This is a genomic window from Azomonas macrocytogenes, assembly GCF_014191985.1.
Taxonomy (GTDB): Bacteria; Pseudomonadota; Gammaproteobacteria; order Pseudomonadales; family Pseudomonadaceae; genus Azomonas; species Azomonas macrocytogenes.
The window spans coordinates 1-57,671 of record NZ_JACHXI010000010.1; the positions used below are offsets into that span (position 1 = coordinate 1).

Annotated in this window: 48 protein-coding genes (1 of these 48 running past the window's edge); 29 read left to right on the plus strand and 19 right to left on the minus strand. The window is 59.9% G+C overall.

Going from position 1 to position 57,671, the window contains the following annotated elements:
* A partial coding sequence (locus tag FHR87_RS10750) for an aldo/keto reductase (RefSeq protein ID WP_183166730.1) occupies window positions 1-460 on the plus strand: 460 nt, incomplete at its 5' end.
* Window positions 461-579: 119 nt separating this feature from the next.
* Here the strand turns inward: FHR87_RS10750 and gabD are convergent.
* From gabD to yihA, 4 genes are all read right to left on the minus strand, one after another.
* Entirely contained in the window at window positions 580-2,028 is a 1,449-nt protein-coding gene (gene gabD / locus FHR87_RS10755; RefSeq protein ID WP_183166731.1) for an NADP-dependent succinate-semialdehyde dehydrogenase, read from the minus strand.
* A gap of 65 nt (window positions 2,029-2,093) precedes the next feature.
* The gene (locus FHR87_RS10760) at window positions 2,094-3,011 is read right to left on the minus strand and encodes a D-hexose-6-phosphate mutarotase (RefSeq protein WP_183166732.1); all 918 of its coding nucleotides are present in this window, start codon (window positions 3,009-3,011) and stop codon (window positions 2,094-2,096) included.
* A 169-nt stretch (window positions 3,012-3,180) separates the two neighbouring features.
* Complete coding sequence (locus tag FHR87_RS10765; protein ID WP_183166733.1) at window positions 3,181-3,606, minus strand: OsmC family protein; 426 nt, start codon at window positions 3,604-3,606, stop codon at window positions 3,181-3,183.
* A gap of 119 nt (window positions 3,607-3,725) precedes the next feature.
* A complete protein-coding gene (yihA, locus tag FHR87_RS10770) occupies window positions 3,726-4,376 on the minus strand; it encodes a ribosome biogenesis GTP-binding protein YihA/YsxC (protein ID WP_183166734.1) in 651 nt (216 codons plus the stop codon).
* A 169-nt stretch (window positions 4,377-4,545) separates the two neighbouring features.
* Here yihA and FHR87_RS10775 point away from each other — a divergent pair, with 169 nt between their 5' ends.
* From FHR87_RS10775 to FHR87_RS10795, 5 genes are all read left to right on the plus strand, one after another.
* On the plus strand, window positions 4,546-5,154 hold the full coding sequence (locus FHR87_RS10775) for a c-type cytochrome (RefSeq protein ID WP_183166735.1): 609 nt from the start codon (window positions 4,546-4,548) through the stop codon (window positions 5,152-5,154).
* Between the two features lie 369 nt (window positions 5,155-5,523).
* Entirely contained in the window at window positions 5,524-6,153 is a 630-nt protein-coding gene (locus FHR87_RS10780) for a thiol:disulfide interchange protein DsbA/DsbL (RefSeq protein ID WP_183166736.1), read from the plus strand.
* Window positions 6,154-6,159: 6 nt separating this feature from the next.
* Window positions 6,160-7,026 carry an endonuclease/exonuclease/phosphatase family protein gene (locus FHR87_RS10785; protein WP_183166737.1) on the plus strand — a complete coding sequence of 289 codons (867 nt, stop codon included), beginning with the start codon at window positions 6,160-6,162 and terminating at the stop codon, window positions 7,024-7,026.
* Entirely contained in the window at window positions 7,026-8,936 is a 1,911-nt protein-coding gene (locus FHR87_RS10790) for a GGDEF domain-containing protein (protein WP_183166738.1), read from the plus strand. Before FHR87_RS10785 ends, FHR87_RS10790 begins: the two co-directional genes overlap by 1 nt.
* Window positions 8,937-9,039: 103 nt before the next feature.
* Window positions 9,040-9,822, plus strand: a complete 783-nt coding sequence (locus FHR87_RS10795) for an N-acetylmuramoyl-L-alanine amidase (RefSeq protein WP_183166739.1) — start codon at window positions 9,040-9,042, stop codon at window positions 9,820-9,822.
* Between the two features lies 1 nt (window position 9,823).
* Here the strand turns inward: FHR87_RS10795 and FHR87_RS10800 are convergent, their stop codons facing one another.
* Both FHR87_RS10800 and algB read right to left on the minus strand, forming a co-directional pair.
* The gene (locus tag FHR87_RS10800) at window positions 9,824-11,611 is read right to left on the minus strand and encodes an ATP-binding protein (RefSeq protein WP_183166740.1); all 1,788 of its coding nucleotides are present in this window, start codon (window positions 11,609-11,611) and stop codon (window positions 9,824-9,826) included.
* The gene (algB, locus tag FHR87_RS10805) at window positions 11,608-12,954 is read right to left on the minus strand and encodes a sigma-54-dependent response regulator transcription factor AlgB (protein ID WP_183166741.1); all 1,347 of its coding nucleotides are present in this window, start codon (window positions 12,952-12,954) and stop codon (window positions 11,608-11,610) included. The genes FHR87_RS10800 and algB overlap by 4 nt, the downstream gene beginning before the upstream one ends.
* Before the next feature lie 598 nt (window positions 12,955-13,552).
* Between algB and FHR87_RS10810 the strand changes: the two genes are divergently transcribed.
* Both FHR87_RS10810 and FHR87_RS10815 read left to right on the plus strand, forming a co-directional pair.
* Entirely contained in the window at window positions 13,553-13,792 is a 240-nt protein-coding gene (locus FHR87_RS10810) for a hypothetical protein (RefSeq protein WP_183166742.1), read from the plus strand.
* A 205-nt stretch (window positions 13,793-13,997) separates the two neighbouring features.
* A complete protein-coding gene (locus FHR87_RS10815) occupies window positions 13,998-14,168 on the plus strand; it encodes a DUF1328 domain-containing protein (RefSeq protein WP_183166743.1) in 171 nt (56 codons plus the stop codon).
* A gap of 49 nt (window positions 14,169-14,217) precedes the next feature.
* On the opposite strand, the gene FHR87_RS10820 is transcribed toward FHR87_RS10815, so the two are convergent.
* The 6 genes from FHR87_RS10820 to exbB form a co-directional block, all read right to left on the minus strand.
* A complete protein-coding gene (locus FHR87_RS10820) occupies window positions 14,218-15,627 on the minus strand; it encodes an aminoacyl-tRNA deacylase and HDOD domain-containing protein (RefSeq protein WP_183166744.1) in 1,410 nt (469 codons plus the stop codon).
* 74 nt (window positions 15,628-15,701) lie between these two features.
* Window positions 15,702-17,777: an ATP-dependent DNA helicase RecG gene (recG, locus tag FHR87_RS10825; protein ID WP_183166745.1), complete on the minus strand. Its 2,076-nt coding sequence runs from the start codon at window positions 17,775-17,777 to the stop codon at window positions 15,702-15,704.
* Window positions 17,778-17,784: 7 nt separating this feature from the next.
* On the minus strand, window positions 17,785-18,702 hold the full coding sequence (locus FHR87_RS10830) for a hydrogen peroxide-inducible genes activator (RefSeq protein ID WP_183166746.1): 918 nt from the start codon (window positions 18,700-18,702) through the stop codon (window positions 17,785-17,787).
* Window positions 18,703-18,800: 98 nt separating this feature from the next.
* A complete protein-coding gene (locus tag FHR87_RS10835) occupies window positions 18,801-19,610 on the minus strand; it encodes an energy transducer TonB (protein ID WP_183166747.1) in 810 nt (269 codons plus the stop codon).
* Entirely contained in the window at window positions 19,607-20,032 is a 426-nt protein-coding gene (gene exbD / locus FHR87_RS10840; RefSeq protein WP_183166748.1) for a TonB system transport protein ExbD, read from the minus strand. Before exbD ends, FHR87_RS10835 begins: the two co-directional genes overlap by 4 nt.
* A gap of 1 nt (window position 20,033) precedes the next feature.
* A complete protein-coding gene (exbB, locus tag FHR87_RS10845) occupies window positions 20,034-21,050 on the minus strand; it encodes a tonB-system energizer ExbB (RefSeq protein WP_183166749.1) in 1,017 nt (338 codons plus the stop codon).
* Window positions 21,051-21,223: 173 nt separating this feature from the next.
* On the opposite strand from exbB, the gene FHR87_RS10850 reads away from it, so the two are divergent.
* Both FHR87_RS10850 and FHR87_RS10855 read left to right on the plus strand, forming a co-directional pair.
* Complete coding sequence (locus FHR87_RS10850) at window positions 21,224-22,084, plus strand: NAD-dependent epimerase/dehydratase family protein (RefSeq protein ID WP_183166750.1); 861 nt, start codon at window positions 21,224-21,226, stop codon at window positions 22,082-22,084.
* Between the two features lie 375 nt (window positions 22,085-22,459).
* Entirely contained in the window at window positions 22,460-22,627 is a 168-nt protein-coding gene (locus FHR87_RS10855) for a hypothetical protein (RefSeq protein ID WP_183166751.1), read from the plus strand.
* 76 nt (window positions 22,628-22,703) lie between these two features.
* Here FHR87_RS10855 and wrbA read toward each other — a convergent pair whose 3' ends face one another.
* On the minus strand, window positions 22,704-23,300 hold the full coding sequence (gene wrbA / locus FHR87_RS10860) for an NAD(P)H:quinone oxidoreductase (protein WP_183166752.1): 597 nt from the start codon (window positions 23,298-23,300) through the stop codon (window positions 22,704-22,706).
* A 112-nt stretch (window positions 23,301-23,412) separates the two neighbouring features.
* On the opposite strand from wrbA, the gene FHR87_RS10865 reads away from it, so the two are divergent.
* Window positions 23,413-24,642, plus strand: coding sequence for a nucleoside recognition domain-containing protein (locus FHR87_RS10865; RefSeq protein WP_183166753.1), 1,230 nt, complete (start codon window positions 23,413-23,415; stop codon window positions 24,640-24,642).
* A 24-nt stretch (window positions 24,643-24,666) separates the two neighbouring features.
* Here FHR87_RS10865 and FHR87_RS10870 read toward each other — a convergent pair whose 3' ends face one another.
* Complete coding sequence (locus FHR87_RS10870) at window positions 24,667-26,088, minus strand: heavy metal sensor histidine kinase (RefSeq protein ID WP_183166754.1); 1,422 nt, start codon at window positions 26,086-26,088, stop codon at window positions 24,667-24,669.
* Entirely contained in the window at window positions 26,085-26,759 is a 675-nt protein-coding gene (locus tag FHR87_RS10875) for a heavy metal response regulator transcription factor (RefSeq protein ID WP_183166755.1), read from the minus strand. Before FHR87_RS10875 ends, FHR87_RS10870 begins: the two co-directional genes overlap by 4 nt.
* A 275-nt stretch (window positions 26,760-27,034) precedes the next feature.
* Between FHR87_RS10875 and FHR87_RS10880 the strand changes: the two genes are divergently transcribed.
* Window positions 27,035-27,202 (plus strand): oxidoreductase-like domain-containing protein, encoded by a 168-nt coding sequence (locus tag FHR87_RS10880; RefSeq protein ID WP_221189819.1) that lies wholly within the window; start codon window positions 27,035-27,037, stop codon window positions 27,200-27,202.
* A gap of 16 nt (window positions 27,203-27,218) precedes the next feature.
* Here the strand turns inward: FHR87_RS10880 and FHR87_RS10885 are convergent, their stop codons facing one another.
* A complete protein-coding gene (locus tag FHR87_RS10885) occupies window positions 27,219-28,613 on the minus strand; it encodes an SIR2 family protein (protein ID WP_183166756.1) in 1,395 nt (464 codons plus the stop codon).
* 4 nt (window positions 28,614-28,617) lie between these two features.
* On the minus strand, window positions 28,618-29,064 hold the full coding sequence (locus tag FHR87_RS10890; protein ID WP_183166757.1) for a TIR domain-containing protein: 447 nt from the start codon (window positions 29,062-29,064) through the stop codon (window positions 28,618-28,620).
* Window positions 29,065-29,419: 355 nt separating this feature from the next.
* Between FHR87_RS10890 and FHR87_RS10895 the strand changes: the two genes are divergently transcribed.
* The 13 genes from FHR87_RS10895 to FHR87_RS10955 all read left to right on the plus strand — a co-directional run bounded on the left by FHR87_RS10895 (window position 29,420) and on the right by FHR87_RS10955 (window position 46,928).
* On the plus strand, window positions 29,420-30,658 hold the full coding sequence (locus FHR87_RS10895; protein WP_183166758.1) for a TolC family protein: 1,239 nt from the start codon (window positions 29,420-29,422) through the stop codon (window positions 30,656-30,658).
* 41 nt (window positions 30,659-30,699) lie between these two features.
* Complete coding sequence (locus FHR87_RS10900) at window positions 30,700-31,896, plus strand: efflux RND transporter periplasmic adaptor subunit (RefSeq protein WP_183166759.1); 1,197 nt, start codon at window positions 30,700-30,702, stop codon at window positions 31,894-31,896.
* Window positions 31,897-31,906: 10 nt separating this feature from the next.
* Complete coding sequence (locus FHR87_RS10905; RefSeq protein ID WP_183166760.1) at window positions 31,907-35,050, plus strand: CusA/CzcA family heavy metal efflux RND transporter; 3,144 nt, start codon at window positions 31,907-31,909, stop codon at window positions 35,048-35,050.
* Window positions 35,051-35,166: 116 nt separating this feature from the next.
* Complete coding sequence (gene grxB / locus FHR87_RS10910) at window positions 35,167-35,820, plus strand: glutaredoxin 2 (protein WP_183166761.1); 654 nt, start codon at window positions 35,167-35,169, stop codon at window positions 35,818-35,820.
* A gap of 145 nt (window positions 35,821-35,965) precedes the next feature.
* Entirely contained in the window at window positions 35,966-36,496 is a 531-nt protein-coding gene (locus FHR87_RS10915; protein ID WP_183166762.1) for a sigma-70 family RNA polymerase sigma factor, read from the plus strand.
* Window positions 36,493-37,458 carry a FecR domain-containing protein gene (locus FHR87_RS10920; RefSeq protein ID WP_246336007.1) on the plus strand — a complete coding sequence of 322 codons (966 nt, stop codon included), beginning with the start codon at window positions 36,493-36,495 and terminating at the stop codon, window positions 37,456-37,458. Before FHR87_RS10915 ends, FHR87_RS10920 begins: the two co-directional genes overlap by 4 nt.
* Before the next feature lie 231 nt (window positions 37,459-37,689).
* Complete coding sequence (locus FHR87_RS10925) at window positions 37,690-40,098, plus strand: TonB-dependent siderophore receptor (RefSeq protein WP_183166763.1); 2,409 nt, start codon at window positions 37,690-37,692, stop codon at window positions 40,096-40,098.
* Window positions 40,099-40,498: 400 nt separating this feature from the next.
* Window positions 40,499-40,822: a hypothetical protein gene (locus FHR87_RS10930; RefSeq protein ID WP_183166764.1), complete on the plus strand. Its 324-nt coding sequence runs from the start codon at window positions 40,499-40,501 to the stop codon at window positions 40,820-40,822.
* A complete protein-coding gene (locus FHR87_RS10935) occupies window positions 40,819-42,393 on the plus strand; it encodes a PepSY-associated TM helix domain-containing protein (protein ID WP_183166765.1) in 1,575 nt (524 codons plus the stop codon). Before FHR87_RS10930 ends, FHR87_RS10935 begins: the two co-directional genes overlap by 4 nt.
* On the plus strand, window positions 42,390-42,716 hold the full coding sequence (locus FHR87_RS10940; protein ID WP_183166766.1) for a DUF3325 domain-containing protein: 327 nt from the start codon (window positions 42,390-42,392) through the stop codon (window positions 42,714-42,716). The genes FHR87_RS10935 and FHR87_RS10940 overlap by 4 nt, the downstream gene beginning before the upstream one ends.
* A 190-nt stretch (window positions 42,717-42,906) precedes the next feature.
* Window positions 42,907-43,428 (plus strand): sigma-70 family RNA polymerase sigma factor, encoded by a 522-nt coding sequence (locus FHR87_RS10945; protein ID WP_338021246.1) that lies wholly within the window; start codon window positions 42,907-42,909, stop codon window positions 43,426-43,428.
* A gap of 5 nt (window positions 43,429-43,433) precedes the next feature.
* Window positions 43,434-44,411, plus strand: a complete 978-nt coding sequence (locus FHR87_RS10950; protein ID WP_183166768.1) for a FecR domain-containing protein — start codon at window positions 43,434-43,436, stop codon at window positions 44,409-44,411.
* A 96-nt stretch (window positions 44,412-44,507) separates the two neighbouring features.
* Window positions 44,508-46,928, plus strand: a complete 2,421-nt coding sequence (locus tag FHR87_RS10955; protein ID WP_183166769.1) for a TonB-dependent siderophore receptor — start codon at window positions 44,508-44,510, stop codon at window positions 46,926-46,928.
* A 155-nt stretch (window positions 46,929-47,083) separates the two neighbouring features.
* On the opposite strand, the gene FHR87_RS10960 is transcribed toward FHR87_RS10955, so the two are convergent.
* On the minus strand, window positions 47,084-48,772 hold the full coding sequence (locus FHR87_RS10960; RefSeq protein WP_183166770.1) for a Na/Pi cotransporter family protein: 1,689 nt from the start codon (window positions 48,770-48,772) through the stop codon (window positions 47,084-47,086).
* A gap of 145 nt (window positions 48,773-48,917) precedes the next feature.
* On the opposite strand from FHR87_RS10960, the gene recC reads away from it, so the two are divergent.
* The 4 genes from recC to FHR87_RS10980 all read left to right on the plus strand — a co-directional run bounded on the left by recC (window position 48,918) and on the right by FHR87_RS10980 (window position 56,761).
* Entirely contained in the window at window positions 48,918-52,196 is a 3,279-nt protein-coding gene (recC, locus tag FHR87_RS10965) for an exodeoxyribonuclease V subunit gamma (protein WP_183166771.1), read from the plus strand.
* Window positions 52,197-52,422: 226 nt separating this feature from the next.
* Window positions 52,423-53,310: a dihydrodipicolinate synthase family protein gene (locus FHR87_RS10970; RefSeq protein ID WP_183166772.1), complete on the plus strand. Its 888-nt coding sequence runs from the start codon at window positions 52,423-52,425 to the stop codon at window positions 53,308-53,310.
* 221 nt (window positions 53,311-53,531) lie between these two features.
* Window positions 53,532-55,493: an McrB family protein gene (locus tag FHR87_RS19640; RefSeq protein ID WP_183166773.1), complete on the plus strand. Its 1,962-nt coding sequence runs from the start codon at window positions 53,532-53,534 to the stop codon at window positions 55,491-55,493.
* On the plus strand, window positions 55,490-56,761 hold the full coding sequence (locus FHR87_RS10980) for an McrC family protein (protein ID WP_183166774.1): 1,272 nt from the start codon (window positions 55,490-55,492) through the stop codon (window positions 56,759-56,761). The genes FHR87_RS19640 and FHR87_RS10980 overlap by 4 nt, the downstream gene beginning before the upstream one ends.
* A gap of 27 nt (window positions 56,762-56,788) precedes the next feature.
* Here FHR87_RS10980 and FHR87_RS10985 read toward each other — a convergent pair whose 3' ends face one another.
* Window positions 56,789-57,671, minus strand: the 3' portion of a protein-coding gene (locus tag FHR87_RS10985) for a J domain-containing protein (RefSeq protein ID WP_183166775.1). 221 nt of this gene lie beyond the right edge of the window; only the last 883 of its 1,104 coding nucleotides appear in the window; the start codon falls outside the window, past its right edge; its stop codon occupies window positions 56,789-56,791.

Genomic DNA, 57,671 nt, shown 5'->3' on the forward strand with positions numbered 1-57,671 from the left:
TTGGCTACCTGTCGCCCAACGACTATGCCAGGAAGATGAAGCAGGCCGCTTGACCCCGTGCTTCTTGGCGTCCGTTCTCAGGGGACAGGTTCAAGGATTTCTCACTGGCGCCTTCGGCTCGCCCGACGATTTTGCCAAAGACGACTATCGTCGCTTCAGCCCACGCTTCCAGGGCGAGAATTTCCAACGCAATCTCGAACTGGTCGACCAGGTGAAAAGCATGGCTGCCGACAAGGGCGTCAAGCCTGCCCAATTGGCGCTCGCCTGGGTGCTGGCGCAAGGCGAGGATCTGATCCCGATTCCCGGCACCAAACACCGCACCTATCTGGAGGAAAACATCGCTGCGGTGGATATCGAGCTGAGCCAGGCCGATCTCGCTCGACTGAATGCGCTATTCCCGCCGGATGCGGCAGCGGGAATGCGCTACCCGGAGGCGGTCATGACCATGGTGAATATTTAGTTTTGCCAGGGCGAGGCCGGATGGGCGACGCAGCGCCCATCCGATGTGTGCGAAATGACACCGGGTTGCCCTGGCGAAGCATTCGTCAAGCCTATGCCCGGCGCTGCCTGTGACTGGGTTCAGACATTCAGGCAGAGATATTTCATTTCCAGGTATTCCTCGATGCCATACCGGGAGCCTTCGCGGCCCAGGCCCGAGGACTTGATGCCGCCGAACGGCGCCACTTCCGTGGAAATCAGGCCGGTATTGATACCGACCATGCCGTATTCCAACGCCTCCGCCACCCGGAAAACCCGGCTGAGGTCGCGGGCGTAGAAGTAGGAGGCCAGGCCGAACTCGGTGGCGTTGGCCTTGGCAATGGCTTCTTCTTCGGTCTTGAAGCGGAACAGCGGCGCCAGTGGACCGAAGGTTTCCTCGTGAGAGACCTTGGCGTCATCCGGTACATCGACCAGTAGGGTCGGTTCGAAATACGTCCCGCCCAGGCTATGAGAGTTGCCGCCGGCGATCAGCTGGGCACCCTTGGCCAGGGCATCGTCGATATGCTCGCGCACTTTGGCCACGGCGCGTTCGTCGATCAAAGGACCGATCTCGACCCCTTCATCCAGGCCGTTGCCGACCTTGAGCCGGCCGACTGCCGCCTTGAGTTTTTCCGCGAACGCGTCATACACGCCATCCTGCACATAGAGGCGGTTGACGCAGACACAGGTTTGCCCGGCATTGCGATATTTCGATGACAGGGCGCCTTTGACCGCTTCGTCCAGATCGGCATCGTCGAAAACGATAAAAGGCGCGTTGCCGCCCAGTTCCAGGGAAATTTTCTTGATGGTGGCTGCGCTTTGTTGCATCAGCTTGGCGCCGATTTCAGTGGAACCGGTGAAGGATAGCTTGCGCACCTTGGCGTTGGCGGTCAGCTCGCCACCAATTTCGCCGGACGCGCCGGTGACGATGCTGAGCACACCCTGGGGAATCCCGGCCCGTTCGGCCAGCACCGCCAGCGCCAGGGCGGAGAACGGGGTCTGGCTGGCGGGCTTGACGACCATGGTGCAACCGGCCGCCAGGGCCGGACCGGCCTTGCGGGTGATCATCGCGGCCGGGAAATTCCACGGGGTGATGGCCGCAGTGACACCGACCGGCTGCTTGATCACCAGAATGCGTTTGTCGGCCTGGTGGCCGGGAATGGTATCGCCGTAGACACGCTTGGCTTCCTCGGCGAACCATTCGATGAAGGCGGCAGCGTAGACGATCTCGCCTTTGGCCTCGGCCAGCGGCTTGCCTTGTTCCAGGGTCATCAGTCGGGCCAGATCGTCCTGGTTTTCCAGAATCAGTTCGAACCAGCGGCGCAGCTTCTGCGAGCGCTCCTTGGCGGTCAGCGCCCGCCAGGCCGGCAGGGCGCGCTCGGCGGCATCGATGGCGCGGCGAGTTTCCGCCGTGCCCATTTTAGGCACGCTGCCCAAGGGCTGGTTGCTGGCAGGATCGGTGACTTCGATGGTCTGGCCATGATCGGCATCCAGCCAGGCGCCATCGATATAGGCTTGCTGGCGGAACAGGCTGCTGTCGTTGAGTTGCATGGGGAATTTCCTCAGTCTGCCGGGCGCCCGGTCGGGCACCTCATGAGCGGAATTCGGCGTTCATGTCATGCCTGCAGAGGCTCTGTCCAGAGGCTGACTCCAAGGTTCGCCTGGGCACCGGGCGCCAGTTCGACGATATCGTCCAACACGTTCGCCGTTTCGATGCAGAGCATGCGCTGCCAGGCGTCATCGGCGAATTGCGAAAGGCGCTTGCCCTTGTCGATCCACGGATTCCAGACGATGGCCGAGCACGAATCGTGCGCCTGGAGGCAGATCTGCCGTTGCCAGCGTGGATCACGCAGACGGATCAGCTCGGGCGTGCCCAGGTAGATGCGGTCGGTCTCGCCGGTGAAGGTCAGCGCGCCGTCCTGGGTGCGCTCGCTCCAGTCTTGCAAGGTATCGATATAGCGGCAGCCGGCCAGTTCGGGAATCTCGACCTGATGGATATCGCTGACGGCGAAATAAGTATGCAGGGCCTGGCTCAGGGCGACTGGCTGGTCGCCATCGTTGCGGCTGGCCAGCGTCAGGGTCAGGCGTTTTTCATCGAGGCGGATTGCCAGGCTTGGCGTGACTTGGTGAGGCCAGTCCGGTAGGCCTTCCGGCGAGTGGGTCAGGCCAAAGACCAGGGTGATGGCATGGTCTGCCGCCGCGATATCCTGCAACTGCCAGGGTAGATTGCGTACCAGCCCGTGGAATGGACCGGCTGCCGGGTCGCGATGCATGGCCTGGACGCTCTGGGGGCTGCGCTTGAGATCGCCGAACCAGGGCCAGCACAGCGGCGCGCCGCCGCGCAGGGACTGGCCGCGCTTGAATTCTGCCTGCTCGCTGAGCCAGATCAGCGGTTGCTCGCCTCGGCGCTGGTAACTCAGAACCTGAGCGCCTTGTTCGGCGACCAGTAGTTCGGCTTGTGCCGTACCGATTCGCCAGCAGGTCAGTTGGTCTTTTTCCTGGCGTTCGACGCGTAATGACAGCGAGTGGGACATCGGCAGGTTCCTTGTTCCTGAGAGAGGTTGCGCATTAGAACCACAGCCTTGGGAAAACGCCAATACAGGCTGCAGGAGCGCAAACAGGCGGACGGGGTGACGATATCGGGAGCGCACGACGGCAATGCTGCGCAGGAAGGAACATACCGTCGTACGGGTGGTGAATGGATCAGTTTTCCAGTGTGGCGTGCAGGCTGATTTCGGCGTTCAGTACGCGCGATACCGGACAGCCTTCCTTCGCCTGGGTGGCCAGCTCCTGGAATTTGGCGTTATCGGTGCCGGGAATTTTGGCCTTGAGCTCCAGGGCGATGGCCGTGATGGTGAAGGCATCGCCAATTTTCTCGAAATTGACTTCGGCCTTGGTTTCGATGCGTTCGGCGGTCAGGCCCGCCTGGCCGAGGATGTTCGACAGGGCCATGGAAAAGCAGCCGGCATGGGCAGCTCCAATCAGTTCTTCAGGGTTGGTGCCGGGGGTATCTTCGAAGCGGGTGTTGAAGCCGTAAGGCGTATCCTTCAAGGCACCGCTCTGGGTGCTGAGCGAGCCTTTGCCATCCTTCAGTCCACCTTGCCATACAGCTGATGCGGTCTTCTTCATGCTGTGTTTCCTCCGGGTAGGGACGTTTGCGTCAGCTTATTCAGAGGTGGCGCCGGCAAGACTAGTTCCGGGAAAATATGGGGCTGGGTAAATGTACGGGCGCCTGGAGGCGGATTCTTTCAGGCTTCAGGCTCGTCTGGTTGTTCGATTTGTTCGATCAGCCCTAGCCACTGTGCCATGACCTGTTGCGCTTGTTCGATGCCCTGGCGTTTGGGAGCGGAGAACAGCTGGATGCTGGCATTGTCACCCCATTGCTGGCGGATTTCGCGCTCGACTTTCAGCAAGGCGTTCTTGGCCGCGCCGAAAGCCAGTTTGTCAGCCTTGGTCAGCAGGATATGCAGTGGCATGCGGCTGGCGCGGCCCCAGTCCAGCATCAGCCGGTCGAAATCGGTCAGTGGATGGCGAATATCCATCATCAGAAAGACGCCGGCCAGGCTGGCGCGGCTACTCAGGTAGGCTTCCAGATGTTGCTGCCAGTGCTGCTTGAGTGGAATCGGCACCTTGGCGTAGCCGTAGCCGGGCAGATCGACCAGGCGGCGCTGTTCGTCGAGTCGAAAAAAATTGAGCAGTTGGGTGCGCCCTGGCGTTTTCGACGTGCGCGCCAGATTGGCGTGGGTCAGGGTATTCAATGCGCTGGATTTGCCGGCATTGGAGCGGCCGGCGAAGGCGATTTCCAGACCGGCGTCGGTCGGGCACTGGTCGACCTTGGCGGCGCTGATGAGGAAGGAAGCCTGCTGGCACAGGCCCAGGATCGGGTTTTTCGGGGGCATGGAAGGTTCCGGTGACAGTGTGCGGCTTGGCGCCGCTTCGGTAGCGTGGCGGCCGCACGAGTATATAATGCCGCCCGTTTTTATGTGCGCCTGCCCGGTCGATGGTGCAAATTCCGGCTTTAGCCATGGATGATACTGTTCAATGACCCAATGCTTTCTGGATCAGTCTGTGAAACGAGTGCTCGCAAGTCTGTTGCTGGCCCTGGGGCTGGTCGGTCAGGTCCAGGCGCAAGGCGATCCGCAGGCCGGCCGGGGTAAGGCTGCCCTGTGCGGGGCCTGCCATGGCATGGATGGTAACAGCCCGGTGCCGAATTTCCCGAAACTGGCCGGCCAGGGTGAGCCTTATCTGCTCAAGCAACTGCGGGAGATCAAGGCCGGCAGCGGGCGTAAAGTGTTCGAGATGACCGGCATGCTCGACGCGCGGGATGAGCAGGAACTGGCCGATATCGCCGCTTATTTCGCCATGCAAAAACCACTGTCCGGTTATGCCGATCCGGCCTTGGTCGAGCGTGGCGAGCAGCTTTTTCGCGGCGGCGACATGGCACTCGGGGTGCCGGCCTGCAGCGGTTGTCACGCGCCCGACGGCGTCGGCAACGGCCCGGCCCGCTTTCCGCGCCTGGCCGGGCAGCATTCAGCCTACACCGCCAAGCAGTTGAACGATTTTCGCGATGGCGTACGCAGCAACGATGGCGATGCCATGCCTATGCGTGCTATCGCCGCCAGGCTCGGCAAGCGCGATATCGAGGCCTTGGCCAGCTATATCCAGGGTTTGCATTGAGAACTCATCAGCCTTCAGCCGGGCCCGGAGCATCGCCGGCGAAGCGCTGTGTATGGGCCTGCCGCACGAAGTTGCCGGCCCCGCTATCGTAGCCGACGGCGGTTTGATGGCTTGATCCAGTCTTTGTTTACTTCGATATGCCGGTTTGAGCAAAAATAAGTGAATCAGGACAGGCTCTGGCGAAAAGGCTTTGACGCGCCGGTGGATGTGGTAGAAAAAGGGTGACCGAAGCTGCATACCGGGTCGCCTGTTTTCGTTTCGCCTGCCCTGCAGCGGACGTAGCCGCAGACCGGTTTCAGCGTCTCGTTCATTCTCGCCTGCCAGGCCCTGGGGCGTGGCTGGCAATCTTCGCAGCTCAAGGAGTCATCAATGCGTAAGCTCATTCTCGGTATCGTTCTTGCCACGACCAGCCTGTTCGGGTTGGCAGCCCAGGCGGAGGAGTTCGAAGCCGGCAAGAATTATGTCGAGTTGGAGAAGCCCGTTCCCGTCGCCCAGCCAGGCAAGATCGAGGTGGTCGAGGTGTTCTGGTACGGCTGCCCGCACTGCTATCAGTTCGAGCCAGTGCTCAATCCATGGGTCGAGAAGTTGCCCAAGGATGTAGCCTTCCATCGGATTCCCGCCCTGTTCGGCAAGATCTGGGACATCCATGGCCAACTCTTCCTGACCCTGGAAACCATGGGTGTCGAGCAAAAAGTGCACGATGCGGTGTTCGCCGCCATTCACAAAGAAGGCAAGAAGCTCGCTACGCCAGACGAAATGGCCGACTTTCTCGTTGGCCAGGGCGTTGATCGCGAGGCATTCCTCGGTACCTATAACTCCTTCGCGGTGAAGGGCAATATGGAGAAAGTCAGGAAGCAGGCCATGTCCTACAAGATCGCCGGTGTGCCGACCATGGTGATCAACGGTAAATATCGTTTCGACATTAGCTCGGCTGGCGGCCCGGAGCACATGCTCGAGCTGGCCGATAGCCTGATCGCCAAAGAACGCGCGGCGCAGTGATCCATCATGCTGCGTCGTTGGAGTACACCGCGCTCGGCCATTTGCGGTCGGGCCAAGGTCAATTCCCAGTGCCTCGATAGCAGTGGCCTGCCGGCGGATGGCCGGCTTCGGCTGCTCAGCTTCAACATCCAGGTTGGTATCGGTACGGGTAGTTACCGCCATTATCTGACCCGCAGTTGGCAGCACCTGCTGCCGCATGCCGGGCGGGCGCTGAATCTCGGGCGGATCGGGGAACTGCTCGGGCGCTACGATCTGGTCGCCCTGCAGGAGGCCGATGGCGGCAGCCTGCGCTCGGGCTACGTCAATCAGGTCGAGCACCTGGCCCAGCTCGGTGCCTTCCCCTACTGGTATCAACAGCTCAATCGAAACCTCGGCTACTTTGCCCAGCACAGCAATGGCGTGCTGAGCCGACTCGAGCCGCATTTGCTGGAAGACCATCCATTGCCTGGGCCCGCCGGGCGTGGCGCCATCCTGCTGCGCTTCGGCGACGGCGCCGAAAGCCTGGCTGTGGTGATGATGCACCTGGCGCTGGGCACCCGGGTCCGCACCCGGCAACTGGCCTATATACGTGAGCTGATCGGCGGTTATCGCCACGTGGTGCTGATGGGGGACATGAACACCCATGCGGTGGATCTGCTGGAACACTCTCCGCTGCGCGACCTCGGCCTGCTGGCACCGCAGATCGAGGCTACTTTTCCCAGTTGGCGACCGCGCCGCTGCCTGGACCATATTCTGCTCAGTCCGAGCCTTGCTATCGAACGGGTCGAGGTACTGGCCCAGCCGATTTCCGATCACCTTCCGGTCGCCGTCGAGATCCGTTTGCCCACGGATTTGCACAAAGGCGCGCAGCCTCTGATCACGACTCCCGTGTGATGAAGGACGACTGGAAAAACAAGTACCTGAATAGCCTTGACCACCAGGAAGCGCGGGAGAAACTCTGGCATGCCCGCCTTGATTTGCTGCGCCGCAGCCTGGTACGCACCAGCATGGCGGCCGAGGGCAACGACCGGATGGTCGATGGCTGTATGAAGGAACTGCGCGATCTGCTGCTGCATCGCAATGACCTGGACGCTGGCCTTGAAGAGTTGGTGCCGCGCCTGGAAAAAGCCTTACTGGTTTCCGACCGGCAGCGTGAGGAGCGGCTGGAACAGATTTCCCGGGCCTTGCGGTGCCTGGTCGAACCGTTGCGCCAGCTGTCGGTAGCTTCCACCACCAACCGCTCGCTCAAGCGCCTGGCCAGGAAGCTCAATGGCCGGATAGAACAGCTTGACGAACTGCAAGTCCTGCTTCACGAACTGAGCGAGCTGCAGAGACAGGTACTCACGCCGTCGCCAGCAACCGACCAGGCTCGGGGTGGTCTGCTGCAACGCCTATTTGGCGGCAAGCTTCCAGCCGGCGCATCCGACGTGCTGCCAGCACCGCAGGCGACGGCTTCGATTCCCGATACCGCCGCAGCGGTCGAGCCAGTAGCGGATGCTTCGCCTGTCGATACGACCGATGTGGTATCGGCCGACTCGAAAATTTCTGTCGACGCGGCACCTGTACCGGTCGAGCCGTCGCTGGGTGAAGCGCTCGGATATGCTGCGACGGCAACGCTTGCGCCGCCGCTCCATGATCAATCCACCCAGGCGGTATCGCTGGACGAAAGCGAATACGCTCTGCCATTCAATCCGGAGCCGGCCTATGGCGCCGTTGCCGAGCACATCGAAACCACCCTGCTTGGCCTGCTGGAAGATCTCCAACTGTCCGCCGCCGAACAACCCCAGGTCCAGGCGATTCGCGACCGCGTTCTGCATGGGCTGAACTGGTACGAATTGGCGCCGCTGCTCGATGACCTGGCAGTGCTGCTGCGCGGGTTGTTCGGTTTCGATCCGCAGGCTTTCGAGAAACAGGTCGGGCAACTGAATCAGCGGCTGGCCTCGACGCAGGATAGCCTGACGATCGTGCACGAAGGTCATTGCCACGCCAGCGAGGTTGCCGCTGCCTTCGATTGCGCCCTGCGTGAACAAGCCGCTGGGCTGCATGGCTGTGTCCGGCAGGCGACCGAACTGGCCGAGGTGAAGCAAACTGTCGTGGCGCGAGTGAGTGATCTGTTGCAAACCGTCGATGCCTATCAGGGCCGGCGCCGGGAAGTCGAAGTACAATTCGGCGAGCAATTGCAGCAGCTGCGCGAACGACTGTCTGGCATTGAACAGACGGCCGGCAAGCTCCGGCAGAGCCTGGAGGAGCAGCGGCACAAAGCGCTGCATGACAGCCTGACCGGCCTGCCTAACCGGGCGGCTTTGGGCGACCGATTGGACCTCGAAGTGGCGCGTTGGCAACGCTATGGTGGTGATCTGCTGCTGGCGATCATGGACATCGATCACTTCAAGAACATCAACGACACCTACGGCCATCTGGCTGGCGATAAGGTGCTGCGGATCATCGCCAGCAAGTGGCGCTTGCGCCTGCGCAAGACCGACTTTATTGCCCGTTATGGCGGTGAGGAATTCGTGTTGCTGCTGCCGGCCACTACCATCGAAGCCGGGAGGCAGGTTTTGGACGACCTGCGCCGTGGCACCGAAGAATGTCCCTTCCATTTCAAGGGCGAGCGGATTCTGGTGACAGTTTCAACTGGGCTGACTTTCTTCGGTGGGCAGGATGTTCCCGAGCGCGTCTTCGAGCGGGCCGATCAGGCGCTTTATCGGGCCAAGCAAGCGGGTCGTAATCGGGTAGAGTTGGGTTGGATGCCCAAGCAGAGCGCCAGAACCAGCATTGATCCGCCAGGTATTATCGAGGCTTAATGCCGCTGAATGGAGCTTGCTCCTTCGCCTTGTGCGGCCAATGACGTCATTGGGCGCGGCAACCTGGTTCGCGCATAAACGTCAATAGATCCAAGAGGTTGCAATGAGATTCAGCCCCCTTCTTTCGGCCTTTCTGCTGTTGGCCGGATGCGCCGGCGACTTGCAGATCGACAAAAGCTACTCATCCAGAGGCCAGGACAGCCGTGAACAATTCATCGTCCTGCATTACACCTCCACCGACCTGCCGCGCTCGCTGGAATTGCTGACCAGAAGTGATGAAGTAAGCAGCCATTATCTGATCGGCGACTCGCCCGCCACCGTCTACCAGTTGATCGATGAAACCCGGCGCGCCTGGCATGCCGGCGATAGTGAATGGAACGGACGAACCTGGCTGAATTCCAGCTCCATCGGTATCGAGCTGGTCAATCGCGGCTATATCCAGACAGGGCAGGGACGTCTCTGGTATCCCTTTTCCGAGAAACAGATCGATGCGCTGATCGTGTTGCTCAAGGACATCATGCAGCGCCACGGCCTCAAGCCCGGTGCCATCGTCGGGCACAGCGATATCGCACCGCAGCGCAAGGTCGATCCGGGCCCGCTGTTTCCCTGGAAGCGCCTGGCCGACGCTGGCCTGATTCCCTGGCCTGACGCCCATGCTGTGAGTGCCTGGCGCATGCGCTTCGCCGCGCGCCTGCCGGATATTGCCTGGTTTCAGAACCAGTTGGGTCGTTTCGGCTACAAGGTGCCGCGCCACGGTGTACTGGATCAGGAAACCCGCAATGTTATCGCTGCTTTCCAGATGCGCTATCGCCCGGCGCTGTTCAATGGCGAGCCAGATGCGGAAACGGCAGCGCTGCTGGCGGTGTTGAACAACGATAAGTCGTAGCCTATACCGGCATCGATAGATAAAAGATGGTTCCGTGGCCGATCCGCGAGTGCACGCCGATCCTGCCACCGTGCAGTTGGACGATTTCCTTGCACAGGGCCAGGCCCAGGCCGGCACCGCCATGGTGGCGACCGATTTGCACGAACGGCTCGAAAATCCGTGCCTGCTGGTTGTAGGGAATTCCTTCGCCATTGTCTTCCACGCTGACAATTACCCGATCGCCATGCCTGCGCGCCTGCAGGCGGACCAGGCCACCACTCGGAGTATGCCGTAGCGCGTTGCTGAGTAAATTGTCCAGCACTCGTTCCATCTGCGCCGTATCCAGCATCAGGCCGGGCAACTCGGGTTCGATATCCAGGCTGAGGTTGATATTGCATTGCGCTGCTTGTGCCTGGTGCCGCTGGCTGGCCTTTTCGAGCAGCGCCGAAACCTCGCAGAGTATTGGTTGCAGCTTCTGCTGGCCGCTCTGGTAGCGGGAAAAATCCAGCAGATCATTGATCTGTTGTACCAGGCGGTGCAATTCATCATGAACAGTGATCAACAGGTCGGATTCGCGACTGTTCTGCGGAAATTTGAGCTTTTCGCGCAGCAGGCTGAATGCCATTTGGATGCCGGTGACTGGCGTGCGCAATTCATGGGAAGCGCGTAGGACGAATTCGTTGCGCACGCGCTCGAAGTTGCGCTGGTCGGTTACGTCATGCAGCACCATCACCGCACCGCTGATACGCCCGTCATGGTGGCTGACCGGACTCAGGCGCCAGGCCAGCAGGCGTCTTTCGCCATCGGCTTCGATATCCAGGTCTTGCGGCGGTTGGTTCAGCGGCTGGTCGTTGAGAACCTGTTGCGCGGCATCGTTCAAGGCCGGATCGCCCAGGGCCTGCCCCAGAGCTTGGCCAATGTATTCGTTATCCCAGGCCAACTGACGTTGGGCGACTGGATTGGCGTGTTCCAGGCAGCCCTCTCGATCGATGATCAGCAGACCATCGTCGATGCTGTCGAGCAAGGCTTGCAAACGCTGCTGGCCATTGACCAGGGCTTCCACGTTGGTCTGCTGGAACTGGTTCAGCGCGTGGGCCATCAGCCCGAAGCGGGTGCTCAGCGAAGAAAGTTCGGCGATCGGGGAGCGCGGCAGCTTGATATTGAAGTCACCTTTGCCGATCTGATCGGCTGCGCGCGACAGTTTCTCGATAGGTGAGCTGAAACGGCGAGCAAAGCCATGGGCAGTGATAAAGCCGATCAGCAGTATCGCGATGCCGATCAGAGTCAGTATCCCGGCCAGCATCAAGGCCTTTTCGCGAGCAGCCGTTTCAGTATGACGGACCCGGGCATAGGCCTGTCCCTGCATGTCGTTCATGAGGTTGCGCACCTCTTGCAACGAATTGGTCAGCTGGTCATCCAGTCCAAGCGACCAGTTGGCAGGGCGCGGCAGGTCGAGCTGATAATTGAAGGCACTATAGGCATCGGCAATCGCCTGGTAGCTATGGCACTCTTCCTCGTCAATGGCTTCATCCAGCCCTCTGGCCAGGGTATCGAAAAAGGCCTGGCGGGTGGTCTGCAAGGTGTCGAGATTGCGGTCGTCCTTGATCAATAGTGCCAGATGCCTCTCCAACACTTGACGCAACTGCTGGTTGACTTCGATGGTACCGAAGCTGTCCTTGATCAGTATTTCCTGGCTTCGGGCCATCTGCACCACGCTTACCAACCCCAGTCCCAAGCCCAGCAGTGCCACCGTCATCAATGCCGAGAATCCGAGAAACAGGCGGGTTCTCAGTTTCATCTGCAGTTTCATAATCCGTACTGTTTGCGCTTGCGGTAGAGCGTGGAGGCATCGATCCCGAGGATGCGCGCAGCCTGCTCCAGTGTTTCGCTGGCAGCCAGAACGCCGGCGATGTGAGCTTTTTCCAGTTCTTCCAGACTCAGTGCCTCGCCCACGCGCGGAGCGTTGCTGGCAACCTGTTCGCCGAGGCCGAGATGGGAGACTTCGATCATCGCTTGCGGACAGATGATGCTGGCGCGTTCGATCACATTGCGCAGCTCGCGCACGTTGCCGGGCCAGCGATAGGTCCTGAGCGCAGCGGTGGCTCCGGCGCCGAAGCCACGAGCCGGACGGCCATAGTTCTTGACAAAGTGGGCCAGGAAACGCTCGGCCAGATCCCGCACATCTTCCGGACGCTCGCGCAGCGGTGGAATAGTCAGGGTAATGACGTTGAGGCGATAGAGCAGATCTTCGCGAAAGCGTCCCTCGCGAACCATTTCTTCAAGATTGAGGTTGGTGGCCGCGAGAATGCGTACGTCGGCGCGCCGTGTGACCGGGTCACCGACCCGTTCGTATTCCTTGTCCTGGATAAAACGCAGGAGCTTAGGTTGCAGAGCCAGCGGAAAATCACCGATTTCGTCAAGAAACAGAGTGCCGCCATCGGCCTGGCTCACCCGTCCGAGCGTGCTTTCCGTAGCTCCGGTAAACGCGCCGCGGCTATGGCCGAACAATTCGCTTTCCATCAGGTCAGCCGACAGTGAGGGACAGTTGATGGTGACGAAGGCCTTTTTCGAGCGCCGGCTCCAGCCGTGGATCGCATGGGCAAGCTCGCCCTTGCCGGTACCTGACTCGCCCAGGATGAGTATATTGGCATCGGTATCGGCGAACTGCCGGGCGGTTTCCAGCACGCCCATCATGGCTGGGCTGTTGGAACCGATGGCATCGTTGCGCTTGCGGATTTCCCCCTCCAGTGCTTCCAGCCGTGCCGCCATCTGACGAACTTCAAGCTGCTTGGCGGCTGCCAGGCGCAGTTGTTCGGGGCTGCAAGGCTTTACCAGATAATCGGCTGCGCCAGCCTGGATGGCGTCCACGGCCGTATCCACCGCCGAATGCGCAGTGACGATGACGACACGCATCCAGGGGGCGATCCCCCGCATCTGTTGCAGGACGTCCAGGCCGCTCTCGTCACCCAGGCGTAGATCGAGAAAGCACAGATCGAAGACCTGACGTTGCAGAATGGCTTCCGCCTGGGCGGAACTTGCCGCAGTGGCAACGCTGTAGCCCCGATCCTCGAGGCAATAGCGAAAGGTTCGCAGAATCGCTGCCTCGTCATCCACCAGCAGGATGCGGCCACCGATATCCGTCGATTGCTCCATGAATGATGCTCCAGTCGGGCCATTGATGGTCCCGCTTAGTTAATCCGCTTGGCGAGGCGGCTCCGGCAGTCGAAGCCCCTGCATCGCGTGTGGGCTGGTCAGGCGAGCAAATCTTGATGCCCGGCGTTTTTGCGACTGTTTAGTCTACCAGTGGCCTTGCAAGTTGCACGGTTGTGCGCAAGGCAATCCCGTCGATGCATTGTCCGCTAACTGGTCGATAGTCTCCAGACGGTAGATGGCGCACTCTGCATGGTGCCCACTATGTCTGTTTCCGGGATAAGCCAGAGTGTGCAAAAAAACGCATCGTGCCCGCTTTTGAGAGTGTTTGAGGGAAAGTGCAATTCGCCGCGTACGCTCTGCCAGTGGTTGAATCGAGCAAGCTGCGGACCTGCCAGGAACGAATATTTCAGGTTGCGGAAAAGCGTTTACCGACTAGAGAAAATCCAGTCTTGCAAAAAGCCCGACCGGGAAAATACAGATCGTGCAAATTCAGTGGGAGATCCATTTGTTTTTTTATTAAGTTATTGATTATTAGGTATTAACTTGATTGGCATGCTGACTGCAAGGTGACCTGCACTGCTAATCGGAGCAATGAATCATGAATACCCAGAACCGCTTTTCGCTGCTTGGTCAAGGTTTTCTCGCTGGAGTCGCGGCCATGTTGATTCTGGGGGCTGACGATTTGCGAACCGAGCCGTTTGGGCAAGCAGAGGCAAAATCGGCGGAACAAATTCATCTCTATGAAACTCCATCGATACAGATGACGCAAAGCAGCACTGAGGGTTCGATAGTCCATCTACAAAACCACGGCGCCGATTCACAGCGCTGGGTTTTTTAGAGGATTTTCTGGTTCCAGTAGCTGCTGCGATCTGGCGGTCAGGGATGAATGGCATAGCTGATCCGAGCTACGTCACATGCATGAGAAACAGGCCGAATGGATGCGGCGCACACCTGTTTGCCAAGGGTGTCGAAAAGTTCATGAAAGCAGAGCGATAACTAGCAGGCTGCTTTCATTGAGTTAACACTGCAAGAGGAGAAACGCCATGCTAAGTTGGGCAGTCACATTTTTGATCATTGCTATTATTGCGGCCGTTCTGGGCTTTGGCGGCATAGCCGGGACCGCGACAGGAATTGCCAAGATCCTGTTCGTCGTATTCCTTGTGTTGTTTGTCGTTTCGCTGATCTTTGGCCGGGGCCGCGGACCACGAGTCTGACGTTTGAAGAACCGGGAGCCGCTTCCTGTTATCAGGGGGCGGCGGTTTTTTATCGAGGCCCGACCGGATTCATCTGCCGTGCCAGTTCACGCAAGGCAGTTTCTGCACTGAAGACCTTCTGCACTACCTCATCCGCTTTCTGCCGGTCGATTCCCAGCTTTTCGTAAAGCTCATCGGGAATATTCTGATCGGGGTCGCTACCGATTCCATGTTTCCCCAGCAGTCGAACCGTCAACCAGATCAGGTTCGGATAGAGCGCGTATTCGCCCTGGTAATGCAGGTCGTTCTGAAAGCGTAGGGCGGTATAGAGCTCTTCGGGCATTCCCCAATGTTGCATCATCCAGGCGCCGATCTGTTCGCGAGTGATACCCAGTAGATGCTGCTCGATCTGGCTATGGTGCAGGTGCGGGTTAACCTCTCTGTGCCGGCAAATCAATGAAAAATGCGGCGGAAAGACATGTGCCAGCACCAGATAGCCGAAATTATGCAAAAGCCCGCACAGGTAGGCCATGCCGGATTCCGGGCGTTGCGCTCGTGGCATGATGCGTAGCAACCCGTCGATGACCGTTGCGGTATAGATCGCTTGCTGCCAGTAAGGTGTGCTCTGTTGCGGTTCATCCTTGGGCAGGGTGATGGTTTTGCCCAGAGCCAGACCCAAGGCCAGATTAATCACGATGTCGAAACCCAGTACGCGGACGATGGCATCTTCCACAGAGCGGACCTTGCTCGGTGATGCGTAATAGGGTGAAGCCGCCCAGCTGACGACCTGGGCGGCCAGGGCCGGATCGGTTTCCACCAGATTGGTGATGTCTTCAACGGTAGCCTTGGGGTCGACGCGCAACCGGATGATGCGGTTGGCCGATTGTGGCAGCGGTGGAATTTCGATGGTTTCTTCCAGGCGCTGGCGAATTCGTCTGGCCGTGAAGGATTCCACGGCTCGGATGATTTCGGCCTGGTCTTCGTGGGGACGATTAAGGTTGGGACGAATATCGTTCACGACGACACCGAAGTGTCCGCTACTGGCCTTTTCCATCAGACTACGCAAATCTTCCAGCGTAAACTCCAGTAGCAGGCCAGGTTGTCCGGATTCAATCCAGAGTGTCGGCTGCTGCATCAGGCTGGCTTCGTAAAGGCAGGGTACGGGTAGTAGCTGAGGCAGTCCCGGCAGGCTATTCAACGCCTGCCGAGCCAGTAGCTGTTGCAATTTTTCATGCTTGGCGGCTGTGAGCTGGCGACCGGTCAATTCGGCCAGCAGGGTCAGGTCGAGCAGACGATCCCTTGGAAACAGCACGAGCAGCATACCGATGGCATCTTCAAGCAGTACGGACTGTACTCGTTGGGCGGCAGGCAGGTCGGGTCGGTCTTGGCAGGTGCGATAATTCAGGTCGAACTTTTCCAGTGCCTGGAGAACGTGCGAAGGCAGTTCTGGATGTGGCCCGCTATCGACAGCAACTATCATAAAAAATTATCCAACATGAGTTTTGCGTGAGTGTAGCCTCGGCCGGGCAGAGGAACTGGCCAGACAATGGTGTGTCAGACCTGGCCATACTGCTGTCCATGCCGCAGCCAGCGATTCAGAAGTGGCCCGGCTCGTTCCGGCCAGTCGGCGAGCAGCCGCTGGGCCGCTTCGCGTACCTGGGGTAGCAAGGCGGCATCGCGCAGCAGGTCGGCCACCTTGAATTGCAGTAGCCCTGTCTGCCGGACACCGAGCATTTCACCCGGCCCGCGCAATTCCAGGTCTTTTTCCGCAATGACGAAACCATCGCAGGTCTCACGCATGATAGCCAATCGTTCACGGCCCATCTGTGACAGCGGTGCATGATAGAGCAGCAAACAGTGACTTGCTGCGTTGCCGCGGCCGACCCGGCCGCGCAACTGGTGCAACTGGGCCAGCCCCAGGCGCTCGGGGTTTTCGATGATCATCAGGCTGGCATTGGGCACATCCACGCCGACTTCGATCACGGTGGTGGCCACCAGCAGTTGCAGGCGCCCCTGTTTGAACGCTTCCATCACTGCTGCTTTTTCCGCAGGCTTCATACGCCCGTGAATCAGGCCAACGTTGAGTTCGAGCAACGCACTAGACAGTTCCTCGAAAGTCGTTTCGGCGGCTTGGCAGGTCAATTCCTCGGATTCTTCGATCAACGTGCAGACCCAATAGGCCTGGCGACCTTGCAGGCAGGCGTTGCGAACCCGTTCGATCACCTCGCTGCGCCGGCTGTCGGCGAGTACCAGCGTATTCACCGGCGTGCGGCCGGGCGGCAGTTCGTCGAGGATCGAGGTATCCAGGTCAGCGTAGGCACTCATTGCCAGCGTTCGCGGGATCGGTGTGGCAGTCATGATCAACTGGTGAGGGCAGAGCCGGCCTTCGACACCCTTCTGGCGCAGGGCAAGGCGTTGTTGCACTCCGAAGCGATGCTGCTCGTCGATGATGACCAGGGCCAGGTTGCGAAAGCGCACCTCGTCCTGGAACAGCGCATGGGTACCGATCACCATCGGACAGCCAGCCGCGATTTTTTCCAATGCCGTGAGGCGGGATTTACCCTTGAGCTTGCCGGCCAGCCAGGCCAGCTCCAGGCCGAGCGGTTCGAGCCACTTGGCGAAATTCACGTAATGTTGTTCGGCGAGGATTTCCGTCGGAGCCATCAGGGCTGCCTGATAACCAGCCTCCAGCGCTTGCAGTGCTGCCAGTGCGGCGACTACCGTCTTGCCGGCGCCGACATCGCCCTGAATCAGCCGCAGCATCGGTTCGGGCTGGCTGAGGTCGTAGGCGATTTCGGCACCGACTCGCTGCTGGGCACCGGTCGGGACGAAGCCGAGATTTTGCAGGAATAGCTGCGGCAGGCGTCGGGCGATTGGTAATGCCGGGGCCTGCTGGGCTCGCACGCTTTCGCGCAGGCGCTGCAGGGAAAGCTGGTGGGTCAGTAGCTCTTCGAAGGCCAGGCGGTGCTGTGCCCAATGATGGCCTTCGGCCATCTCCTGCTGATCAGCATCCGGTGGTGGTCGGTGCAGGTAGCGAACCGCTTCGTCGAGCGGTGCCAGGTGATAGTGACGCGCCAATTCCTGTGGCAGCCAATCTGGCAGGCTGTGCGGACCGAGGCGAGCCAGAGCCTGCTGGGTCAAGCTGCGCAGGCGCAGTTGGGTAAGCCCTTCGGTCGTCGGATAGATCGGGGTCAGGGTCTGTTCGATCGGCACCGGCTGTGCCTCGTTCAGGGTGCGGCATTCTGGATGATAGATTTCCAGGCCGGAGGCACCGGGACGGACCTCGCCATAACAGCGCAATTGGGTACCGCGCTTGAGCGCATCTCTCTGCGCCTGGCTGAAATGATAGAAACGCAGGCTGAGCGTACCGGTGCCATCCTGCAACCGCAGCAGCAGGCTGCGCCGGCGACCCATAATAACGTCGGCGGCTGCCACCACGCCTTCCACTACGGCATCCTGGCCGGGTCGCAGGGCACCGATAGGGGTAATCCGGGTACGATCCTGATAACGCAGCGGTAGGTGGAAGAGCACATCCTGCAGGGTTTCGAGGCCGACCTTGGCCAATTTCTCCGCCAGTGCCGCGCCTACTCCCTTGAGCGCGGTCACCGGGACGGCCGAAAGATCGGGCATGCCGGTTTCAGTCCTTGCTGGCCGGGCTGCTCACCGAGCACAGGCGAATGGAGTCGGCCAGTACTTCGATGGCCTTCGGCCGTGGGAAACTGGCCCGCCAGGCAATCGCCACGGTGCGAAAGGGCGCCGGCTGTGTCAGTGGGCGAACTTCGATGATACCGGGCGCATAATGATGACTGTCGACTGCCGAAAGCGGCAGGACCGATATCCCCAGCCCCGAAGCGACCATGTGGCGGATGGTTTCCAGCGAGCTGGACTCGATGGTGGTGAAGTTGCCCGATTCAGTCTTGTTGCTGCTTGGGCAGGCTTCCAGTACCTGATCACGAAAGCAGTGACCTTCGCCTAGCAGCAGCAGGCTCTTGTCATTGAGCATCTCGTTCTTGATGACGCCCAGCTTGGTCCAGGGATGGTTGGCCGGCATCAATACGTAAAAAGGTTCGTCATAGAGCGCCATGGTCAGAACATCGGCTTCCTGGAACGGCAAGGCGATAATGATGGCGTCGAGTTCTCCAGTGCGCAGCTTGTCGCGCAGGACATGGGTGAAATTTTCTTCGATATACAACGGCATGTCCGGGGCGACACGGTGCAACTGGGGAATCAGATGGGGGAACAGATAGGGCCCGATGGTGTAGATGGCGCCTACCTTGAGCGGCGCAGCTAGCTGATTCTTGCCGGCCTGGGCCAGTTCGCGGATGTTCTGCGCCTGTTCCAGCACCTTCTGTGCCTGGGTGACGATGCCTTCGCCGACCGGAGTCAGGCGGACCGCACTCTTGGTACGTTCGAAGATCAGCACACCCAGCTCGTCTTCAAGCTTTTTCACGCCAACCGAAAGGGTCGGTTGACTGACATGACAGCGCTCAGCCGCACGGCCGAAATGCTGTTCCTGGGCAAGGGTGACGATGTACCGCAGTTCGGTCAGGGTCATAAGCATATTCCATTGGCTTGCGGCCAAGCATAGCGGCTGCAAGCCATGGAACCAACTGGAACAAGGAAACCGCTGCAGTTTCCTTGGCAAGAACTGGATCAACTGCTGCGTTTGAGCTCGTAAGCCAGGGGCGCAACGATTTCCAGGGTGCCGTCGTTGAGCAACTCGGGCGGTGGTGGCGGCAGTGGCTGTGCCTTGCGAATCATTTCCAGCGTGGCGCGGTCAAGCAGCGGGTTTCCGGAGCGACCAACCAGTTCGTAGGAGAGTACGCGTCCTTCCCCATCGATAGTGAAACGCAGGCGGTTGACCTTGACTCCCGGTCTTTCACGCCGCTTGGCTTCTTCGGGATAAATCTTGTAGCGCGCCAGGTGGCTCAGCAGCAGACTTTGCCAGGAAGCCTTTACCTGTTGCGTCGAAGAAGACATGCCATCCTGTTTGGCATTCGACGAAGCCGTTGAAGCGGCTGACGTCGTTCGGGAGTTCGCGTCGGTAGTGCTCGACTGAGCGACCTGACTCTCCATCGGCGAGTCTTTCTTGTCGGGCGATTCCACCGGCTTCTGCGCGACCTTCTTCTCTTGGTCAGGCTTCTTCGGCTTTTCCTTTTTGGGTTTGGGTTTCGGCTTGGGCTTGGGTTCCGTCTTGGCTACTGCCAGCTTCGGATCCGGTGCCTCTACCAGTTTCGGTTCCGGGTCCGGAATCGGTTCCGGTTCGACCTGCTGCGCCTGTGGGGGCGGCGGCGGAGGTGGCAGGGGTTCCAGCTGGACCATCATGGGAGCCGCCGGCGGCAACTCGATCGGCGGTGGTTTGGCGCGCCAGAACAGTGACCAGGCCACTATTCCGATGTGCAGGCTCAGTACCAGCAGGAGGCTGATGCCCCACAGCGGTATTTTGCGGGAGTTGCTGCTCATTTGCCGACCGTCTCGAGTCCTACCAGACCAATTTTCAGATAACCCGCAGCGCGCAGGTTATCCATGACTTCCATGAGGCGACCGTATTCCAGCGCCTCGTCACCTCTGACGAAAATGGCCTTCTGTTTGTCGGTACTCGTCAGTGTATCCAGCGAAGTACCCAGCTGATCCATCTGTACTGGATCGTTGCCCAGGAACAGGCTGTGGTCTTTTTTGATACTGAGGTAGATCGGCTTGTCCGGCCGTGGTTCAGGCTTGGCTGTGGAGGCTGGCAGATCGAGCTTCACGTCTACGGTAGCCAATGGTGCGGCGACCATGAAAATGATCAGCAGCACCAATATGACGTCAATGAACGGGGTGACGTTGATGTCGTGGGATTCCGTCAGCTCGTCACCGCTGTTTTCGCCAAGTTGTACGCCCATGTCAGCCCACCTTTACAACATGCGGTGCCTGGCCACGCTGTTCGGTGCTGGCTGGCAGATGATCGAGATCGCGGCTGACCAGGACCAGAACCTGGGTGGAGGCATCGACGACCTGGGCTTTGTAGCCGGTGATAGAGCGGGCGAAAATGTTGTAAATGATTACCGCAGGAATCGCCGCGACCAGGCCGATAGCTGTGGCCAGCAGAGCTTCGGCGATACCCGGAGCGACCACGGCCAGGTTGGTGGTCTGGGATTTGGCGATGCCGATGAAGCTGTTCATGATGCCCCATACGGTACCGAACAAGCCGACGAAGGGCGCGATGGAACCAATGGTGGCGAGTATACCGGTGCCCTGGCTCATGCGGCGGCCACTGGCAGCCACGATGCGGTCCAGGCGTAGAGCGACACGTTCCTTGATGCCGTCTTTCTCGCGTAGATTGGTCGAAAGACGCAGTTCTTCCTGGGCTTCTCCGATCAGGGTGGCGCTGAGACTGCTGTCGTCCATTTGCTCGGCGGCATGTTTGAGGGAGCGCGAGCCTTTGAAACCGGCCAGTTCGCGGCGCAGGCGGCGCTTGGCGCGACCGAGTTCGAAGCTTTTGGCGAAGAAGATGGTCCAGGTGGCGACCGAGGCCAGGGCCAGGGCGATCATCACGCCCTTCACCACACGGTCGGCAGCCATGTACATGCCCCAGGGCGACAGGTCATGGGACATGCCGGCGTTGAGTTCTTCCGCGCTCAGTTCCTCGCTATCGATAGCGGGTGCTGCTGCGTTCGGATCATTCGGATTGGCTGTTGCCGCAGGGGTTGCACCTGGGCTGCCGGCAGGCGCAGCAGGCGTGGTATCGGTTGCAGTTATCGGCGCTGGATTGCTGGCCGATGTCTTTGCCGCATCGATATTACCTGCCTGCTGGGCGAAGGTACTGCCGGAAGCCAGCAGCAGGCCGAAGGCCATCGCTACGGCTGTCAGGGTGCGGGGCCTGGATGGAGACGGTTGAACGCGAAGGGGGAATGATTTCATGCGTACCGGACCTCTGAGGTAAGTGAATATCCCGAAGGAAAAAGAATTAAAAGGAAACATAATTAAGCTATTATTGCGATTAATTATTGTTTGTAAAGGAACCAACTGCGCGTCATGCTGTTTGGCTGACCTGTGGTTGTCAGGCGTATACATCGAGTGCGGGAACCCGGTAAATGCCCGAAAACCCTACCTTATTGATCGCCGGCTGCGGCGATATTGGATCGCGAATGGGATTGAGACTGTCTCAGCTTAGCTGGAGAGTCCATGGGTTGCGTCGCTTTGTCGCAAATTTACCTGGAACCATTCGGCCGCTTCCGGGTGATCTTTTCGACAGCCGTTGTCCGCCTGGATGGCCGACCGCTGCACTGGATTATCTGGTGTATTGTGCGGCCGCCACCGGACATGACGAATCCGCTTATCGGGCTACCTATGTGGATGGGCTGAACCATGTGCTGAGCTGGCTGGCGCTGCATGGACAACGGCCGCGGCGGCTGCTGTTCGTCTCCAGTACAGGGGTTTATGGCCAATGTGACGGTGAATGGGTCGACGAAGATTCACCGACCTTGCCCTCGGGGTTCTCTGGGCGGTTGCTGCTCGAAGCGGAGCGTCTGCTGCTGGACAGCGGCCATCCGGCCAGTGTGATTCGCCTGGCCGGTATTTATGGCCCTGGCCGCCAATGGCTGTTGAGCCAGGTCCGTCAAGGCTATCGAGTCGCCGAGGAGCCTGCGCTGTATGGCAATCGTATCCATGCCGACGATGCCGCCGGGTTGCTGGCTTTTTTGCTGGCCGCCGATGCGCGTGGCGAAACTCTGGCTGACTGCTATCTCGGAGTAGACGACGAACCCGCTCCCCTGCATGAGGTTGTCGGTTGGTTACGGCAGCGTCTGGGCGTCACCCTGCAAGTAGAGGAAAACATCGTGCGGCGCTCCGCCAGCAAGCGTTGCAGCAATGCACGCGCCCGCGCGCTGGGCTGGTCGCCGCTTTATCCGAGCTATCGCGAAGGCTACGAGGCACTCATCGCCGCAACTGGCTAAGCGGTTCGATTATCTGCTTCCCCGGTGCTGTGTCAGCTTCCTGCCATGCCATCTTTAGTGGACGGTTTCTGCAACTCGATTTGCCATTCATGTACTAAAAAAGGGTGTGGCACTTGCTGTATCGATACCGGCGACACGGTGTATTGAGGCCCTGCATGGATTCCATGGTCTCGACGCCGTGCTGATACAGACGTACTGGCCTTTGCCTGGATTCACGCGGGCCAGGTACGCAATTCGTTCGTTCGGCTCATGGCCGTCCGTCTAGGGACATCCTGCGCACGCAACTTCTATCCGGCGATGCCTTCCTAATGAACAGGGTAAGTGCAGTGAAACATTCTGTGCTCTTTGTCACGAGGCTTGCGGAGGAACTTCTCTATGAAACAGACCCACAATACTGCCAGTGCAGAAGCCCTGACGGAACGCCTCAAACAAGATAGCAGCCCGATCGATCTGTCGACTGGCGAGCCCGTGAGTCGAGATGAGCGGCTGGATATACCTGGTAAAACCCAGGAGGCACCAGCCGAAAAGGTAGCCGGCAAGTAGGCGAAACAGTGACTGGCGCGTGGCCGTCTAACGTGATCTGACGGGCAAGCGATTGCGCCATCTTTGCCAGGAGTCGCTATTGCATCCGCACTGCCAGCTTTGCCACATGCTCGCCCTGGAAGCGGGCCAGGGATAGATCCAGCTCGCTCGGCTGATGCGTGCCATCGGCACCTGCCACTGTCGCCGTACCGTAGGGCGAATTGCGCTGCATCTGTGAGATGTCGGTGAGGTTCGGTGCCGAATAGGGCAGGCCGGTAATCAGCATGCCGTGGTGCGCCAGGGTATTCCAGAAGGACGTGATGGTGGTTTCCGAGCCGCCACCGGTGCCGGTGGAGGTGAATACGCTACCGATCTTGCCGATCAGTGAGCCCTTGACCCAGAGCCCGCCAGTCTGGTCGAGAAAGGTGCGCATCTGCCCGGCCATGTTGCCGAAGCGGGTCGGCGTGCCGAAGATGATCGCATCGTAGTCGCCCAACTCCTGCGGGCTGGCAATGGGAGCAGCTTGTTCCAGTTTGGCGCCGGACTTGCGTGCGATGTCTTCCGGAATGGTCTCCGGTACGCGCTTGAGCGTCACCTCGACCCCCGCCACGCTGTCGGCACCGTCCGCCACGGCCTGTGCTATCTGCTCAATATGGCCGTACATCGAGTAATACAGCACCAGAACTTTCTTCATAGGATCTTCCTTCAGTTGGTCGTTTCCCTATTGAGTGTAGACGTACCAAGTGACCGTTGCGTGCCTGGCCTTTATCATCGCCGCGTTTTCCTGATCCCGAGGGGAGTGCGTCATGCTCAACGGCCTGTGGCTGGGGTTTTTCCTGATTGCCGCGCTGTCCGCGTTGGTGCGCTGGTTGCTGGGTGGCGATCCAGCGGTATTCGCCGCTCTGGTGGAAAGCCTGTTCGCCATGGCCAGGCTGTCGGTCGAGGTGATGATCCTGTTGTTCGGTACCCTGACGCTCTGGCTCGGTTTTCTGCGCATCGCCGAGCGAGCCGGGCTGGTGGATCTGCTGGCACACCTGCTTGGCCCGTTGTTCCGGCGCTTGATGCCGGAAGTGCCGAACGGGCATCCGGCTCTGGGCCTGATCACGTTGAATTTCGCTGCCAACGGTCTGGGGTTGGATAACGCCGCGACGCCCATCGGCCTCAAGGCCATGCGCTCCTTACAGGAGCTCAACCCCAGTCAGACGACGGCCAGTAATGCACAGATCCTGTTTCTGGTGCTGAACGCCTCTTCGCTGACGCTGTTGCCGGTATCGATCTTTATGTACCGCGTGCAGCAGGGCGCTGAGGACCCGACATTGGTATTCCTGCCGATCCTGCTGGCCACCAGTGCCTCGACTCTCGCTGGCCTGTGCTCGGTGGCGCTGATGCAGCGCCTGCGGCTGTGGGATCCTGTCGTGCTGGCCTATCTGTTGCCTGGCGCCCTGCTGCTCGGTGGTTTCATGGCATTCCTGGCCAGTCTTTCCGCCGCCGCGCTGGCACAGTTGTCGTCGTTGCTCGGCAACCTGGTTCTGTTCGGTCTGATCGTCACGTTTGTTGCGGTCGGTGCCTGGCGCAAGGTGCCGGTGTACGAGGCTTTCATCGATGGTGCCAAAGAAGGCTTCGAGGTGGCGAAGAACCTTCTGCCTTATCTGCTTGCCATGCTATGTGCGGTCGGTGTGCTGCGGGCTTGCGGAGCGCTGGAATTCGGTCTGGATGGCATCCGCTGGTTGGTGGACGTGCTCGGCTGGGATGCGCGCTTCGTCGACGCATTACCCACTGCCCTGGTCAAGCCGTTCTCCGGCAGCGCAGCGCGCGCGATGCTGATCGAGACCATGCAGAGCCACGGGGTGGACAGCTTCCCGGCGTTGGTCGCCGCCACCATCCAGGGCAGTACTGAAACCACCTTTTATGTACTAGCCGTCTATTTCGGCGCGGTCGGTATCCAGCGTGCCCGCCATGCAGTCGGGTGCGCGCTGTTGGCTGATTTTGCCGGCGTGGTGGCGGCTATTGGGGTCTGCTACTGGTTTTTCGGGTGAGAAAAAATAGCGTCTGAAGCAGCTTCAGTTTCCACTGTTGAACATATGGCGTTCCATGCCATGGGCGATGTCCGGGAAGATCAGGCGAAACATCGTCAACTCGCCCGGTTTGCTGGTGGCCTCTACGCGACCCTGGTGCAAGACCATGATCGAGCGAACGATCGCCAGCCCCAAGCCGGTACCGCCCTTGGCCCGTGAACGACAGGCATCGGCCCGATAGAAGCGCTCGAAAATATAAGCAAGATGCTGCGGCGCGATACCGGGGCCGCTGTTGCCTATCGACAGCGTTACCCGTCCGGCGGCGGCCTCGATTCGAATGGAAATTTCGCCATCTTCGGGGCAGTGGCGGATGGCGTTGGACAGCAGATTCGACAAGGCACGCTGGATCATCAGGCGATCACCCAGGACCCGGCCTGCGCCGGACGTGCTCAGCTCGATATGCTTTTCTTCCGCTGCGATGCCAAAGATATCCGCCATCTTCGCCACTTCATGTTCCAGGAGGATCGGCTCGAACGGCAGGTGCGGCGCCGGCTGGCTGACCTGGGCCAGAAACAGCATATCCGAGACGATTCGCGCCAGCCGTTCCAACTCTTCGGTACAGGATTCCAGCGCCGCTTTGTAATCTTCTGCCGAGCGCTCCCGTGCCAGGGTAACTTGTGCCTTGCCCAGCAAGTTGGTGATGGGCGAACGCAGCTCATGAGCCAGATCGTCGGAAAACTGCGCCAGTTGCTGAACGCCGTCATCCAGGCGCTCCAGCATCACATTAATGCCACGGGCCAGCTCATCCAGCTCGCGGGGCAAGCCTGCCGTGGCGATCCGGTGCGATAGATCATCCGTTGATACCTGTGCGGCGACCTTGATGAACTGGCGCAGCGGCGCAAGGCCCTTCTGGGCGATCCACCAGGCGCCGCCACCGACCAGAGCCAGCAGCAAGGGTACGACCAGCAGGATGTAACGCAGATTGGCGGTGAGCAGCGCTTCGTCGACGGCAAGGTCGTAGGAAAGCAGCACGCGAACCGGCTGGCCGGTGTGCAGTTGCATGATCCGGGTTGCCGTAAGCAGCTCGGCGCCGGTCGCGTCGGTCCAGGTTTCGAAGCTGATTTGCGGCGTGGCTCTGAAAAGGCGCAGGCCGGGGTCCAGCGATTTGCTGCCGGCATTGAGCAGCGCTGGCGCATCGGCATCCATGCCAAGAATGGTGAGATGCAAGTCTCTGTGCTCCAGCAACATGTCGGACATGTGACGAGTCTCCAGAGAAGGGTTGGCCAGACCCGTGACGGACAGGCTATGTTCGATGCGCTGCAACTGGCCGGTCAGATGGATTCTGGCGATCGAATCCAGCCCGCGTTCCAGCGACCAGTGCTCTAGAATCGCCAGCAGCAGAACCAGGGAGGCCCCCATCAGGCTGACTTGCAAGGCGAGTCGTAGCGACAGGCTTGCCGCTCTCATGGACGCTCCTCAAGCACATAGCCGACACCGCGTAGCGTGTGGATCAGTTTGGTTGCGAACGGCTCGTCCACCTTGGCCCGCAGGCGCCGGATAGACACTTCCACCACATTGGTATCGCAATCGAAATTCATGTCCCAGACCAGCGAAATGATCTGGGTGCGTGACAGCACCTCGCCGGTGCGGCGCATCAACAGATGCAACAGGGCGAATTCCTTGGCCGTCAGATCGATTCGCTGTGTACCGCGCCAGGCGCGATGGCGTCCGGCATCCAACTCCAGATCCGCGACCTTCAGCACATCCGATACCGGTATCTGCTCGCTGCGTCGCAGCAGGCTGCGTACCCGAGCGAGAAATTCGGGAAACTCGAACGGCTTGACCAGATAATCATCGGCGCCCAGGTCCAGTCCCTTCACCTTGTCCTCCAGCCGCCCACGTGCGGTGAGCATCATTACGCGCGTATGGCCGAACTGGCGGATCTGTCGCAATACCTCCCAGCCGTTCAGACCGGGCAGGTTCACGTCGAGAACCACCAGATCATAATTGTGCTGCCGGACCAGCCAGATGCCATCCGTCCCGCTGGCCGCACAATCGACGACGTAACGGTTCTCGGTCAGGCCCTGATGCAGGTATTCGGCAGTCTTGGGTTCGTCTTCGATAATGAGGATGCGCATGGCAAGGCCTTTACCAAAAGGCCCGTATGTAGTTCATCGGCGGACGATCGGCAAGTGCCCGCTGTCATGCCTTCCCACTGGGATCGCAAGTGATTCGGGGCATAATGGGTGGTGCTGTGAGTGCATCCTGTGTCGAGTCAGACCAGTTCGGCCAGAATTTTTTACCTTGCAGATTTTTGAAAAAGCGCGTTTGCCCAGGGTTTTTTGGCGTGGCCAGCCGTGCGGCACCTAGCTTGGGCATTTTGCTGATATTGGATGGATGAAGGACGTTGTCGATGAGCGACAAAGCAGACCCGGCCCCAGTGCCACCCGAACCGCCTTACGAGGGCGAATGCTGTGAAGGTGGTTGTGGCGAGGCGTGTGTGTGGGAGAAGTATTACCTTGCCAGGGCCGAGCACGAGCAGGCCATGGCCGAGTGGCTGACCCGGCATCCGGCCGGGTAGGTTGCCCCGGCCGCTCTCAGTGACTGCCCATGGCGCGTTGCAGCACGTTGCAGGCAGCATCCACCAGTTGCGCGACGCTGAGGGTCGGGTCGGCCAGGATCAGCAGTTCGGTGTCGGTCGGGCGGAGCATGCCCTGGCCGGTACTGGGCAGGTCGGAGCCGAGCAGCGCCGTGGCGATCGTGTGCGCGGCGCCGCCGGTTGCACCGATGGGTAGCAGGAAGGCACCGGCACGCCGGGCCACTTCGAGTTCCTGGAAAACGCCATCAGCCACTATCTGCTGCCCTTGGCGAAGCTTCTCGCCGCCGATAAAGATGACCACGCCGGAAAGCTGTGCCAGTTCTTCGCGCAGCGTTGCCCAGTATTGCCGGTCGGGAGCCTGGCCGGGTTCGGGCTGCGGAAAGGTGCGGATGATCAAGCGCCGATCCAGACTCCAGTCGCCTGCGTCGCAGAGCGTGTAGGCAAAGCCGGCGATGGTCGCGGTGCCGACCAACTGGCCGCCGCCGCTGACCAGCGAGAGACCGGCCTTGGCGATACGCCGTCCAAGTTTTTCCGCAATGGCATGGATGCGGCGGGTTTCTTCATCGCTACCTTCGGGCCAGCTACCGCTGATCCAGACCCGGCGCTGGGCGACCTGGCGGGCGAGTTGGGCGAGCAGGTCGGCCAGTTCCTGTTGCGAGTCGATTTCAATGACCTGCAGTCCATGGCTTGCGAGCTCGGCAGACCAGTCGGCTTGGTCTGCCTGGCGCTGCACCAAGGCATAGTGGCGTCGCCTGGGGTCGAAGGTTTCGCGGTCGCAAAGGCGCAGTGCCCATTGCAGGGCGGGGTCGTCGCGCTCCAGGGCGATAAACAGGAACGACAGCCGGCGTAACTGGGCCTGCAGCAGCGCCAAGCTGGCATTGCGTACGGTCGGCAGCAGTTCCGGATCGCTATCGTCCAACAGCAGGCTGCTCATGTGCTCCGTCGAACCATGCAGCTTGTAAAGGCGTGCCGTGCCGGGGCGCAATTTAGGCGTGAGCTGTGCGTCGTCTGTGATGATGTCGAGCGATCTGCCGGCGGCCGTGAAGGCACGCTCGATCAGCGTATCGTGATTGCCGGTCCAGAGGTGCCTGAACGGCAGGCGACTGAGCTGGCCGAGTGCTGCGGGAAGCAGCTTGTCGATACCCAGTCGCTCCTGGATGAACTGCTGGATCTGCTGTCGGTCACCGCCGTGCAGGCCATGCTGGGCCTGGGCGGCAATGTCGCGCAGCGTGCCGGAAAGACCCAGGATCTGGCCCAGTTCGGCGAGAAGGATAGCCGGGGCGGGATAGCCTGCCGCTCTCGACAGGGCCGGCCCGATGAACACTGCGGCAGCATCTCCCGCCAGGATTGCCGGGAAGTCGCTCAGCAGTAGATCCCCGCAGGTGCCAGTCATGACGTCACCTGCCCGCCCGCCGGGCGGCCTGTTCGATATATTCCTTCAATTTGGTATGGCTCGTGTAGTCGTAGATGGGTACGTCGGCTTCGATGAGCCTGGCGGGAATGGGGCCTGGCGGGTCCGTTTTGCCATACTGATTCTTCAGCATGTGGATACGCAGGCCAAGCAGGCCATTGCCTCGGGCGATGGATTGTTCGATCTCGTAGTCGATAAAGGTTCGGCCGGCAGTTTCGGCACCGATGCAGATGACTGTGACCGAGGTGCCGTACAGGCCTTCGTCAATCCGTTTGCGGATGGCAGCCTGATTCTCATGCATTTGTTTTTCCCATAGGGAAGCGTCGCGAAAGCCGGCCGTGGCACAGCCGACGATTTCTCCGAGATTGCGGATCTGGTTCACTCGCCAGATATCGTGTTGGTAATGAAAACTGAAAAATACATGCCGGGCCATAACGCTTATCCATGTCTGTCGCTTTGTCTCGCTTTTTTAATAGTAACTTTTTAATGGTAATCCCTAGCGAGCGGAATAGCGGTACCGCGAACCCCGTTTCGGGCGCCCAGACAATCGGACGGCGTTATGGCGCGGCAGGCTGTGTCAATGCTTCAGAATGCTCTAACGCGGGACGAGCTTGATTACAGATTTGTAATATTCGGGTCATCCTGGCGCTAGGGCGCTTTTTCTATAGTTCCGCCTCATTTGCGAAAATCTTCGAACAGGCCGGGAGATGAGAGTGGCCGCGCTCGAATGCAGTTTTTGCCATTGCGCCATTATCGGCGATTCATTCATCGACGCTTGAAGCGAATCTATGAAGTCATGGCTATTGAGCTGGTGTATGGCCGGGTTGCTGGGTGTCGAAGCCGCTCAGACGGCGGTTTCCGCACAGGGCCAGGTCGTTACGCTCGAACAGGCACTGGCAACGGCGCAGGCCAGCAATCCACAGTTGGCTGCGTTGCGCTGGAATATCGGGATCGCCGATGGCGACCGGCAACAGGCCGGTCTGTTGCCTAACCCGGAGCTGTCCTGGCTTACCGAAGATACCGGCACCAAGGCAGAAGCCACCGTGCAGATCACCCAGGCTTTGCAACTGGGCGGCAAGCGTGGGGCGCGGGTGGATGTGGCCTCGCGGGGACAGGCGCTGGCGGCCGTCCAGTTCGAGCAGCAGCGCAATCAGTTGCGGGCCGAGGTCATCGAGGCCTTTTACGCCGCGCTGCTGGCGCAGGAGCAGGTGCAGATTGCCGAGCAAAGCAAGGTTCTGGCCGAGCGCGGCCTGGCCATTGCCAATGGACGGGTGAAAGCGGGCCGGTCTTCGCCAATCGAGGCCCGGCGCAGCCAGGTGCAACTGGCAGAGATCGAACTGACGCTCAATCGGGCCCGGCGCGATAAAGCCATCGCCTATCGGACGCTATCGTCATTGATGGGCACTGCGCTGCCGCAATTCGAGCGCGTCGAGGGTAATGCTCACTATTTTCCGCCGTTACCGGAGGCTTCCCAGTTGTTGGCCCGGATGAGCGATACCCAGTCGTTGCGCCTGGCAGCCCTGCAAATCGATCAGCACGAAGCAGCGGTAGAGCTGGAAAAGGCCAAGCGTATACCTGATCTCTCGGTGACCTTGGGCAATAAGCGTCTTGGCGTAGAGAACCGCGATGTCGTGGTGCTGGGCCTGTCCATGCCGCTGCCCTTGTTCGATCGTAATCAGGGCAATGTTTACGCTGCCTCGCAACGAGTTGGCCAGGCGCAGGATCTGCGCAACGCCACGGAGCTGCGTCTGCAGACCGAAACCCGGCAGGCGCTGAACCAGTGGGCGACAGCATTGACCTCGGTGCGCGCGCTCGATGAGGCCATCATTCCGGCGGCGCAGCAGACCCTGGATAACCTCACGCGCGGTTTCGAAGCAGGCAAATTCGGGCTCATCGATGTGCTGGACGCGCAGCGCATACTGCTCGCGGCCCGTACCGAATACCTTCAGGCGGCTGGCGATGTGACGGTGGCCTGGGCGCAAATCGAGCGCATCTACGGCGATGTCTTCGCGTTGAATGACCGTTGAATAGCTCTCGGCTTTCGATGAAACATTTTCCAGGAACCTCAATGGACAAGAAGCAAGGCCTCGCCATCGCGTTAATCATATTGGTCGGATTTGCCCTTGGTGCGGTGATTCTGCGCGAAGAAGCGGCCAGTCCTGCTGGCGAGCAAGATGAGCCTGAGCACACAGAGCATGCCGACGGGGTGCTGGTCCTGAACGCGGCGCAGATCGCCGCAGCCGGTATCGAACTGGTGACGGCCGGGGCGGCGTCGATGAGCAACTCGGTTGTTTTTTCCGGCGAGATCGGTTTCGACGAGAACCGTACCGCGCATGTACTGCCGCAGGTCTCCGGTGTGGTGCAGGCAGTACCGGTCGAGCTTGGTCAGTCGGTCAAGAAGGGGCAGGTGCTGGCGGTGCTCGCCAGCCAGGAGATTTCCGAGCAGCGCAGCGAAGTAGCGGCCGCGCAACGCCGTCTGGAGCTGGCCCGTTCCACCTTCGAGCGCGAGCGTCAGCTCTGGCAGGAGAAGATTTCCGCTCAACAGGACTATCTGCAGGCCCGCCAGGCGTATCAGGAAGCGGATATCGCCCTGCAGAACGCCCGGCAGAAGGTCCGGGCCTTCGGTGATGGTGCGGTGGCCGGTGGCAATCGCTACGAGCTGCGCGCGCCTTTCGATGGGGTGGTGGTGGCCAGGCATCTGGCGCTGGGTGAAAACGTCAACGGCCTGAGCACCGGGGCGCAAAGCAGTGCCGTGAGCAATGAAGCGACCAGCGCGTTCACCCTGTCCGACCTGTCGCGGGTCTGGGCCAACTTCAATATTTCTCCCCGTGATCTGAAACGGGTCCAGGTGGGTAAGTCGGCCAGAGTCGTCGCTCCGGATCTGAGCATGGAAGTGGCAGGAGCCGTGGCCTATGTCGGTAACTTGTTGGGCGCGCAGACGCGTACGGCAACCGCGCGCGTCACCCTGGAAAATCCGCAGGGTATCTGGCGACCGGGCCTGTTCGTGTCGGTCGTGGTCGCTGCTGAAACCCATACGGCAGCGGTCACCGTACCGATTGCTGCTGTGCAGACGGTGAATGAGCAGCCCAACGTGTTCGTGCGAGTGGAGCAGGGGTTCCTGGCCCGCCCGGTACAGCTGGGCGAACGCGACGACGAGCGCGTCGAGATTCTCCAGGGGGTGAGCGCCGGTGAGCAGGTAGCCGCCGCTGGCAGTTTCATTCTGAAGTCCGAGCTGGGTAAAGAATCCGCCGAGCATTCCCACTAGAGCGCTTTTCATGTTTGAACGCATCATTCGTTTCGCCATCGAGCAGCGCCATCTGGTGCTGCTCGCTGTGCTGGGCATGGCCGCGCTGGGGGGTTTCAGCTATCAGCAACTGCCCATCGACGCGGTACCGGATATCACCAACGTACAGGTCCAGATCAATATCGCTGCGCCGGGCTATTCACCGCTGGAAACCGAGCAGCGCATCACCTATCCCATCGAAACGGCGATGGCCGGTCTGCCGCACCTGCAGCAGACGCGCTCGCTGTCGCGTACCGGTTTGTCCCAGGTCACAGTGATTTTCAAAGAAGGTACCGACCTGTTTTTTGCCCGCCAACTGGTTGGTGAGCGCCTGCAATCGGCTCGCGAACAATTACCGAACGCTATTGAGCCGATGCTGGGCCCGATCTCCACCGGGCTTGGGGAAATATTTATGTGGACTATCGAAGCGCAGGCCGGAGCGCTGAAGGAGGACGGCACACCCTACACGGCGACTGACCTACGAGTGATTCAGGATTGGATCATCAAACCGCAGCTACGCAATGTGCCGGGTGTGGCGGAAATCAACACTATCGGTGGCCTCGCCAAGCAATACCAGATTGCGCCAGACTCCAGGCGCCTGGCGGCTTATCGACTTACCCTGACCGATCTTATCGCCGCCCTAGAGCGCAACAATGCCAACGTGGGCGCAGGCTTTATCGAGCGCAACGGTGAGCAACTGATCGTGCGAGCGCCGGGACAGGTAGCTACGGTTGAAGATATTGCCAACATCGTCGTGGCTAATATCGACGGTACCCCAACCCGCGTCCGAGATATCGCTGAAGTAGGAATTGGCCACGAGTTGCGCTCCGGTGCTGCCACCGAAAATGGCCATGAGGTAGTGCTGGGCACAGTATTCATGTTGGTCGGCGAAAACAGTCGCAGCGTGTCACAAGCGGTTGCCGCCAAGATGGAAGAGATCAATCACGGCCTGCCTGAAGGTATTGTGGCGATTACGGTTTACGACCGTACCAATCTGGTCGACAAGGCTATCGCCACGGTGAAGAAGAACCTGACCGAGGGTGCCATCCTGGTCGTGGCCATCCTCTTTCTGTTTCTCGGCAACATCCGCGCCGCGTTAATCGTGGCGCTGGTGATTCCCCTGGCGATGCTGTTTACCTTCAGTGGCATGCTCAGCAACAAGATCAGCGCTAATTTGATGAGTCTGGGCGCCCTGGACTTTGGCATCATCGTCGATGGCGCGGTGGTGATCGTAGAAAACTCGATTCGCCGGCTGGCTTATGCACAGCAGCATAAAGGCGATCCCTTGAACCGTGCTGAGCGTCTGCATGAGGTGTTCACAGCATCAAAGGAAGCGCGCCGAGCGTTGCTGTTCGGCCAGTTGATCATCATGGTGGTGTATCTGCCCATCTTTGCCTTGAGTGGCGTCGAAGGAAAGATGTTTCACCCCATGGCCGCGACTGTGGTGATTGCGCTCCTGGGCGCGATGATACTGTCGGTTACCTTCGTTCCAGCGGCCATCGCCCTGTTCATCACCGGTAAGATCGAGGAAAAGGAAAACTGGCTGATGCGCGCAGCCCATCGGCTCTATGAACCGCTGCTCGATTGGGTGATGAGCCATCGTCCGCTAGTGTTTACGCTAGTGGCGGTGCTGGTGATCCTGTCGGCACTGGTGGCTACGCGTATGGGCAGCGAATTTATCCCGAGCCTCAGCGAAGGCGATTTTGCTCTGCAGGCACTACGCGTTCCGGGCACCAGCCTGAGTCAATCGGTCGAAATGCAGCAACGGCTGGAAAAGACCGTCGTCGAGCAGATGCCGGAAGTGCAACGGATGTTCGCCCGTACCGGCACGGCAGAAATTGCCGCCGACCCCATGCCGCCGAATATTTCTGACGGCTACGTCATGCTAAAACCTAAGGATCAATGGCCGGACCCGGACAAATCGCAGAACGAATTGATCGACGATCTACAGCGTGTCACCGCTTTGGTACCTGGTAACAACTATGAGATCTCGCAGCCGATTCAGCTACGCTTCAATGAGTTGATATCCGGCGTGCGCAGCGACGTCGCGGTAAAGCTGTTCGGCGACGATATGCGTGTACTCAATGCGCAGGCTGCGAAAATTGCCGAAACCTTGGAAAAAACCGCTGGAGCGTCTGAGGTAAAAGTGGAACAGACCACTGGCCAGCCGGTACTGACCATCGCTATTGACCGTGACAAGACGGCTCGTTACGGACTGAGCGTGGGCGATGTACAGGACATCGTCGCCATCACCCTCGGTGGACGTAAGGCCGGGACGCTCTTCGAAGGTGATCGCCGCTTCGATATGGTGGTGCGCCTGTCCGATGAGTTACGTACCGATATCGAAGGTTTATCGCGATTGCTGATTCCAATCCCTGCGACAGCCCGCTTGCCCAATGGCCAGATCGGTTTTATTACCCTGGCGGAGGTTGCCCAACTCGAGCTAGTGCTGGGACCCAATCAGGTTAGTCGGGAAAATGGCAAACGGTTGGTGATCATCACCGCTAATGTGCGTGATCGCGATATCGGCTCCTTTGTCGAAGACGCCAGCAAGCGGATTCGCCAGAAAGTGAACATTCCGGCCGGCTACTGGGTCACCTGGGGCGGTCAGTTCGAGCAGTTGAAGTCGGCCACTGAGCGCCTACAAATCGTTGTGCCGGTAGCGCTGCTATTGGTATTTGTCCTGCTGTTCATGATGTTCAACGACGTCATGGATGGCCTGCTGGTCTTTACCGGTATCCCGTTCGCCCTCACCGGTGGCGTTATGGCGCTGTTTCTACGTGGCTTGCCGTTGTCGATCTCGGCGGGTGTTGGTTTTATTGCTTTGTCCGGTGTCGCAGTACTGAACGGCCTGGTGATGCTGGCCTTCATCCGCAACCTGCGCGAAGAGGGCCGGGCGCTGGACGTTGCCGTCCGCGAGGGAGCGCTGACCCGGCTGCGCCCGGTGCTGATGACCGCACTGGTCGCCTCCCTGGGCTTCGTACCCATGGCCCTGGCCACCGGCACGGGTGCGGAAGTGCAACGGCCACTGGCCACGGTCGTGATCGGCGGCATTCTGTCCTCGACTGCCCTGACTTTGCTGGTGCTGCCGGCGCTGTATCGCTGGGCCCACCGGCATGCCGAAGAGGCCGGATAAGGCCTGGCTGCAGCCTGACCGGCGGCAGCGGCTGCTGGTTGCCGATGCCTGCAGGTTTGTTTCGCTCTTGGTAGGCTTGGCCCTTACCCAACGCTCAGTCGACAAGAGATATCCGCATGAAGCTCTATTTATACGATCATTGCCCATTCTGCGTTCGCGCCGATATGGTTGCCAACTACAAGCAGGTCGCCCATGAAAAGGTCTACCTGCTGAACGACGACGAGAAATCCTGCTTCGATCTGATCGGTGCCAAGATGGTGCCCATCCTGCAATTCGATGATGGCAAGGCCATGGGCGAAAGCCTGGATATCGTGCAGAAGCTGGACGAGCTCGGCAGCCGGAACAGGCCGCTGCAACCGGGCACGGACATCCAGGCCCTTCTCGCGCAGATCGGCGAGGTCGGCCTGGCGGTTTCCTGTCTGCTGTTCCCGCGCAATATCGCCATCGGCCTGCCCGAGTTCGCCACCCAGTCCGCCCGCGATTATTTCGAGGTGCGCAAGGCGGCGATCATCAAGCGGCCGTTCGCCCAGGCGCTGAAAGAAACGCCCACCCACAAGGCCGCCATCGAGAACATGTTGGCAGCCCTGCCGCCTTTGCCGGCAGCGGCCGGGCGCGATGGCGTGTTGGGCAGGGACGATGTGCTGCTCTATCCCACGCTGCGCAACCTGACCATGGTCAAGGACCTCGTCATCCCGGCGCAGGTACGCGCCTACATCGATAGCGTGGCGGCTTTGACCAGTACGCATACCTACTTCGACCGGGCGATCTGAACGTCTTGCTGCTGCGCGGGCCGCTATTATTGCTGGCCGCGCCCGGCACGATCCCGAAGCTTGTGCATTGCCAGCCGGATAGTGCGCACTATAAAATGAGAATTCATCTCATTTGTGCTGCAGGACTATCCAACGGTGGCCGGCCATGTCGAGCTTCGACAATCTTTACCGTCAGCAGGTACAGCGCTATTACCGTGAGCATCACGGCTGGATCAGAGCCTGGCTGCAACGCCGGTTGGGGCATGGCAACGATGCGGCCGATCTGGCGCACGATGTCTTCCTGCGATTGCTGACCACGCCGCGCCAGTTCGAGAGCGACAGCCACGTACGCGCTTACCTGGGTGCCATGTCGCGCCATGTCTGCGTGGATTTCTGGCGGCGTCGGCAGGTAGAACAGACCTGGCTGGACGTGTTGGCCAGCCGCCCGCAAGCCTGTATGCCATCGGAAGAGCATCGCGCTCTGGTGCTGGAAGCCTTGCAACAGGTGCACGCCATGCTGGCGCGTCTGCCGGAAAAGGTCGCCGAAGCCTTTCTGCTCGCCCAGCTTGAGGGTCTGACTTACCAAGCCATCGGCGAACGCCTGGGTGTGTCCGAACGCACCGTGACCAAATATATGGCCCAGGCGATGTATCAGTGCATGCTGCTGGAAGCCGAACTGGACGAGGCACTCGATTGAGCCGCAAACCCGACCACGCAGCGCTGCAACAGGCGGCGCAATGGTACGCCCGGCTGAGCGCCGATCCGGCGGATCAAGCGACGCGCGTCGCCTGGCAGCAATGGCATGGCCAGCACGAGATGCACCGCCTGGCCTGGCAATACGTCGAGCGTGTCAGCCAGCGCTTCGCCAGCCTGCAGGACGATAGCGTCACTGCTGCCCAGACCCTGCGCTCTGCCCGGCGCGCAGGCATCTCACGCCGCCAGACCTTGCGCAGCTTGACGCTGCTTGCGGGTGGAAGCCTGCTGGGCTGGATCGGTTGGCGCGTCACACCACTGCCGCAGCTATGGATGGCCTGGCGCGCCGACTATCACACGGGAACCGGCGAAATCCGCGACCTCATGCTGGCCGATGGCACGCACCTCTGGCTCAACAGCGCCAGCGCCCTGAATGTCGATTACCGCGCTGACGTGCGCCAGCTGCGCCTGCTCACCGGGGAAATCCTGATCGACACCGCCCATGAGGCCAGGCCCTTTATCGTCGCAACTGCCCAAGGCCGGCTGCGTGCCCTGGGCACGCGCTTCAGCGTGACCCAGCAGGACGGGCATACGTTGCTGGCGGTTTTCGACGGTGCCGTGGAAGTTCGTACCGCCGGGAGCGCCGCCACCCATATTGTCCAGGCCGGCAGGCAACTGCGCTTCGACAACCAGGCCATCGGCCCCGAAGCACCGGCCCAGCAGACTCGAGAGGCCTGGACGCAGGGCATGTTGCTGGTCAATGACATCCCCCTGGCGGAATTCATCGAGGAGTTGAATCGCTACCGCCATGGCTATCTGGGCGTTTCGCCGCAAATCGCCGGCTTGCGGGTCATGGGTACTTATCCCTTGCACGACACCGAGCAGATCCTGAGCATGCTGGAAAGCGCCCTGCCGATCCGCATCCAGCGCACCTTGCCATGGTGGACGAGTATCGAAGCGCGCTGAGGATCAGGCGCGAACGGCAGGCGTGATCGAGTTTTCCAGCCGGAATGCCGGACAGGTCATGCGGCGTCCAGATCATCGGCATCGCTCGCACCGGATTGCCCGTGTGCTCTGAAAACGTGCCAATGCACCATTTCGATAAAAATTCTCATTTTCTCCTTCCGGTTTTTGTTTCTCATTCGAATTAGCAGGTGACAACGGCCTTTTGCCGACCGAACCGTAAAGGAACCCAGCATGTCACCACGCAAGGCGCGCCTTCTTCGTTTTTCCCTTCGCCCATTGGCCCTGGCCATTCCCATCGCGCTGGCCGGCGCGCCGGTACTTTTCCTCAGCAATCCGGCCCTGGCCGCCGAACAGACGCGCCGCTACGACATCCCCGCTGGTCCGCTGGCCATCCGGCTCAATCAGTTCGCCGCCCAGGCGGGGATCTACCTGGCTGGCGATGCCGCGCTGACGGCAGAAAAACGCAGCCAGCCGCTCAAAGGCGAATTCGGCATTGAGCAGGCCCTGGCTATTTTGCTGGGCGGCAGTGGCTTGGAAGCGCTACGGACGCAGGAGGGGCGGTATGAATTACGTAGCCAGGCGCAAGCAAGTGGAACAATGAGCCTGGACGCGATGACCGTGGTGGATAACCAGCTCGGCACCATCACCGAGAACACCAAATCCTATACGCCCGGCGTGATTGCCTCAGCCACCAAGCTGGTCCTGACACCCCGCGAAACCCCACAGACCGTCACGGTCATGACCCGTCAGCATATGGATGATTTCAGCCTGACCAGCATAGATCAGGTGATGGATCATACGCCGGGTATTACCCGCACCACCTATGACACGGAGCGCTCCATGTATTTCGCCCGGGGCTTCCCCATCACCAACTACCAGTACGATGGCATACCCATCCAAAACAACACCGAGTATTCCTCCGGCAATACCCTGAGCGACATGATTGTTTATGATCGGGTCGAAGTTATCAAAGGCGCGAGCGGCCTGACTACCGGGGCCGGTAGTCCCGGCGCTACCCTGAACCTGGTACGCAAAAAACCTACGGCCCACTTGGCTGGGCACGTATCCGCCCGGGCTGGAAGATGGGACAACTACCGCTCCGAGTTTGATATCAGCAATGCTCTGAACGAGTCCGGTACTATCCGTGGCCGGATGGTTGCTGCCTACCAGAACCAGCAGTGGTTCATGGATCGTTACAAAAAGAACAATCTGGCCTACTACGGCATTCTGGAAATGGACCTGACGCCCGATACTCTTTTGACCCTGGGCTACGACTCCAACCGAACCCAGCCCACCGGCTCCAGTTGGGGCGGCACGCCCATCTTCGACAGCGCCAACAAGCGAATACACACCTCGCGCTCCTACAATCCCGCCACGAATTGGAGCAGTTGGGAACAGTACAATCACTCGTTCTTCACCCAACTGGACCATAACTTCGCCAACGGCTGGGTCACCCGTGCCTACTACACCTATCAGGTCAATGGCTATAGCGCCCAGTTGGGTTCATCGCTCTACGGACCGGACGTAGATACCGGCAAAGCCACATGGTACGGTGGCCTGTGGCGCGGCAAGACCCGCAGCAATGCGGGAGAGCTGTACGCCAGTGGTCCCTTCGAGCTGTTCGGCCGTGAGCATGAGCTAGTGGTCGGCGCCAGCTACTACCGTAACCACTGGAAAGGTCGAGGCTACAACAGCTTTTCAGGTACAACGGATTACTACGACTGGAGCGGGGATGTCCAGAAACCCCAGGCAGGTTCAGTAAACTACCGGAATGACGAACTCACCAATCAACGAGCCGTCTACGCTACGGCGCGTTTCAAACCCACCGACGATCTGGCTGTGATCCTGGGTGGACGGGTTACCAACTATCATTTGACGGGAGATAACGAATCACGAGACAGCGGAGTGGTCACTCCTTTTGCTGGAGTGGTTTATGACTTGAACGACAACTACTCCCTCTATGCCAGCTATACCAAGATCTTTTTGCCGGCGGCGAACCATGACGTAAACGGCGGCATTCTGTCACCGAACAAAGGTGACAGCTACGAGGCAGGCGTCAAGGGGGAATGGTTCAATGGCCGCCTGAATGCCAGTCTGGCCTATTTCGAAATCCGTGAAGACAATCGCGCTGTTTATAGCGGTTATGACAATACCCGTAACTGGTACCTTTACGAAGCCAAAAAAGCCAAGACCAAGGGCTTTGAACTAGAACTGACTGGCGAACTGCTGCCGGGTTGGAATATCCAGACAGGCTACACCCACAAGATCATCCGCCAGGATGACACCAACCAAAAACTCTCGACCCAGGAGCCGGAAGACCTCTTCAAGCTCTACACCACCTATCGCCTACCTGGAATGCTCAACAAGCTGACCATCGGCGGTGGCGCGGAATACCATGGCCATACCTGGACTCAAAACACTACCGATTACGACTACAATCACGTAACCATTCGTCAGGGGGCTTACACGCTGTTCAACCTGATGAGCAAATATCAGTTCACTAACAAACTGTCTGCCACGCTCAATGTCAGTAACCTGTTCGACCGTCACTACTACACCAACATTGGTCAAGGCACTAGCAACACCCGAGCCTATGGCGAACCCCGCAACATGATGCTCACCACCCGCTGGGATTTCTAGATCCATACCGAGCACAACAGGGGTTTACGAGCCGTAAACCCCATGTCTTTCGCTAGCCCGTAGGGTGGAAAATCCGCGCAGCGGTTTTCCACCGGAGAGGTCCGGGCAATTCGCCGCTCGCGTGTTCGATGGACAAACCGTCGGCGTTGTCCATCGAACGCGGGGAGAAACCCGCCCCCCAGTTTTCCATGGGTAACAGGCGTGTCTCGAAGATGTTGAAAGGCATGGCCGTAAACCCTAACGCAAACACCCAACACCATCCTTTGACATCATCGCTCATCATGCCTGCGTCAATATGTCCTGATGGGCTTAATCATTCTCATTCGTCTAAGAATAAGTACGCCGAATAATGCATATGCCATGGCAAAATGGTGAGACTGATAAGAAAAAGGTGATTTCCATGTCCATTCCTCAACCCTCCTGGTGGGAGCGGCTTCGTGAGTTTGCGCAGAACAGTCGGCGACTGGATATCGTCGCACGGGCTGTGCTGGCGATTTTCGGTAGTTATGGGTTTGCCGGTCTGGTGACCGTCAGTCTGTCCTGGGCGTTGCCCATGCCGCCGGCGCAGGCGGTGTTGATCACGATGATGCTGTCGTTTGCACTGATGTGCGCCTTGGCGATCTGGGCTTTTTCGGCGGCCAGTGCCTGGCGGGCCTGGGGTGTGGCCTTGCTGCTGGCCGCGATTCCCGCCGTGCACCTTTTGCTCAAAGAAATCCTGTCATGAAGGCGCTTGGCTTTCGTCAGGCAAATTCCTGGCTGCACACCTGGGTCGGCTTGCTGCTGGCTTGGTTGCTGTATTCGATTTTCCTTACTGGAACCCTGAGCTTTTTCCAGAGCGAAATCACCCTCTGGATGAAGCCCGAACTGCACGGATCGCAGCCCGATGCCAACACTCCGTTGCGCGCGCTCCAGGCCATGCAGCGCCTGGCGCCCAATGCCGAGCAGTGGAATATCGTCCTGCCGGGCGAGCGCGATAGCGTGATCGAAGCGAGCTGGACCGAACCCGGTCAGAAGGAAGGAAAATCCCTGACGCTGGACGCGGCTACCGGTGAGCCGCTGCAGGCACGCGAAACCCGTGGCGGTCAGTTCTTGTATCGCTTCCATTTCGAACTGTTCAACATTCCTTATCCGTTCGGCCGCTGGATCGTCTGCATCGCCACCATGTTCATGTTCGTGGCCATTGTCAGCGGTGTGATCGTTCACAAGAAGATCTTCAAGGAATTCTTCACGTTTCGTCCGGGCAAAGGGCAACGCTCCTGGCTCGATGCACACAATGCCACCTCGGTGCTGGCGCTGCCCTTTCATCTGATGATCACCTACAGCGGCCTGCTGCTGTTCATGTACATGCTGATGCCCTGGGGCGTAGAGAGCGTCTACCAGGGCGATGTGAGGCAGCACATTCAGGAACTCGGCCTGCGCTCCGCCCCGGAAGCAAAACCGCCCGTGACGGCCACTGGCGTTCCCCTGGTCGATCCCGCGCCGTTGCTCCAGCAAGCCGAGCAGCGCTGGCCGCGTGGGATCGCCAGGATTACTGTCAGTCAGCCGGGTACCGACAAGGCCTGGATCGAGTTCCATGAACTGGGCAACGCTCAGCTGAGCGAGTCCCGCCATCGCGAGCCTTTGCGTTTCGATGGCGTGACCGGCCAACCCTTGCCAAGCCCACCCAGACCTGACGGCGGCACATCCGCTGCCATTTACAACCTGCTCACTAACCTGCATCTGTTACGCTTCGCCAGCGTGGAGCTGCGCTGGTGCTTTTTCCTGAGCGGTCTGTTGGGGGCGGCGATGATCGCCACTGGCTTGATCCTGTGGGTGAGCAAACGCCTGCCAGCTCAGCAGGGCCATACACCGTTCGGCTCGCGGTTGGTGCAAGTGCTGAATGTCGGCGCTATCGCGGGTTTGCCCATCGCCATCGCTGCGTATTTCTGGGCCAACCGTTTGCTGCCAGTGGCAATGGCGCAACGTGCCGACTGGGAAATCCGCAGCCTTTTCACCGCCTGGGCGTTGTGCCTGCTCCATCCGCTGCTGCGCAACCATCGCCGCGCCTGGATCGAGCAACTGACCCTGGCGGCGCTGTTGTATGCCGGTCTGCCGCTGTTCAGTTTCGCTCTGCCCGGCAGTCACCTGTTCGCCACGCTGGCACATGGGCAATGGCTGGTCGCCGGGATGGATCTGACCCTATGGGCTTTCGCCGCCCTGTTCGGTTTCACTGCCTGGAAACTGGTGAAGCAACCATTGGCCACCCAGACACGCCCGCTGCGCAAGGTACGCGAAGCGAAGGAGGCACCCGTATGATCTGGCCCAGTCTGGCGCTGTGCTTCAGCGGTTTCGCCGCCCTCTGCCTGGCGATGAATCGGCATTACGGGCAGGTTTTCGGTACGGATGCGCCAGCGGACAAGCGTCTGCCATTGCAGATAGGCGGCTGGCTGATGCTGGCGTTCGCCATTTTTGTCTGCATCGATGCCCGAGGAATTTCCGTCGGTATTGTGCAATGGATCGTCCAGCTCACCCTCGCGGCGCTTGCGCTGGTTCTGCTGTTGGCTTACCGGCCACGCCTGATCGTCCCGCTGGCCCTGGTAGCGCCACCGGTGGCGCTCCTGTCGCTGTTGTTTCGTTAGAGCCTGTTCAAAGTCTGCTGCGCGTTGGCCATACCGCGTTGAAAATGGCCTTAGCTCGCGAGACTTTGAACAGGCTCTTAGCAACCAGGGCAACCGCAGGAACTGCCGTTGCCCGAATGGCCGCTTCGCCCTTAAGATGAGATCAGTTCTTATCTGACTCATGCGCACCGACGTGCCAGGGAGGATTACCGTGCGGCCAATCTCGCCGGACGCAGCGTCATTGCAGCAAGACGTCCATGGGCTCTACAGCGATCACCACGCCTGGTTGTTGAACTGGCTGCGCCGGCGTCTGCGGCATGCCGACAACGCGGCCGATCTGGCGCAGGACACCTTTCTCTATGTGCTCGGTCGCCCGGAGCAGATCCGCGAACTGCACCAGCCCCGCGCCTGGCTGAGCACCATCGCGCATGGTTTGCTGGTGGACAAAGTGCGCCGGCAGCGCTTGGAGCAAGCCTATCTCACGGCCATCGCCCAACTGCCGGAGCCGGAAGTACCTGCGCCGGAAACCCGGCTGATCCTGCTGGAAACCCTGGCACAGATCGATGCTCTGCTGGATGGCCTCAAGCCCAAGGTTCGTACAGCCTTTCTGCTGTCCCGGCTGGAAGGGCTTGGCTATCAGGAGATCGCCGAGCGTCTGGAAATCAGCGTGAGCTCAGTGGAAAAGTACATGGCCACCGCCATCCGCCACTGTTACCTGGCACAGCGCAAGTGACTGGCATGGCCAGCGCAACCGATGACATCCCCGAGCCCATCCTGGATCAGGCCATCGACTGGCTGGTCAAGTTGCATTCGGGAACGGCGGACGAAACGGTACAAGCAGCCTGCCAGCACTGGCGCTCACTCGACCCACTGCATGAAATGGCCTGGCAGCAATTGCAGCAGGTCGAAGCCAGCTTCCGCCGCCTGCCCGATGTGCAGCCGGCGCTGGCCATGCAAACCCTGGAGCAATTGGAGCAAGGTCGCAACGGTCGGCGTCAGGCACTCAAACTGCTCGGCCTGGGCACGGTTGGTACCGGGCTGGGCTGGATGGCGTTGCAGCAGACGGCCTGGCGGCACTTTGGCACCGATTATGTCACCGCGATTGGCGAGCACCGCCGTTTCACCCTGGCGGACGGCACGCGCCTGCAGCTCAACACCGACAGCGCCGTGGATATCCGTTTCAGCGCCCTGCGCCGGCTGGTTGTTCTGCGCGAGGGTGAAATCTTTATCGAAACCGGTCCGGACAATGGCACGCCGGATGACCGTCCATTCTGGGTGCAGAGCGGTAGCGCCCTCCTGCAAGCCGTCGGTGCCGGTTTCAACGTTCGGCAGGCAGGGGCGCGATCCGAACTGTGCGTCGCGGAAGGTACAGTCGCCATCCACCTGGCCAACACAGCGCCTGTTCGCGTGGAAAAAGGCCAGCAATACCTGATCGACCAGCAGGACGCGCAACGTATCGAGAACAGTCCGTTCGATGCCACAGCCTGGGTACGCGGGCAACTGGTGACCCGCCAGGCACGCCTGCAGGCGCTGGCTGCCGAGCTGGCTCGTTATCGTCGTGGCTGGCTGCACTGCGACCCGGCGGTGGCCGAATTGAAGGTATCTGGCGTGTTCCAGCTGGACGAGCTGGATCGCTCTCTGGATGCTTTGAGCCATTCACTGCCGGTACGCATCGAGCGTCTGACGCGCTTCTGGGTGCGTATCCTGCCGGCATAAAAAAATTGCGAATAATTCTCAAAAATAGTTACGGGTTTTGGCGGCTCTTTCGACAGACAGGAAAACCACCTGCAATCGCAAGGAGCTCTCATCCAAATGTCGAACCGCCAGCCCAGCACATTCCGATCTAAACCCAGCGCCCTGGCGATTGCGCTGAAAGCCATTCTGGTGGGCAGTACCGGGTTGGCGATTACGCCCTTGAGCGTGTCGGTTCTGGCCCAGGAGACAGCCGCTGCCCGTAGTTACAACCTGCCATCGGCTCCGTTGGAAGAAGCCTTGAACCGCTTTGCCCAACAGGCCGGAATAACCTTGCCTTTCGACCCGGCCTTGGTCGCTGGCAAACAGGCACCGGCATTCAAGGGCCGCTATTCGGTGGGTGAAGCATTGGCCCTATTGCTTGCCGGAAGTGGGCTGAGCGCGACACAAAACGACAATGGCACCTGGAGCCTCGTGGCAACTCGCCAGACATCCGATGTAATGAGCCTGGACGCCATGACCGTGGTGGATAATCAGCTTGGGACGATCACGGAAAACACCAAGTCTTATACGCCTGGCGTTATTGCCTCTGCAACAAAGTTAGTGCTGACACCGCGAGAAACACCTCAGAGTGTCACTGTTGTTACACGTCAGCATATGGATGATTTCAACTTGACCAATATGGACAAGGTGATGCAGCACACGCCGGGTGTTACTGTGACGACTTATGATAGTGACCGTTCTGAATATTACGCACGAGGCTTTGCTATTACTAATTTTCAATATGATGGAATTCCAATTCAGCGTAATTCCCAATACTCATCAGGTAATGCGTTGAGTGACATGATTACTTATGATCGTGTCGAGATTATTAAAGGCGCTAGTGGCCTGACTACGGGAGCAGGTACGCCTGGTGCCACTTTAAACCTAGTACGCAAGAAACCCACTGCTTATCTGTCAGGTCATGCTACCGCCGAAGCTGGCTCTTGGGATAATTACCGTACCGAGTGGGATGTGGGTGGACCATTGAATGAAAGTGCGAGCATTCGTGGCCGAGTTGCAAGTGCTTTTCAAGACAGGCAATCGTTTCAGGATCACTATAAACGTTTAAATAAAGCCTACTATGGTATTCTGGAAATAGATCTGTCTCCAGAAACTTTATTGACTTTTGGTGCTGACTATAACAAAACAATTCCGACTGGTTCCAATTGGAATGGTGTTCCGCTGTTCGATAGCAAAGGAAATACTGTTCATGTGACCCGCTCATTTAATCCAGGTGCGAGCTGGAGTACTTATGAGCAATACACACATTCATTATTCACTCAGTTAGATCATAATTTTGATAATGGATGGGTCAGTCGAACCTATTATACTTATCAAGTTAATGGTTATGATGCTCAATTGGGGTCTGCTAATGGTATTCCGAATGTAGATAATGGTAATTCAACTACTTTTATATCGGGGCAATATCGTGGCAAGACCAAAAGCCATGCGGTAGAGCTTTATGCTAGCGGACCGTTTGAATTATTTGGTCGCGAGCATGAGCTGGTAATAGGCGCTAGCGCTTACCGAAATCACTGGAAAGGCAAAAATTGGGGATCGACCAGAATTGCTACAGGCGATTTTTACGATTGGCTTGGAGAGATAAAAAAACGGGATTGGGGAAAACCAACATCGCATCTTGATGAACTCACCAACCAGAGAGCTATTTATGCTACAGCCCGTTTCAAACCTACTGATGATCTTTCGCTAATAATTGGTAGTCGGATCACAGATTATCATCTGACTCGCGACAAAAATTCTAGAAGTAGTGGTGAAGTAACACCTTTTGCTGGTGTGGTTTACGACCTCAATAAGAACTTTTCAGCTTATGCTAGTTATACCAGTATATTTTTACCATCGCGCTATCTTGATACAAAAGGTCAATTACTCAATCCCGATGAAGGTGATAGCTATGAAACGGGTATAAAAGGTGAATGGTTCGATGGACATCTAAATGCTAATTTATCGTATTTTGAAATCAGAGAAAGCGACCGCGCCGAATATGCCGCTTATGACTATAGTCGGAATGACTCGCTTTATGAAGCTGTTAAAGCTAAAACCAAAGGTATTGAAGCAGAAATCTCAGGGGAGATTTTTCCAGGTTGGAATATTCAAGCTGGTTATACTTATAAAACAATTCGACGAGATAAAGATAATCATAAGCTTTCGACTCAAGAGCCTGAACAAATTGTTAAACTATATATGACCTATCGATTACCTGGGCGATGGAATAAATTTACTATCGGAGGAGGGGCCAATTATCAAGGGACAACTTGGCGGGATGTTACAAATCCTGTTGGAGGCAGTGAACAATATCGCCAGGAAGCTTTCTGGTTAGTGAACGTTATGAGTAAATATCAAATGACAGATAAGTTATCGGCTACGCTCAATATCAATAATTTATTCGATAATTATTATTATACTAATATTGGAAACGTTAACACAAAAGCCTACGGCGAACCTCGCAACATGATGCTTACTACTCGCTGGGATTTTTAAGCTTATATCACAACGTATTGAGCTTTATTCCAGCTTCACCCTGCGAAAATCTATTCCGACAAGTTCGATCATTCGCATTCGCATTCGCATTCGCGAAGATCAGCGGCGAAAGCACCAAAACGGTGGATGGTTTCAGCCATCCACCTTGATTGTCTTTAGCTCGATGTGCCGCGTGGCAGTGCGGCGATTTGCTGTTCTTCATCCAGAACCTCTTCTGCCGCCTGCGTGGCCTGCCGGGCGCGGCGGATTTCCAGGACGGCGTAGGCGGTGCTGCAGAACAGCGAGTTCAGGCGGCGCATGTCGGCGATCAATTCCAGATGGGCGGAGCTGGTTTCCAGGCTGTCCAGCACCTTTTCATGCAGGCGATCCACATGGGCATGGGAGAGGGTACGTTCGTGCTTGCGGAACGAGTGCTTCTGCTCGATCAGTTGCAGCGCGCTGCGTTCGTCACCGCACAGAAATACCGACAGCCCCAGGTGCAGGTTATCCGCCAGCAGGCCGAGCAGCAGACTCAGCTCTTCCAGGTCGAGGGCGGTGAAGGGGCGCAGGCTGCCGGTCTTGGGCTGGCGTAGCTTCTTGGCCATGTGCTCGATGATGTCGCCGGACAGTTCCAGGTTGATCGCCAGTTCGATGATCTGCGCCCAGCGCCAGCTTTCTTCCTCGCTCAGCTCGTCGCGCGGTAACTGCGCCAGGTAGAGTTTGATGGCGCTGTAGAGAGAGTCGATATCGTCGTCCAGGGCACGGATATCCGTGTTCAACTGCGGGCGATCCTCATGCAGCGCCGTGCGCAGGTGGGTCAGCATGCTGTCCACCAGATCGCCGATCCGCAGGCTTTCGCGTACCGCGCTGGCCAGGGCCAGGCTCGGTGTATCCAGCATGCTGTGGTCCAGGTGGCGTGGCTGGGCCACTTTGCTCGGCAGCGTGCGATCGGGCAACAGATGTTCGCAGAGCCTGGCCATTGGCTGGATCAGCGGCAACTGCAACAGGCAGCGCGCACTGTTGTAGGCTAGGTGAAAGCCGATCACCAGGGTCGCCTGGGCAAAGGTGAAGGTCTGCATCCAGGCCGCCAGTGGATCGATGATCGGTAACACCAGCAGGCCGGCCAGCTTGAACAGCAGGTTGCCCAAGGCCAGCTGCCGCGCTGGAGTCGGCTGGACACTGGCGTTCATCCAGGCGATGAAGCCGCTGCCGATGCTGGCGCCGATGACGACGCCAAGCGCCGCTGGCAGGCCGATCAGTCCGGCGCCGGCGAGGGTTGCGGTGAGCAGCACGGCGGCCAGGCTGGAGTAGCTGATCACGGCGAACAGTGCGCCGAACAGCGCCGCCAGCAGGGTATCGCCGGCCAGCGAGGAAAACAGGGCATCGAGCCCATGCGTTTCAGTGATCGGCCGGGCCGCCTGAACGATCAGCTCCAGGGCGAGGATGATCAGGCCCAGCCCGATCAGCACCCGACCCAACTGGCCAAGGCGGGTTTGCCGGCGCGACATGAACAGGCAGACGCCGACCAGCGTCAGCAGCGGCGATAGCCAGGACAGGTTCAATGTCAGCACGCGGGTCATCAGCGCCGTACCCACGTCCGCACCGAGCATGATCGCCAGTGCAGTGGCCAGCGGCACCAGTTTCTGCGCAACGAAGGAGAGTACGAACAGTGCCGTGGCGTTACTGCTCTGCACCAGGGCGGTTACGCCAATGCCGGCACCGAAAGCGAGGTAGGGATTAGTGGTGCTATGGCCGAGGAAACGGCGCAGATGGGCGCCATAGACCCGCATGATCCCGGTGCGCACGATGTGCGTGCCCCAGATCAGCAGGGCGATGGAGGAAAGCAGATGCAAAAGCGTCAGCATGGATGCGGTTCCGGGAGGACAGGATGATCGAATGGCTATGTTACCTGATCGACTGCAAGGTACAGGCCATGGGTCACAAGCCTGAAGCTTACCGCCAGGTTCTGGCAGAATGCGCGGCAATCGCCATGTTTTGCCAAGGATCGCCATGCTCAGCCTCTACCATGCTCCCGATCTGGAAACCCTCGGCGAGCTGGCCACCGCTCTGCTGGGCCAGCCGCAGCGCGACCCGTTCGCGCCGATGCAGGTCGTGGTGCCGAGCCATGGCATGGGGCGCTGGCTGACGCTGCAACTGGCGCGCAGCCAGGGCATCGCCATGCAACTGGAGCTGCTGCTGCCGGCCCGCTATATCTGGGACCTGTCGCGCCTGGTGCTCGGCAAGCTGCCGGAGCAGTCGGCGTTCGCCCCGGCAACCTTGACCTGGCGCCTCTACGGCTGGTTGGCCGAACCGGACAATCTGCCCCGCACACCGCGTCTGGCGCGTTATCTGGACGGCGGCGACGAGCGCCGGCGATTGTCGCTGGCGGCGAAAATCGCCGATGTCTTCGACCAGTATCTGCTCTATCGCGATGACTGGCTGGCTGCCTGGGAGCGTGGCGAATTGCTCGACCTCGGCCCCGACGAAGCCTGGCAAGCGCTGCTCTGGCACGAGCTGACCAAGGACGGTCACCCGCACCGGGCGCGTCTGTTGGGCGATTTGTTGGCGCGCTTGTTCAGTGACAAACCTATCGCCGGGCTACCGGAGCGACTGCTGGTGTTCGGTATCAGCAGTCTGCCGCCGCACCATCTGCGCGTGCTGGAAGGGTTGGCGCGGCATACCGAGGTGGTGATCTGCGCCCTCAATCCGAGCCGCGAAGCCTGGGGCGAGATTCGTGATATCCGCGAGCTGGCGCGGGAAAACGACACTGCTGGCGGTCCCGATGACTGGTATCTGGAAGTCGGCAATCCGCTGCTTGCCAGCCTCGGCAAGCAAGGGCGCGATTTCTTCGACAACCTCTTCGCCCTGCTCGCCGAGGGTGGGCAGGACATCGGCCTTTACAGCGAGGACGAAGACCTGTGCGACGACAGCCTGTTGCGGGCTTTGCAGAACGATATCCTGCGTCTGCGTACCCGGCTGCCCGAGGAACGCATTGCGCTGCGCGAAGATGACCGTTCGCTGGAAGTGCATGTCGCCCATTCGCCGCTGCGCGAGGTGGAAATCCTTCACGATCAGTTGCTGGCCCGCTTCGCCGCCGATCCGACGCTCAGCCCTGACCAGGTGGTGGTGCTGACGCCGGATATCGAAGCTTACGCACCCTTTATCGAAGCGGTGTTTTCCGCCCGTGGCGCCATTTCCGCCGGTACTGCCCGGATTCCCTTTAGTCTGGCCGACCGTAGCCTGCGCGCTGAAACGCCGCTGATCGAAATCTTCCTGGAATTGCTGGCGCTGCCTAATAGCCGCTTTGCCGCCGAAGAACTGCTCGCCTGGTTGCAGCAGCCGGCCATCGCCCGCCGGGCCGGCATCGATGCTGCGGATCTGCCGTTGCTGCGTGACTGGTTGCATATCGCTGGCGTGCGTTGGGGCCGTGATGACGCGCACCGTGCCCGGCTCGGCCTGCCAGCGGACGGTGCGTTCACTTGGCGCCAGGGGTTGGATCGCCTGCTGCTGGGCTTTGCTGCGCCGCCGCAGCTCAGCGCCCAAGCCGCACCGCTGCTGGGCGAGCACTGGCCGCTGGACGCCCTGGAAGGGAGTCGGGCGCAAGTGCTTGGGCGGCTCGTCGAGTTCGTCGAACGCCTTGGTGTGCTGGCCGACCAATTGGCCCGGCCACGCCCGCTCGCTGCCTGGGCCGACAGCTTGCAGGCGCTGCTGGAGCAGCTCTTCGACGAGCGTGAAGCCGGTGACACCCTGCTGCAACTGACCCAGGCCTGCACCGCTCTGCGCGAGCAGGCCAGCGCCAGTGGCCTGACCCGGGCGGTGCCGCTGGAACTGGTACGCCAGCAGTTGGCCGGCGCGCTGGAGCAGGGCGGTGGCGCCGTGGGCTTTCTCACCGGCGCCGTGACCTTCTGTACCATGGTGCCGATGCGCAGCCTGCCGTTCCGGCTGGTCTGCCTGCTGGGGCTGGACGATGGGGTCTTTCCCCGGCGTACCCCGGCCGCCGGTTTCGATCTGGTCGCCCGCCATCCGCGGCGGGGTGATCGCGCCCGGCGTCTGGACGACCGCTACCTGCTGCTGGAAACCCTGTTGTCGGCCCGTGATGCGTTGTATCTGAGCTACGTTGGCCGTGATCCACGCGACAATGCCAGCCTGCCGCCTTCTGTGCTGGTCAACGAGGTGCTGGAGGCCGTCGACCTTACGGTGGCCGCCGTACCGGGCCAGCCCGGCCCGAGCCAGCGCATCATCATCACTCATCCGTTGCAACCCTTTGCCCCTGGCAATTTTGCCGATGGCCGGCATGCCGGCTTCAGCGCTTGCTGGTTCGAGGCCGCTGGTCGGCTGGCCGAGCCGCCTGTCGCGCCCGCGCCCTTTGCCAGCACACTGGATGCGCCCGGCGAGGATTGGCTGAACCTCGAACCGGCGCAATTGATCCGCTACCTGAAACATCCGGCGCGCTTCTTTCTCGAACAGCGTCTGGGCTTGTACCTGCCCGACGCTCAGGAGGCCATTGCGGCCGACGAACCTTTTGAGCTGGAGCCGCCCGCCGGTCGCGCCTTGCGCCAGCTTGCCCTGGATACCATGGAGCGCGGCTGGAGCGATGACGAAGAACGCCGCCTGGCGCTTGCCGCCGGTTGGTTACCGCCTGGCGAACTGGGGCAGGCGCTCTGGGGCCGGCAACGTGGCCCGGTACGCGCCTTCGCTCCGCGTCTATTCGAGGCGCGCCCCACGCAAGCACCGCAACCTTTGCTGGTGGATATCCGCCGTGCCGGTGTGCAGATCCATGGCTGGCTGGACGGGGTCACCCCTACGGGCCTGTTCGGCTGGAAGCTGACCCAGCCGAGTGAATGGGATCTGATCCCGTTCTGGCTGCGACACTTGCTGCTCAATCTCGCCGCCCCGGCAGACATTCGGTGCGAAAGCCGCTTGCTGGCACCGGGCGGCGACTGGCGACTCGGCCCACTGGAGAATGCCGCCGAGCTGCTTGATGCCTGGCTCGACGCCTATCGCAGCGCCCTCTGCGAACCGCTACCGCTGTTCCCGAAAACCAGCCATGCCTTCGCCAAGGCGATCTGCCAACCCAGCACGCGCAGCCAGAAGGATCCACTCCAGGCCGCTCGCGACAAGGCCCGTAGCACCTGGGAAGGCAACGAGCATTTCACCGGCGACGGGCAAGATCCCTGGAATGCTCTGGCCTTTCGCGACCAGGACGTCTTGACCGAGCGTTTCGAGGCGCTGGCCCGACGGCTGCTCGGGCCGGCAATAGAGCAGTTGGCCAAAGAAGAAACCGAGTAATCGGAACGCTTGACGAAACGTCGCCAGACCCTGGCAGTCACACAAGGCGGATGGGTCTTCCGCGCGAGTGGCAACCGCTGGCAAGTGTGCGACCCCTTGGCTGGCGGACACTGGGTACGATCCGGCAAGCGGCTACCGTCGAATGCTGTTCGTCGCAGCCGTTGCGTCGTTTTGCGCAACGCACTATCTATCATTAACGCACATGATATCGAGAGAGGACGAGAGCATGACCACGTCAGATTTCCATGGTGTTTTTCCCTATCTGGTTTCACCGGTGGACGACGATGGTACGGTCCGCGACGCGGTGCTGGCACGTCTGTGCGAGGATCTGATCGCCGCCGGCGTGCATGGGCTGGCACCGCTTGGCTCTACCGGCGAGTTTGCCTACCTGTCGGCGAATCAGCGACGGCGGGTCGTCTCGGTCGTGGTCGAGGCCGCCGCCGGCCGGGTTCCGGTCGTCGCCGGCGTGGCTGCGACCACCATCGCCGATGCCGTCGGCCTGGCGCGCGACTGGAAGCGGATTGGCTGCGATGGCGTACTCGCCATGATCGAGGCCTATTTCCCGCTCGCCGATGATGGTGTCTACGACTATTTCGCCGCCATCGCCCGCGCCACCGACCTGCCGGTGGTGCTCTACACCAACCCCAGCTTCCAGCGTGTCGACCTCAGTCTGTCAGTGATCGAGCGCCTCAGCCATCTCGACACCGTGCGCTATCTCAAGGACGCTTCGGTCAACACCGGCCGCCTGCTGACCATTCTCGACCGCACCGAAGGCCGGCTGGATATCTTCGCCGCTTCCGCCCACATTCCCGCCTGCGTCATGCTGATCGGCGGCAAGGGCTGGATGGCCGGTCCCGCCTGCATCGCCCCGCGCCAGAGCGTCGAACTCTACGAATTCTGCGTACGCGGCGACTGGACTGCCGCCATGGCCCTGCAACGCCGTCTCTGGCGTCTCAACCAGGCTTTCGCCCGCCATAACCTCGCTGCCTGCATCAAGGGTGGGCTGGAACTGCAAGGCTATGAGGTAGGAATCCCGCTGCCACCGCAGGCACCGCTATCGGAGCTGGGCGTAGCGGAGGTGAAAGCGGCGTTGACCGGCATGGGGGCCTTGTAAGAGCGGCCGTGATTGCCCCGGCCTGGCGTCCGCCCGGCAACCGAGACGGGCTTGCCGACAGACGCGCAGGGGTAGGTACAACCCGCCGACGGGGCGCCGACTGATCCAAAAGATTTCATCCGTTCTACAGTGCTCAGCGACGCGGAAACTGCCATAAAATCCGCCACGACGGATCGAAACGCATCGTGCAAATCCTTTCTCCGAGCAGGAACCCCCCGCGCATGAACACTCCCGCCCCCGACCGTGAGGCGCAATGGGATGAATTTCTCCAGCGTTGGCCGCTGGCAAGTCTGGCCACACTGACCTTGCCCGAGTACAGCACGGCGGGCGCTACGGATTGTTTCGTCTACTGGCTGGAGGCGCGAACGGAGAGTCTGGGGTCGATCTGGGGCGGCTCTGCCTTCAAGTTCGGCGTCTATTCGCGGCGCGATACCCGCGAAAAAACGGCCGGCAACGACCGGCGCTACAGCAAAGAATATGCGTGGTACGCCAAGTATGGCGACAGCGCCGAAGCGGCCTTCGCCCGTGTGCGGCAGATTATCGTCGACGTGGCGCAAGCCGCCCGGCAAGGTGATCTGGAGCGGATCGACGCGGCCGATCTGGGCCAGGCTGTGAAGTGGAAGCTGGCTTTTCTCTATCAATCCCGTCGCCAGCCCTGTGTGCTGCCGATCTACTCGTTGCGCGATCTGCGCGCGGCGCTGGAGCAGGAAACCACACTGAAAACCCCCGAGCTGCAACGGCAACTGCTGAGCCAGCGCGACAAGCAGTCGTTGTTCGACCATGCCGATGCCTGCCTGCAACGCTCACGCCGCTGGCAGCAGCGGGAATCTCTCAGCGAACAGGCCATGGCGTATTTCGCCGAACAGCCGGAGCGTTTCTATCCTATCGATATCACCCGGAAAATGGCCGGTTATCGCCTGGCCAATGGCCGGCCCCTGGCCTTGCTGCGCGATGGCAAGCGCTTGCTGGTTTTCCTCCAGCCCGGGCCTTGGCAGGAACTGCCGATCACGGCGTCCTGGCGGCTCGAAACCTATCCGGCGGAGCGTTCCCGGCCCGACAAACTGTCTTCCTATATTTCCGAGCTGGGTATGGGCTATCCAGCGATTGCCGCAGTGCTGCCTGATCTAGCGGCGCTGCAAGCTCTTTGCCTGGCTTATGAAACCGATGGCAACGACACGCCGCCGGAGCAGATGCCGGCGGCGAATCCGTTTCTCAACCAGATCCTGTTCGGGCCACCGGGTAGTGGCAAGACCCATGCAGCCATCGATGCCGCCCTGGAAATTCTCGCTCCCGAGTCGCTGCAATTGGAACGTGCGCAGCGCAAGGCCCGTTTCGACGCCTTGGTGGCGAATGGACAGGCGCGCTTCGTCACCTTTCACCAGAGCTTCAGCTACGAGGATTTCGTCGAAGGCTTGCGCGCCGTCACCACGGCCGACCGGCAACTGGAATACCGGATCGAACCGGGCATCTTCAAACGCCTGTGCGATGCGGCGCGTGGCGCGCCTGAACCTTACGTACTGGTGATCGACGAGATCAACCGGGGCAACGTCTCACGCATTTTCGGCGAGCTGATCACCCTGATCGAGCCATCCAAGCGCGCGGGCACTGCCGAAGCCTTGAGCGTCGCGCTGCCGTATTCGAAAGACTCGTTCAGCGTGCCGGCCAACGTCCATCTGGTTGGCACCATGAACACTGCCGACCGTTCGCTGGCTGGGCTGGATATTGCCCTGCGCCGGCGCTTCGTGTTCCGCGAAATGCCGCCGCGGCCGGAATTGCTGGATACGGTAGACGTCGACGGCGTGAATATCGGCCAACTGCTGCGGGTGCTGAACCTGCGCATCGAAAGACTGCTGGATCGCGACCACTGTCTTGGTCACGCCTACTTCATGCCGTTGGCGCAGGAGCGCACCCTGGCGCGGCTTGAGCTGATCTTTCGCAACCAGGTGCTGCCGCTTTTGCAGGAATATTTCTTCGAAGACTGGCAGCGCATCCACTGGGTCCTGAACGATCAGCGCAAGGCGCTGGAAAACCGCTTCATCTATCAGCGCAACCAGGATCTGCTGGCCTTGTTCGGCGAGGATGTGAGCCTTTCCGAGCACGATCTGCCCTGGAGTCTCAACGAGGCGGCATTCCGGCGGATCGAAGCGTACCGGGGTATCGTCGATCATCGTCAGGCCGCATGAAGCCGCTGGTTAGCGTCCGCGAATATGCCCGGCTAACCACCGAGGCGGTGCCGTCTTCGCTGGATCGCGCGCACATTTCCGTCACTGCCTTCGACTGGCTGTGCCGGTTGAACGAGTCGTTCAGCCGGGCGGGTGCGGCACTGGTGCAGGTCGAGGGCCGACGCTGGCTCAAGCTGGACAATTACGTCGGTGTGCTGGAAACGCCCTGTGGCACCCGCCTGGAAATTCTGCCCAAGCATATCGAGGCGGATACCTGTCTTGCCCAGAGCCGCCTGTTGCTGCGTCGGATGATCCAGGCTGCGCTCGATCTGCCGACTCGCGAAGCCGGGCCGGCCGCGCTGGAGCTGTTCGACGCACCGACCTCGGAGTGGGTGATGCGGCAATTCCTGCAAGCGCTGGATTACCTGCTCAAGCGCGGTCTGCGCTTCGATTATCGGCGCGTCGAGCAGGAACAGCGCTTTCTGCGCGGCCAACTCAATGTCGCAGCGCAGCTGCGCCAACCGCCGGGACGCCAGCAACGCTTTCAGATCCGCCACGACCTATTCCTGCCGGACCGGGCCGAAAACCGCCTGCTCCGGCTGGCTCTGGATCGCGTCTGCCAGACCACCCAGGAATCCGGCAACTGGCGTCTGGCCCACGAACTGCGCGGCCTGCTGCTGGAAATTCCACCCAGTCGCCAGATCCGCGAAGACCTGCGTGCCTGGCGTAACGACCGGTTGATGACCCACTACCAGCCGGTCAAACCCTGGTGCGAGCTGATCATCAACCAGCAAATGCCGCTAGCGGTCGCCGGGGCCTGGCAAGGCCTGAGCCTGCTGTTCCCCATGGAAAAACTCTTTGAACGCTACGTCGCCACCTGGCTGAAGCAGGCGCTGCCGAACACTGCACGCCTGACCACGCAAGCGACGGGTAAGTATTTATGCGGCCATGACGGTGGCCGCATCTTTCGCCTGCAGCCGGACCTGCTGGTACAGCGCGGTGAGCAGCGCTGGGTGCTGGATACCAAATGGAAACGCCTGGACACCACGAACCGGAGCGACAACTACGGCCTGGACCAGGCCGATTTCTATCAGATGTTCGCCTATGGCCGGCAATATCTCGCAGGGCAGGGTGAACTGATCCTGATCTATCCGCGCCGGGCGGCGTTCCGCGAGGCGTTGGCGCCGTTCGGATTCGGTGACGGAATGCGCTTGTGGGTGCTGCCGTTCGATCTGGAAAGCGAGGAGTTGATTGGCGTAGCGCAAACCACCTTACCCATGAGCACTTGAGCTTGGATTGGGCTGGTCAGTCGCGTCTCAGCGCAAAAGCAGTTCTTCGAAAAACCGGGCATCGTCCAGATTGTGCTGGCGCTGTTCCTTGAGCCACTGCTTGAGCGCCTGAGGGTTTTCCAGCGCCTGGCGTTCCAGCTTCAAATGCTGGATGTCGTCGCGCAAGTGGCGGATCTGCATGTCGATTTTGCGGGTCAGCCGGGTTGGCGAAACGGCGGCAGAGGATTGGATGACGAAGCGCATCCTGAATGCCTGTTCTTCCGCGCGCACCTCATGCTGGAGCTCGGCAAGCTGGTTGGCCAGCATCCGGTTGTAGTGCTTGAGACGGTCTTCGGCGAGGTTGTCGAGCCGATGCTGGTCGATCTGCTCGATTTCCAGTTGCAGTTGCAGCAGTTCGAGCAGGTTGCCGGCTTTGTAGGCTTGATTGGCCCGTTGCATCTGGGCGGTCTTGCGCTGGCGCTCGGCGGTATCGGTTTCCCGGTCGGGGTGCAGGCTGCTGGCCAGCTTGCGGTAGATTTCCCGTACCGACTGGCTGGCCTGCCGGGCTTCCTCTTCCTGGCGTCGCTGCCGGGCGGATGGTTTGTCTGCCTGGCGCTGGTCGGTGCTGCCGCCGCTGGCCTGGAGTTGTTCGGCCATCCTTTCCATGAAGTCGGGCGCACCCGGTTGCAGCAACTCATCTTCCTGATCCTTGATACCGAAGAGTGTTTCCAGTACTTCCTTGAAGGTTTCCTCATCATGTCGCTGCTGGTGGTCGTAGTCGACGCCGCTGTGCTTTTGGTAGAGGGCTTTCAGGGCGGCCGGGTCGTCGGCGCTTTCCAGCAACTGGGTCACCAGATCGCAGATCGTGTCGCGCAGGGTTTCGCGCTCGGCCTTGGCCAGCTTGACACGGCCACTGGTCTGGTCGAGAAAT

Excerpts from the sequence above, each read along its gene's own strand:
- FHR87_RS10880 (WP_221189819.1), top strand. The coding sequence starts at position 27,035 with ATGAGCGACAAAGCAGACCCGGCCCCAGTGCCACCCGAACCGCCTTAC.
- FHR87_RS10900 (WP_183166759.1), top strand. The coding sequence starts at position 30,700 with ATGGACAAGAAGCAAGGCCTCGCCATCGCGTTAATCATATTGGTCGGA.
- FHR87_RS10935 (WP_183166765.1), top strand. The coding sequence starts at position 40,819 with ATGAAGGCGCTTGGCTTTCGTCAGGCAAATTCCTGGCTGCACACCTGG.
- FHR87_RS10925 (WP_183166763.1), top strand. The coding sequence starts at position 37,690 with ATGTCACCACGCAAGGCGCGCCTTCTTCGTTTTTCCCTTCGCCCATTG.
- FHR87_RS10835 (WP_183166747.1), bottom strand. The coding sequence starts at position 19,610 with ATGAGCAGCAACTCCCGCAAAATACCGCTGTGGGGCATCAGCCTCCTG.
- FHR87_RS10785 (WP_183166737.1), top strand. The coding sequence starts at position 6,160 with ATGCTGCGTCGTTGGAGTACACCGCGCTCGGCCATTTGCGGTCGGGCC.
- FHR87_RS10830 (WP_183166746.1), bottom strand. The coding sequence starts at position 18,702 with ATGACCCTGACCGAACTGCGGTACATCGTCACCCTTGCCCAGGAACAG.
- recG (WP_183166745.1), bottom strand. The coding sequence starts at position 17,777 with ATGCCCGATCTTTCGGCCGTCCCGGTGACCGCGCTCAAGGGAGTAGGC.
- FHR87_RS10810 (WP_183166742.1), top strand. The coding sequence starts at position 13,553 with ATGAATACCCAGAACCGCTTTTCGCTGCTTGGTCAAGGTTTTCTCGCT.
- FHR87_RS10905 (WP_183166760.1), top strand. The coding sequence starts at position 31,907 with ATGTTTGAACGCATCATTCGTTTCGCCATCGAGCAGCGCCATCTGGTG.
- recC (WP_183166771.1), top strand. The coding sequence starts at position 48,918 with ATGCTCAGCCTCTACCATGCTCCCGATCTGGAAACCCTCGGCGAGCTG.
- exbB (WP_183166749.1), bottom strand. The coding sequence starts at position 21,050 with ATGAAATCATTCCCCCTTCGCGTTCAACCGTCTCCATCCAGGCCCCGC.
- FHR87_RS10890 (WP_183166757.1), bottom strand. The coding sequence starts at position 29,064 with ATGGCCCGGCATGTATTTTTCAGTTTTCATTACCAACACGATATCTGG.
- FHR87_RS10790 (WP_183166738.1), top strand. The coding sequence starts at position 7,026 with ATGAAGGACGACTGGAAAAACAAGTACCTGAATAGCCTTGACCACCAG.
- FHR87_RS10930 (WP_183166764.1), top strand. The coding sequence starts at position 40,499 with ATGTCCATTCCTCAACCCTCCTGGTGGGAGCGGCTTCGTGAGTTTGCG.
- FHR87_RS10855 (WP_183166751.1), top strand. The coding sequence starts at position 22,460 with ATGAAACAGACCCACAATACTGCCAGTGCAGAAGCCCTGACGGAACGC.
- FHR87_RS10895 (WP_183166758.1), top strand. The coding sequence starts at position 29,420 with ATGAAGTCATGGCTATTGAGCTGGTGTATGGCCGGGTTGCTGGGTGTC.
- FHR87_RS10800 (WP_183166740.1), bottom strand. The coding sequence starts at position 11,611 with ATGAAACTGCAGATGAAACTGAGAACCCGCCTGTTTCTCGGATTCTCG.
- FHR87_RS10865 (WP_183166753.1), top strand. The coding sequence starts at position 23,413 with ATGCTCAACGGCCTGTGGCTGGGGTTTTTCCTGATTGCCGCGCTGTCC.
- FHR87_RS10760 (WP_183166732.1), bottom strand. The coding sequence starts at position 3,011 with ATGTCCCACTCGCTGTCATTACGCGTCGAACGCCAGGAAAAAGACCAA.
- FHR87_RS19640 (WP_183166773.1), top strand. The coding sequence starts at position 53,532 with ATGAACACTCCCGCCCCCGACCGTGAGGCGCAATGGGATGAATTTCTC.
- FHR87_RS10960 (WP_183166770.1), bottom strand. The coding sequence starts at position 48,772 with ATGCTGACGCTTTTGCATCTGCTTTCCTCCATCGCCCTGCTGATCTGG.
- FHR87_RS10875 (WP_183166755.1), bottom strand. The coding sequence starts at position 26,759 with ATGCGCATCCTCATTATCGAAGACGAACCCAAGACTGCCGAATACCTG.
- wrbA (WP_183166752.1), bottom strand. The coding sequence starts at position 23,300 with ATGAAGAAAGTTCTGGTGCTGTATTACTCGATGTACGGCCATATTGAG.
- algB (WP_183166741.1), bottom strand. The coding sequence starts at position 12,954 with ATGGAGCAATCGACGGATATCGGTGGCCGCATCCTGCTGGTGGATGAC.
- FHR87_RS10950 (WP_183166768.1), top strand. The coding sequence starts at position 43,434 with ATGGCCAGCGCAACCGATGACATCCCCGAGCCCATCCTGGATCAGGCC.
- FHR87_RS10980 (WP_183166774.1), top strand. The coding sequence starts at position 55,490 with ATGAAGCCGCTGGTTAGCGTCCGCGAATATGCCCGGCTAACCACCGAG.
- gabD (WP_183166731.1), bottom strand. The coding sequence starts at position 2,028 with ATGCAACTCAACGACAGCAGCCTGTTCCGCCAGCAAGCCTATATCGAT.
- grxB (WP_183166761.1), top strand. The coding sequence starts at position 35,167 with ATGAAGCTCTATTTATACGATCATTGCCCATTCTGCGTTCGCGCCGAT.
- FHR87_RS10780 (WP_183166736.1), top strand. The coding sequence starts at position 5,524 with ATGCGTAAGCTCATTCTCGGTATCGTTCTTGCCACGACCAGCCTGTTC.
- yihA (WP_183166734.1), bottom strand. The coding sequence starts at position 4,376 with ATGCCCCCGAAAAACCCGATCCTGGGCCTGTGCCAGCAGGCTTCCTTC.
- FHR87_RS10885 (WP_183166756.1), bottom strand. The coding sequence starts at position 28,613 with ATGACTGGCACCTGCGGGGATCTACTGCTGAGCGACTTCCCGGCAATC.
- FHR87_RS10765 (WP_183166733.1), bottom strand. The coding sequence starts at position 3,606 with ATGAAGAAGACCGCATCAGCTGTATGGCAAGGTGGACTGAAGGATGGC.
- FHR87_RS10870 (WP_183166754.1), bottom strand. The coding sequence starts at position 26,088 with ATGAGAGCGGCAAGCCTGTCGCTACGACTCGCCTTGCAAGTCAGCCTG.
- FHR87_RS10820 (WP_183166744.1), bottom strand. The coding sequence starts at position 15,627 with ATGATAGTTGCTGTCGATAGCGGGCCACATCCAGAACTGCCTTCGCAC.
- FHR87_RS10850 (WP_183166750.1), top strand. The coding sequence starts at position 21,224 with ATGCCCGAAAACCCTACCTTATTGATCGCCGGCTGCGGCGATATTGGA.
- FHR87_RS10815 (WP_183166743.1), top strand. The coding sequence starts at position 13,998 with ATGCTAAGTTGGGCAGTCACATTTTTGATCATTGCTATTATTGCGGCC.
- exbD (WP_183166748.1), bottom strand. The coding sequence starts at position 20,032 with ATGGGCGTACAACTTGGCGAAAACAGCGGTGACGAGCTGACGGAATCC.
- FHR87_RS10970 (WP_183166772.1), top strand. The coding sequence starts at position 52,423 with ATGACCACGTCAGATTTCCATGGTGTTTTTCCCTATCTGGTTTCACCG.
- FHR87_RS10940 (WP_183166766.1), top strand. The coding sequence starts at position 42,390 with ATGATCTGGCCCAGTCTGGCGCTGTGCTTCAGCGGTTTCGCCGCCCTC.
- FHR87_RS10915 (WP_183166762.1), top strand. The coding sequence starts at position 35,966 with ATGTCGAGCTTCGACAATCTTTACCGTCAGCAGGTACAGCGCTATTAC.
- FHR87_RS10795 (WP_183166739.1), top strand. The coding sequence starts at position 9,040 with ATGAGATTCAGCCCCCTTCTTTCGGCCTTTCTGCTGTTGGCCGGATGC.
- FHR87_RS10955 (WP_183166769.1), top strand. The coding sequence starts at position 44,508 with ATGTCGAACCGCCAGCCCAGCACATTCCGATCTAAACCCAGCGCCCTG.